This is a genomic window from Streptomyces sp. NPDC020807, assembly GCF_040641575.1.
Classification (GTDB): Bacteria; Actinomycetota; Actinomycetes; order Streptomycetales; family Streptomycetaceae; genus Streptomyces.
Map to the genome: position 1 here is coordinate 82,972 of NZ_JBFADU010000016.1, position 55,185 is coordinate 138,156.

52 protein-coding genes, 2 tRNA genes and 1 riboswitch (1 of these 55 only partly in view) are annotated in these 55,185 nt (G+C 72.4%); of the genes, 21 read left to right on the forward strand and 33 right to left on the reverse strand.

The genetic code is table 11. The features are described 5' to 3' along the window. Positions 1 to 119 precede the first annotated feature (119 nt). Positions 120 to 1,418, reverse strand: coding sequence for an extracellular solute-binding protein (locus AB0G79_RS22600; RefSeq protein WP_360809145.1), 1,299 nt, complete (start codon positions 1,416 to 1,418; stop codon positions 120 to 122). A 285-nt stretch (positions 1,419 to 1,703) separates the two neighbouring features. Between AB0G79_RS22600 and AB0G79_RS22605 the strand changes: the two genes are divergently transcribed. The 7 genes from AB0G79_RS22605 (at position 1,704) to AB0G79_RS22635 (ending at position 9,212) form a co-directional block, all read left to right on the forward strand. After that, positions 1,704 to 2,468 carry a GntR family transcriptional regulator gene (locus tag AB0G79_RS22605; protein WP_360809146.1) on the forward strand — a complete coding sequence of 255 codons (765 nt, stop codon included), beginning with the start codon at positions 1,704 to 1,706 and terminating at the stop codon, positions 2,466 to 2,468. Between the two features lie 164 nt (positions 2,469 to 2,632). Then, positions 2,633 to 2,887 carry a DUF3311 domain-containing protein gene (locus AB0G79_RS22610; protein WP_360809148.1) on the forward strand — a complete coding sequence of 85 codons (255 nt, stop codon included), beginning with the start codon at positions 2,633 to 2,635 and terminating at the stop codon, positions 2,885 to 2,887. After that, entirely contained in the window at positions 2,884 to 4,509 is a 1,626-nt protein-coding gene (gene mctP, locus AB0G79_RS22615) for a monocarboxylate uptake permease MctP (protein WP_360809150.1), read from the forward strand. The genes AB0G79_RS22610 and mctP overlap by 4 nt, the downstream gene beginning before the upstream one ends. Before the next feature lie 4 nt (positions 4,510 to 4,513). Continuing rightward, positions 4,514 to 5,032 carry a GNAT family N-acetyltransferase gene (locus AB0G79_RS22620; RefSeq protein ID WP_360809152.1) on the forward strand — a complete coding sequence of 173 codons (519 nt, stop codon included), beginning with the start codon at positions 4,514 to 4,516 and terminating at the stop codon, positions 5,030 to 5,032. 39 nt (positions 5,033 to 5,071) lie between these two features. Then, positions 5,072 to 5,211: riboswitch (cobalamin riboswitch) on the forward strand. Between the two features lie 129 nt (positions 5,212 to 5,340). Then, positions 5,341 to 7,710 carry a ribonucleoside-diphosphate reductase subunit alpha gene (locus AB0G79_RS22625; RefSeq protein WP_360809154.1) on the forward strand — a complete coding sequence of 790 codons (2,370 nt, stop codon included), beginning with the start codon at positions 5,341 to 5,343 and terminating at the stop codon, positions 7,708 to 7,710. Further along, on the forward strand, positions 7,710 to 8,726 hold the full coding sequence (locus tag AB0G79_RS22630; protein ID WP_360809156.1) for a ribonucleotide-diphosphate reductase subunit beta: 1,017 nt from the start codon (positions 7,710 to 7,712) through the stop codon (positions 8,724 to 8,726). Before AB0G79_RS22625 ends, AB0G79_RS22630 begins: the two co-directional genes overlap by 1 nt. Positions 8,727 to 8,801: 75 nt before the next feature. After that, the gene (locus AB0G79_RS22635; RefSeq protein WP_360809159.1) at positions 8,802 to 9,212 is read left to right on the forward strand and encodes a DUF2809 domain-containing protein; all 411 of its coding nucleotides are present in this window, start codon (positions 8,802 to 8,804) and stop codon (positions 9,210 to 9,212) included. Here the strand turns inward: AB0G79_RS22635 and def are convergent. The 8 genes from def to AB0G79_RS22675 all read right to left on the reverse strand — a co-directional run bounded on the left by def (position 9,188) and on the right by AB0G79_RS22675 (position 16,891). Then, the gene (def, locus tag AB0G79_RS22640) at positions 9,188 to 9,823 is read right to left on the reverse strand and encodes a peptide deformylase (protein ID WP_360809161.1); all 636 of its coding nucleotides are present in this window, start codon (positions 9,821 to 9,823) and stop codon (positions 9,188 to 9,190) included. The genes AB0G79_RS22635 and def overlap by 25 nt on opposite strands. Before the next feature lie 61 nt (positions 9,824 to 9,884). After that, positions 9,885 to 10,865, reverse strand: coding sequence for a hypothetical protein (locus tag AB0G79_RS22645; protein WP_360809163.1), 981 nt, complete (start codon positions 10,863 to 10,865; stop codon positions 9,885 to 9,887). An 80-nt stretch (positions 10,866 to 10,945) separates the two neighbouring features. Beyond that, the gene (locus AB0G79_RS22650) at positions 10,946 to 12,418 is read right to left on the reverse strand and encodes a metal-dependent phosphohydrolase (protein WP_360809165.1); all 1,473 of its coding nucleotides are present in this window, start codon (positions 12,416 to 12,418) and stop codon (positions 10,946 to 10,948) included. Next, complete coding sequence (locus AB0G79_RS22655; protein WP_360809280.1) at positions 12,415 to 13,857, reverse strand: HD-GYP domain-containing protein; 1,443 nt, start codon at positions 13,855 to 13,857, stop codon at positions 12,415 to 12,417. Before AB0G79_RS22655 ends, AB0G79_RS22650 begins: the two co-directional genes overlap by 4 nt. Before the next feature lie 124 nt (positions 13,858 to 13,981). Next, the gene (gene rsrA / locus AB0G79_RS22660) at positions 13,982 to 14,320 is read right to left on the reverse strand and encodes a mycothiol system anti-sigma-R factor (protein ID WP_360809167.1); all 339 of its coding nucleotides are present in this window, start codon (positions 14,318 to 14,320) and stop codon (positions 13,982 to 13,984) included. Beyond that, the gene (locus AB0G79_RS22665) at positions 14,317 to 14,973 is read right to left on the reverse strand and encodes a sigma-70 family RNA polymerase sigma factor (protein WP_352186978.1); all 657 of its coding nucleotides are present in this window, start codon (positions 14,971 to 14,973) and stop codon (positions 14,317 to 14,319) included. The genes rsrA and AB0G79_RS22665 overlap by 4 nt, the downstream gene beginning before the upstream one ends. 354 nt (positions 14,974 to 15,327) lie before the next feature. Continuing rightward, positions 15,328 to 15,972, reverse strand: a complete 645-nt coding sequence (locus tag AB0G79_RS22670) for an alpha/beta family hydrolase (RefSeq protein ID WP_360809169.1) — start codon at positions 15,970 to 15,972, stop codon at positions 15,328 to 15,330. A 103-nt stretch (positions 15,973 to 16,075) separates the two neighbouring features. Then, on the reverse strand, positions 16,076 to 16,891 hold the full coding sequence (locus AB0G79_RS22675) for an SOS response-associated peptidase (RefSeq protein WP_360809171.1): 816 nt from the start codon (positions 16,889 to 16,891) through the stop codon (positions 16,076 to 16,078). 73 nt (positions 16,892 to 16,964) lie between these two features. Between AB0G79_RS22675 and AB0G79_RS22680 the strand changes: the two genes are divergently transcribed. The 4 genes from AB0G79_RS22680 to AB0G79_RS22695 all read left to right on the forward strand — a co-directional run bounded on the left by AB0G79_RS22680 (position 16,965) and on the right by AB0G79_RS22695 (position 20,494). Beyond that, on the forward strand, positions 16,965 to 17,675 hold the full coding sequence (locus AB0G79_RS22680; protein WP_360809173.1) for a M50 family metallopeptidase: 711 nt from the start codon (positions 16,965 to 16,967) through the stop codon (positions 17,673 to 17,675). Between the two features lie 20 nt (positions 17,676 to 17,695). Beyond that, complete coding sequence (aroA, locus tag AB0G79_RS22685; protein ID WP_360809175.1) at positions 17,696 to 19,066, forward strand: 3-phosphoshikimate 1-carboxyvinyltransferase; 1,371 nt, start codon at positions 17,696 to 17,698, stop codon at positions 19,064 to 19,066. Between the two features lies 1 nt (position 19,067). After that, entirely contained in the window at positions 19,068 to 20,078 is a 1,011-nt protein-coding gene (rsgA, locus tag AB0G79_RS22690; protein WP_360809177.1) for a ribosome small subunit-dependent GTPase A, read from the forward strand. 92 nt (positions 20,079 to 20,170) lie between these two features. Then, positions 20,171 to 20,494: a multidrug efflux SMR transporter gene (locus AB0G79_RS22695; protein WP_360809179.1), complete on the forward strand. Its 324-nt coding sequence runs from the start codon at positions 20,171 to 20,173 to the stop codon at positions 20,492 to 20,494. On the opposite strand, the gene AB0G79_RS22700 is transcribed toward AB0G79_RS22695, so the two are convergent. Then, positions 20,386 to 21,033 (reverse strand): TetR/AcrR family transcriptional regulator, encoded by a 648-nt coding sequence (locus tag AB0G79_RS22700; protein WP_360809283.1) that lies wholly within the window; start codon positions 21,031 to 21,033, stop codon positions 20,386 to 20,388. The two genes, AB0G79_RS22695 and AB0G79_RS22700, sit on opposite strands and share 109 nt — an antisense overlap. 136 nt (positions 21,034 to 21,169) lie before the next feature. Here AB0G79_RS22700 and hisN point away from each other — a divergent pair, with 136 nt between their 5' ends. Together hisN and AB0G79_RS22710 are read left to right on the forward strand one after the other, a co-directional pair. Further along, complete coding sequence (hisN, locus tag AB0G79_RS22705; protein ID WP_360809181.1) at positions 21,170 to 21,979, forward strand: histidinol-phosphatase; 810 nt, start codon at positions 21,170 to 21,172, stop codon at positions 21,977 to 21,979. 139 nt (positions 21,980 to 22,118) lie between these two features. Continuing rightward, on the forward strand, positions 22,119 to 22,511 hold the full coding sequence (locus tag AB0G79_RS22710) for a CBS domain-containing protein (RefSeq protein WP_360809183.1): 393 nt from the start codon (positions 22,119 to 22,121) through the stop codon (positions 22,509 to 22,511). 60 nt (positions 22,512 to 22,571) lie between these two features. Here AB0G79_RS22710 and AB0G79_RS22715 read toward each other — a convergent pair whose 3' ends face one another. Beyond that, on the reverse strand, positions 22,572 to 24,023 hold the full coding sequence (locus AB0G79_RS22715; RefSeq protein WP_360809185.1) for a catalase: 1,452 nt from the start codon (positions 24,021 to 24,023) through the stop codon (positions 22,572 to 22,574). 128 nt (positions 24,024 to 24,151) lie between these two features. On the opposite strand from AB0G79_RS22715, the gene AB0G79_RS22720 reads away from it, so the two are divergent. Then, positions 24,152 to 24,571, forward strand: coding sequence for a Fur family transcriptional regulator (locus AB0G79_RS22720; protein ID WP_360809187.1), 420 nt, complete (start codon positions 24,152 to 24,154; stop codon positions 24,569 to 24,571). 100 nt (positions 24,572 to 24,671) lie between these two features. Here the strand turns inward: AB0G79_RS22720 and AB0G79_RS22725 are convergent. From AB0G79_RS22725 to AB0G79_RS22740, 4 genes are all read right to left on the reverse strand, one after another. Further along, a tRNA-Met gene (locus AB0G79_RS22725) sits at positions 24,672 to 24,745 on the reverse strand. A 66-nt stretch (positions 24,746 to 24,811) separates the two neighbouring features. Further along, a complete protein-coding gene (locus AB0G79_RS22730) occupies positions 24,812 to 26,863 on the reverse strand; it encodes a sel1 repeat family protein (protein WP_360809189.1) in 2,052 nt (683 codons plus the stop codon). A 201-nt stretch (positions 26,864 to 27,064) separates the two neighbouring features. Next, a tRNA-Met gene (locus tag AB0G79_RS22735) sits at positions 27,065 to 27,138 on the reverse strand. A 45-nt stretch (positions 27,139 to 27,183) separates the two neighbouring features. Beyond that, positions 27,184 to 30,078: a UPF0182 family protein gene (locus tag AB0G79_RS22740; protein ID WP_360809284.1), complete on the reverse strand. Its 2,895-nt coding sequence runs from the start codon at positions 30,076 to 30,078 to the stop codon at positions 27,184 to 27,186. A gap of 156 nt (positions 30,079 to 30,234) precedes the next feature. Here AB0G79_RS22740 and AB0G79_RS22745 point away from each other — a divergent pair, with 156 nt between their 5' ends. Further along, complete coding sequence (locus AB0G79_RS22745) at positions 30,235 to 30,789, forward strand: PPA1309 family protein (RefSeq protein ID WP_360809191.1); 555 nt, start codon at positions 30,235 to 30,237, stop codon at positions 30,787 to 30,789. Positions 30,790 to 30,885: 96 nt separating this feature from the next. Here the strand turns inward: AB0G79_RS22745 and AB0G79_RS22750 are convergent, their stop codons facing one another. From AB0G79_RS22750 to AB0G79_RS22765, 4 genes are all read right to left on the reverse strand, one after another. Beyond that, the gene (locus tag AB0G79_RS22750; protein ID WP_360809193.1) at positions 30,886 to 31,974 is read right to left on the reverse strand and encodes a PDZ domain-containing protein; all 1,089 of its coding nucleotides are present in this window, start codon (positions 31,972 to 31,974) and stop codon (positions 30,886 to 30,888) included. Between the two features lie 94 nt (positions 31,975 to 32,068). Further along, a complete protein-coding gene (locus AB0G79_RS22755) occupies positions 32,069 to 32,302 on the reverse strand; it encodes a hypothetical protein (protein WP_360809291.1) in 234 nt (77 codons plus the stop codon). 149 nt (positions 32,303 to 32,451) lie between these two features. Continuing rightward, a complete protein-coding gene (locus tag AB0G79_RS22760) occupies positions 32,452 to 32,913 on the reverse strand; it encodes a molybdenum cofactor biosynthesis protein MoaE (protein WP_360809195.1) in 462 nt (153 codons plus the stop codon). A gap of 96 nt (positions 32,914 to 33,009) precedes the next feature. Further along, positions 33,010 to 34,119, reverse strand: coding sequence for an SDR family oxidoreductase (locus tag AB0G79_RS22765; protein WP_360809197.1), 1,110 nt, complete (start codon positions 34,117 to 34,119; stop codon positions 33,010 to 33,012). 212 nt (positions 34,120 to 34,331) lie between these two features. Here AB0G79_RS22765 and AB0G79_RS22770 point away from each other — a divergent pair, with 212 nt between their 5' ends. After that, positions 34,332 to 35,765, forward strand: coding sequence for a zinc-dependent metalloprotease (locus AB0G79_RS22770; protein WP_360809199.1), 1,434 nt, complete (start codon positions 34,332 to 34,334; stop codon positions 35,763 to 35,765). Beyond that, positions 35,762 to 36,286 carry an NUDIX hydrolase gene (locus AB0G79_RS22775; protein ID WP_360809201.1) on the forward strand — a complete coding sequence of 175 codons (525 nt, stop codon included), beginning with the start codon at positions 35,762 to 35,764 and terminating at the stop codon, positions 36,284 to 36,286. Before AB0G79_RS22770 ends, AB0G79_RS22775 begins: the two co-directional genes overlap by 4 nt. Before the next feature lie 47 nt (positions 36,287 to 36,333). Here the strand turns inward: AB0G79_RS22775 and AB0G79_RS22780 are convergent, their stop codons facing one another. The 4 genes from AB0G79_RS22780 to AB0G79_RS22795 all read right to left on the reverse strand — a co-directional run bounded on the left by AB0G79_RS22780 (position 36,334) and on the right by AB0G79_RS22795 (position 40,128). Next, positions 36,334 to 37,089 carry an AIM24 family protein gene (locus tag AB0G79_RS22780; protein ID WP_360809203.1) on the reverse strand — a complete coding sequence of 252 codons (756 nt, stop codon included), beginning with the start codon at positions 37,087 to 37,089 and terminating at the stop codon, positions 36,334 to 36,336. A 17-nt stretch (positions 37,090 to 37,106) separates the two neighbouring features. Next, positions 37,107 to 37,787 carry an AIM24 family protein gene (locus AB0G79_RS22785; RefSeq protein ID WP_360809205.1) on the reverse strand — a complete coding sequence of 227 codons (681 nt, stop codon included), beginning with the start codon at positions 37,785 to 37,787 and terminating at the stop codon, positions 37,107 to 37,109. 14 nt (positions 37,788 to 37,801) lie between these two features. Next, positions 37,802 to 39,409, reverse strand: a complete 1,608-nt coding sequence (locus AB0G79_RS22790; RefSeq protein ID WP_360809207.1) for a TerD family protein — start codon at positions 39,407 to 39,409, stop codon at positions 37,802 to 37,804. 143 nt (positions 39,410 to 39,552) lie between these two features. Beyond that, positions 39,553 to 40,128 carry a M48 family metallopeptidase gene (locus AB0G79_RS22795; RefSeq protein ID WP_360809209.1) on the reverse strand — a complete coding sequence of 192 codons (576 nt, stop codon included), beginning with the start codon at positions 40,126 to 40,128 and terminating at the stop codon, positions 39,553 to 39,555. A gap of 236 nt (positions 40,129 to 40,364) precedes the next feature. Between AB0G79_RS22795 and AB0G79_RS22800 the strand changes: the two genes are divergently transcribed. Continuing rightward, positions 40,365 to 41,561 carry a TOMM precursor leader peptide-binding protein gene (locus tag AB0G79_RS22800; protein WP_360809211.1) on the forward strand — a complete coding sequence of 399 codons (1,197 nt, stop codon included), beginning with the start codon at positions 40,365 to 40,367 and terminating at the stop codon, positions 41,559 to 41,561. A 41-nt stretch (positions 41,562 to 41,602) separates the two neighbouring features. Beyond that, positions 41,603 to 42,988, forward strand: coding sequence for an AarF/ABC1/UbiB kinase family protein (locus AB0G79_RS22805; protein WP_360809213.1), 1,386 nt, complete (start codon positions 41,603 to 41,605; stop codon positions 42,986 to 42,988). 6 nt (positions 42,989 to 42,994) lie between these two features. Here AB0G79_RS22805 and AB0G79_RS22810 read toward each other — a convergent pair whose 3' ends face one another. The 5 genes from AB0G79_RS22810 to AB0G79_RS22830 all read right to left on the reverse strand — a co-directional run bounded on the left by AB0G79_RS22810 (position 42,995) and on the right by AB0G79_RS22830 (position 46,918). After that, positions 42,995 to 43,177, reverse strand: coding sequence for a hypothetical protein (locus AB0G79_RS22810; RefSeq protein ID WP_360809215.1), 183 nt, complete (start codon positions 43,175 to 43,177; stop codon positions 42,995 to 42,997). Positions 43,178 to 43,278: 101 nt separating this feature from the next. Next, positions 43,279 to 43,602 (reverse strand): hypothetical protein, encoded by a 324-nt coding sequence (locus tag AB0G79_RS22815; protein WP_360809217.1) that lies wholly within the window; start codon positions 43,600 to 43,602, stop codon positions 43,279 to 43,281. After that, positions 43,599 to 43,970, reverse strand: coding sequence for a WhiB family transcriptional regulator (locus tag AB0G79_RS22820; RefSeq protein WP_360809219.1), 372 nt, complete (start codon positions 43,968 to 43,970; stop codon positions 43,599 to 43,601). The genes AB0G79_RS22815 and AB0G79_RS22820 overlap by 4 nt, the downstream gene beginning before the upstream one ends. A 169-nt stretch (positions 43,971 to 44,139) precedes the next feature. After that, a complete protein-coding gene (locus AB0G79_RS22825; protein ID WP_360809286.1) occupies positions 44,140 to 44,493 on the reverse strand; it encodes a hypothetical protein in 354 nt (117 codons plus the stop codon). A gap of 244 nt (positions 44,494 to 44,737) precedes the next feature. Next, positions 44,738 to 46,918: an ATP-dependent DNA helicase UvrD2 gene (locus tag AB0G79_RS22830; protein WP_360809221.1), complete on the reverse strand. Its 2,181-nt coding sequence runs from the start codon at positions 46,916 to 46,918 to the stop codon at positions 44,738 to 44,740. Between the two features lie 166 nt (positions 46,919 to 47,084). Here AB0G79_RS22830 and AB0G79_RS22835 point away from each other — a divergent pair, with 166 nt between their 5' ends. Continuing rightward, positions 47,085 to 47,339 (forward strand): mycoredoxin, encoded by a 255-nt coding sequence (locus AB0G79_RS22835; RefSeq protein WP_360809223.1) that lies wholly within the window; start codon positions 47,085 to 47,087, stop codon positions 47,337 to 47,339. 84 nt (positions 47,340 to 47,423) lie between these two features. Further along, entirely contained in the window at positions 47,424 to 47,669 is a 246-nt protein-coding gene (locus AB0G79_RS22840) for a hypothetical protein (protein ID WP_360809225.1), read from the forward strand. Positions 47,670 to 47,704: 35 nt separating this feature from the next. Here AB0G79_RS22840 and nudC read toward each other — a convergent pair whose 3' ends face one another. The 5 genes from nudC to AB0G79_RS22865 form a co-directional block, all read right to left on the reverse strand. Further along, on the reverse strand, positions 47,705 to 48,655 hold the full coding sequence (gene nudC / locus AB0G79_RS22845; RefSeq protein WP_360809288.1) for an NAD(+) diphosphatase: 951 nt from the start codon (positions 48,653 to 48,655) through the stop codon (positions 47,705 to 47,707). A gap of 44 nt (positions 48,656 to 48,699) precedes the next feature. Beyond that, a complete protein-coding gene (locus AB0G79_RS22850; RefSeq protein ID WP_360809227.1) occupies positions 48,700 to 50,121 on the reverse strand; it encodes a dipeptidase in 1,422 nt (473 codons plus the stop codon). Positions 50,122 to 50,131: 10 nt separating this feature from the next. After that, complete coding sequence (locus tag AB0G79_RS22855) at positions 50,132 to 53,695, reverse strand: ATP-dependent DNA helicase (RefSeq protein WP_360809229.1); 3,564 nt, start codon at positions 53,693 to 53,695, stop codon at positions 50,132 to 50,134. 46 nt (positions 53,696 to 53,741) lie between these two features. Beyond that, on the reverse strand, positions 53,742 to 54,662 hold the full coding sequence (locus tag AB0G79_RS22860) for a hypothetical protein (RefSeq protein WP_360809231.1): 921 nt from the start codon (positions 54,660 to 54,662) through the stop codon (positions 53,742 to 53,744). An 87-nt stretch (positions 54,663 to 54,749) separates the two neighbouring features. After that, positions 54,750 to 55,185, reverse strand: the 3' portion of a protein-coding gene (locus AB0G79_RS22865; RefSeq protein ID WP_360809233.1) for a hypothetical protein. It continues 335 nt past the right edge of the window; 436 of the gene's 771 nt are visible here — the last part of the coding sequence; the start codon falls outside the window, past its right edge; the stop codon is at positions 54,750 to 54,752.

The following is a 55,185-nucleotide window of genomic DNA, read 5'->3' on the forward strand; positions in this document are numbered from 1 at the left end:
GCGCCGCCCCTCACACCCAGCCCGCGGCCCCCCCCCGCCCCGCCGGGGGCTCCCGCCGCGCGCCCGGGGGGGGGGGGGGGGGCCCCCCCCCCCCCCCCCCCCCACCCCCGGGCTACGGATTACTGCTGGTTGATGCGCTCGTTGATGACCTTGTCGGCGGCCTCGGCGGCAGCCTTGGTGTCGCCACCCTTCAGGACCTTGGTCATGTAGTCCTTGATCGGGTTCGGGACGGTCTCGACGTTCGCCCAGCCCGGGGTGACCGGGGTGACCTTGCCGGAGGCGGAGGACGCGGCCATGGCCTCGGCGAAGGAGCCGGGGGCCGGCTTGAACTGCGCGGCGTCCTGGTTCGGAAGCAGCGCGCCCTCGGTGGCGGCGGCGTACTTCGTCATGAACTCCTTGCCGGCGGCGAGCGCCAGCCACTCCTTCGCGAGCTCCTTGTTCTGCGAGCGCTCGGCGATGGCGAGGTTCGAGCCACCGAGGAAGACGGAGCCCGGCTTGTCGGCGGTCTTGCCCGGGATCGGGAAGTAGCCGAAGTCGGCGGTCTTGCCGGCCTTCTTCATGGCGTCGATCGCGCCGCCGGCCTCCCAGCCGAGGCCGACCCAGGACGCCACGCCGCCCTTGGGGATGACGTCGGTGGACTGCTGCGGGGTCGCCTCGTCCTTGTCCTTCGGGGCGGTCGTGTACGCCGAGAGCTCCTTGTAGAAGTTCATGGCGGCGACGGCCTCGGGGGAGGACAGGTTGCCCTTCCACTTGTCGCCGTCCTTGACGGCGAGGTCGCTGCCCTCGTCCCAGATGAGGCCGGCGAGGACGTACCAGGACTGACCCGGCAGGTAGATGGCCTGACCCTTGGGGTCGGCGGCCTTGAGCTTCTTCAGGCCCTCGAGCCACTCGGCGCGGGTCTTCGGCGGGGTGACGCCGGCCTTCTTGAACGCGGCCTTGTCGTAGACGACGACGCGGTTGGCGGCGTACCACGGGGCGGAGTAGAGCTTGCCGTCCAGCTCGTTGGAGGCGACCATGCCCTTGTTCCAGGCGTCGTAGCCGAGCGTGGCCTTGTCACCCGTCAGGTCGGCGAGGCCGCCGGTGACCGCGTAACCGGCGGTCTGGGTGTTGCCGAGCTCCAGGACGTCCGGCGGGGTGTTCTCGGAGAGGGCGGTGGTGACCTTCTCCTGGATGCCGTTCCAGACCTGCTTCTCGACCTTGACCTTGGTGCCCGGGTGCTTGGCCTCGAACGCCTTGTTGACCTCGGCCATCCAGGCGTCCGGCGCGGACCCGTCCATGACCCAGACGGTCAGGGTCTTGTTGCCACCGGCGGACTCCTTGGCGGTGTCCTTGCCCTTGTCGCCGCTGTCGGAACCACACGCAGCGATAGAGACCATCATGCCCGCGACGCCGATCGCCGCGATGAGCTTGCGCTTCACGCCACCCTCCTCAGGGATGCCTGCAACCCCTGCCCACCGCGCGAAGACATACGTCGGATACAGCTCGTGGGGCTGGGACCTGGTCTTTAATGGTTTAGACCAGTACCCGGAGCTTGGCCTAGACCTTTAGGGGTGTCAAGGGTGTATAAGAAGGGCAGTCGCGTCCGTTATCGGACCGACACCTGAGGGAGGCCGACGACCCGTGACCGGTCCGTGCCACCATGTGAGGCGCTACAGACGGAGGAGCCGGTGACGGCAGCAGCGCAAGAGTCGGGAAGGCAGACCATGGCCACGGACGCGGGCAGCACGGAGACCGAGGGCGGGATCGCCACTCGCACCGCGCGCGTGCCCAAGTACTACCGACTGAAGCGGCATTTGCTCGACATGACGGAGACCCTGCCGCCCGGCACGCCGGTCCCGCCGGAGCGCACACTCGCCGCCGAGTTCGACACCTCGCGCACGACCGTGCGCCAGGCCCTTCAGGAGCTGGTCGTCGAGGGCCGCCTGGAGCGCATCCAGGGCAAGGGCACCTTCGTGGCGAAGCCCAAGGTCTCCCAGGCGCTCCAGCTCACCTCGTACACCGAGGACATGCGGGCGCAGGGCCTCGAGCCCACCTCGCAGCTCCTCGACATCGGGTACGTCACGGCTGACGACACGCTCGCCGGGCTGCTCGACATCACGGCCGGCGGCCGGGTGCTGCGCATCGAGCGCCTGCGCCTCGCGAGCGGCGAGCCGATGGCGATCGAGACCACGCACCTCTCGGCCAAGCGCTTCCCCGCGCTGCGCCGCTCCCTGGTGAAGTACACCTCGCTCTACACGGCGCTCGCCGAGGTCTACGACGTCCACCTCGCCGAGGCCGAGGAGACCATCGAGACCTCCCTCGCCACCCCGCGCGAGGCCGGCCTGCTCGGTACGGACGTGGGCCTGCCGATGCTGATGCTCTCCCGCCACTCGCTGGACGCCCAGGGCGAACCGGTCGAGTGGGTGCGGTCGGTGTACCGCGGCGACCGGTACAAGTTCGTGGCCCGCCTCAAGCGCCCCACGGACTAACCGAATCCGGATATTTCCCGTTCCCCGAGAAGGGCCGCCGAGAATTCGGCGGCCCTTCTTCGCATCCGTTATGCGGACAGGGGTTCCGTCGGGCGAAACCGTCCCTTAGATTGCCGACCCTTAACAGATGCTTATCCCGGTGATCTGCGAGGGGACGAATCGCCATGACAGAGGCGACACAAGGGAAACAACCGCTCGTCACCCCCCTGAGGGTGGTGATCGGACTCTGCCTTTTCGCGCCCTTCGTGGCGATGCTCTGGGTGAGTTCGTACGCGAAAGCCGAACCGCTCTTCGCGGGCATTCCGTTCTTCTACTGGTACCAGATGCTCTGGGTCCTGGTCTCCACCGCGCTCACCATGGTCGCGTACAAGCTGTGGCAGCTCGACCAGCGCAACCGGAAGGGCGGTGACGCGCGATGAACGACGGCGTGAACGGCGTGGCGCTCGGCGTCTTCGTCTTCTTCTTCCTGGCCGTGACGGTCATGGGCTTCCTGGCCTCGCGCTGGCGCAGGGCCGAGAACGAGCACAGCCTCGACGAATGGGGCCTGGGCGGCCGCTCGTTCGGCACCTGGGTGACCTGGTTCCTGCTCGGCGGTGACCTCTACACCGCGTACACCTTCGTCGCCGTCCCGGCGGCCGTCTACGCGGCGGGCGCGGCCGGCTTCTTCGCCGTGCCGTACACGATCCTCGTGTACCCGCTGATCTTCACCTTCCTGCCCCGCCTGTGGTCGGTCTCGCACAAGCACGGCTACGTCACCACCTCCGACTTCGTGCGCGGACGCTTCGGCTCCAAGGGCCTGTCGCTGGCGGTCGCCGTCACCGGCATCCTCGCGACCATGCCGTACATCGCGCTCCAGCTCGTCGGCATCCAGGCCGTCCTGGACGTGATGGGCGTCGGCGGCGGCGAGACCACCCACTGGTTCGTCAAGGACCTGCCGCTGCTCATCGCCTTCGGCGTCCTCGCGGCCTACACGTACTCCTCGGGTCTGCGCGCCCCGGCGCTCATCGCCTTCGTCAAGGACACGCTGATCTATCTGGTGATCGCCGTCGCGATCATCTACATCCCGATCAAGCTCGGCGGCTTCGACGAGATCTTCGCCAAGGCCGGCGAGGCCTACGCGCAGACCAACCCGGCGACCGGCAAGCCGCGCGGCGCGCTCGTCCCGGGCGAGGCCGGCCAGTGGACGTACGCGACCCTGGCGCTCGGCTCCGCGCTCGCGCTCTTCATGTACCCGCACTCCATCACGGCGACCCTGTCGTCCCGGAGCCGCGAGGTCATCCGCCGCAACACCACGATCCTGCCGCTGTACTCGCTGATGCTGGGCCTGCTCGCGCTGCTCGGCTTCATGGCGATCGCCGCCGGCATCAAGGTGAAGAACGGCCAGCTCGCCATCCCGCAGCTCTTCGAGGACATGTTCCCGGCGTGGTTCGCGGGCGTGGCCTTCGCCGCGATCGGCATCGGCGCGCTCGTCCCGGCCGCGATCATGTCGATCGCCGCCGCCAACCTCTTCACGAGGAACATCTACAAGGACTTCCTCAAGAAGGACGCGACTCCGAAGCAGGAGACCCAGGTCTCCAAGCTGGTCTCGCTCCTCGTGAAGGTCGGCGCGCTCGTCTTCGTCCTCACCATGGACAAGACGGTCGCGATCAACTTCCAGCTCCTCGGCGGCATCTGGATCCTCCAGACCTTCCCGGCGCTGGTCGGCGGCCTCTTCACCCGCTGGTTCCACCGCTGGGCGCTGCTCGCCGGCTGGGCCGTCGGCATGGTGTACGGCACGGCCGCCGCGTACGGCGTCGCCAGCCCGACGCAGAAGCACTTCGGCGGCTCGGCCGCCGAGATCCCGGGCATCGGCGAGATCGGCTACATCGGCCTCACCGCCTTCGTCCTCAACGTCGTCGTCACGGTCGTCCTGACCTTCGTCCTCAAGGCCGTCAAGGCCCCCGAGGGCGTCGACGAGACCTCCCCCGAGGACTACACGGCGGACGCCGGTGACGTCGTCCCGGGCGCGTCCCCGTCCAAGGCCGGTGTCGGAGCACACTGATCGCATGGATGTCACGATCAGGGCGGTACGGCCCGAGGAGTACGAGGTACTCGGCGACCTCACCGGATTCACGTATCTGGGCGACGGGCTGCTGCTGGACGGCGAGGACGACTACTACCTGGCGGTGCTGCGGGACACCGAGCGGCGGGCGCGCGAGGCCGAGGTCCTCGTCGCCGCCGACGAGGCGACCGGCCGCGTCATCGGCGGTGTGACCTTCGCCCTCGGCGGGACCGCCTGGGCCGACATCGCCGTCCCCGGCGAGGCCGAGTTCCGGATGCTCGTGGTCGCGCCCGAGGCGCGCGGCCGGGGCGCCGGAGAGGCGCTCGTACGGGCCTGCGTGGACCGCGCGCGGGCCGTCCCCGAGTGCGCCCGGCTGGTGCTCTCCACGGGGCCGGGCATGGTCGCGGCCCACCGGCTCTACGAGCGGACGGGCTTCGTCCGCACCCCGGAGCGGGACTGGGACCCGGTCCCCGGCTTCACCCTGATGACGTACGCACTGGAGTTCCACACGACAGGCGTGTAAATCCTGACGACACAACATGTGGGGGGCGCCAACAGCGGCGCCCCCCACATGTATGCTCGTCCTCGCTGTCGACGCAGGGAAATCCGGCGCGAATCCGGAACTGTCCCGCAACGGTGTGCTTCCTACCGATTTCGGGTGCGGAGCGAGTCCGACGACCTGCCGGCAGCCCACCCGGTCCGTCCGTTCCGGGTGTCACTGACGTCCGGGCCTCGCGGAGTGGGCCGGTGGACGCGGGCGTCCGTGCGTACGGACCGCCTCGCCCGCCCTCCCCCGTCGCGGCCAGGAGCCGAGCGAGGGAGAGCCCCCACGTGACCATCGCGCCCGCCGATCCGGCCACGGAGATCGACAGCGACGGACCCGGCACCGTGCTGCTGCGGACCCTGACCGATCTCACCGCCGATCTCCCCGACACCGACCCCGGCAAGGTCGCCGCTGCCGCGCTCCGCGGCCGCAGCGCCACGTCGGACGAGGCGGAGCTGCGCGAGCTGGCCACCGAGGCGGCCGCCGGTCTCATCGCCGAGGACCCGGCCTACTCCCGGCTCGCGGCCCGGCTCCTGACCGTCACCATCGCCGACGAGGCGGCCGGCCAGGGCGCGGTCTCCTTCTCCGCCTCCGTGGCCGTCGGCCACCGCGAGGGCCTGATCGCCGACCGCGCCGCCGAGTTCGTCACGCTCCACGCCGAGCGCCTCGACGCCACGATCGACGCCGCCGGCGACGACCGCTTCGGCTACTTCGGCCTGCGCACCCTCTACTCGCGCTACCTGCTGCGCCACCCGATCACCCGCAAGGTCATCGAGACGCCGCAGCACTTCATGCTCCGCGTCGCCTGCGGCCTCGCCGAGGACGACTCGGTCCGCGCGCTCGACGAGGTGGCGGCCCTCTACGGCCTGATGAGCCGTCTGGACTACCTCCCCTCCTCCCCCACGCTCTTCAACTCGGGCACGCGCCACCCGCAGATGTCCTCCTGCTACCTCCTGGACTCCCCCCAGGACGAGCTGGACTCCATCTACGGCCGCTACCACCAGGTCGCGCGCCTCTCGAAGCACGCCGGCGGCATCGGGCTCTCCTACTCCCGCATCCGCGCCCGCGGTTCGCTGATCCGCGGCACCAACGGCCACTCGAACGGCATCGTCCCGTTCCTGAAGACCCTCGACGCCTCCGTCGCCGCCGTGAACCAGGGCGGCCGCCGCAAGGGCGCCGCCGCCGTCTACCTGGAGACCTGGCACGCGGACATCGAGGAGTTCCTCGAGCTCCGCGACAACACGGGCGAGGACCAGCGCCGTACGCACAACCTCAACCTCGCGCACTGGATCCCGGACGAGTTCATGCGCCGGGTCAACGCGGACGCCGAGTGGTCGCTCTTCTCCCCCTCGGACGTTCCCGAGCTCGTCGACCTGTGGGGCGACGAGTTCGACGCCGCCTACCGCGCCGCCGAGGCCAGGGGCCTGGCCCGCAAGACCATGCCGGCCCGCGACCTGTACGGCCGCATGATGCGGACCCTCGCCCAGACCGGCAACGGCTGGATGACCTTCAAGGACGCCTCGAACCGCACGGCCAACCAGACGGCCGAGCCGGGTTCGGTCGTGCACTCCTCGAACCTCTGCACCGAGATCATCGAGGTCACGAACGACGACGAGACCGCGGTCTGCAACCTCGGCTCGGTCAACCTCGGGGCGTTCGTCGTCGGTTCGGACATCGACTGGGACCGCCTGGACGAGACCGTCCGCACGGCCGTCACCTTCCTCGACCGCGTCGTCGACATCAACTTCTACCCGACCGAGCAGGCGGGCAACTCCAACGCCCGCTGGCGTCCGGTCGGCCTGGGTGCCATGGGCCTCCAGGACGTCTTCTTCCAGCTGAAGCTGCCGTTCGACTCCGCCGAGGCGCGCGCGCTGTCCACCCGTATCGCCGAGCGGATCATGCTCGCCGCGTACGAGGCCTCCGCCGACCTCGCCGAGCGCAACGGCCCGCTCCCCGCCTGGGAGAAGACCCGCGCGGCCCGCGGTGTCCTGCACCCCGACCACTACGACGTCGAGCTGAACTGGCCGGAGCGCTGGGCCGCCCTGCGCGAGCGGATCGCCTCGGTCGGCATGCGCAACAGCCTCCTCCTGGCCATCGCGCCGACGGCGACCATCGCCTCGATCGCGGGCGTCTACGAGTGCATCGAGCCGCAGGTCTCCAACCTCTTCAAGCGCGAGACGCTGTCCGGCGAGTTCCTCCAGGTCAACTCGTACCTCGTCGACGAGCTGAAGAAGCTCGGCGTGTGGGACGCGCAGACCCGTGACGCGCTCCGCGACTCCAGCGGCTCCGTCGCGGACTTCGGCTGGATCCCCGCCGAGACCCGTGAGCTGTACCGCACGGCGTGGGAGATCCCGCAGCGCGGCCTCATCGACATGGCGGCGGCCCGTACGCCGTTCCTCGACCAGTCGCAGTCGCTGAACCTCTTCATGGAGACGCCGACCATCGGCAAGCTGTCGTCGATGTACGCGTACGCCTGGAAGCAGGGCCTGAAGACGACGTACTACCTGCGCTCGCGCCCCGCGACCCGGATCGCCCGCGCCGCCCAGGCGTCGACGGCCGCCGCCCCGGCCCCCATCCCCGTCCAGCAGACGACCCTCGACGCCGAGGCGCTCGCCTGCTCCCTTGAGAACCCCGAGTCCTGCGAGGCCTGCCAGTAATGAGCACGACCGACAAGAAGAACCTGCTCGACCCTGGCTTCGAGCTCACCCTCCGCCCGATGCGCTACCCGGACTTCTACGACCGCTACCGGGACGCGATCAAGAACACGTGGACGGTGGAGGAGGTCGACCTCCACTCGGACGTCGCCGACCTCGCCAAGCTCACCCCCGGTGAGCAGCACATGATCGGCCGTCTGGTCGCGTTCTTCGCGACGGGCGACTCGATCGTGGCGAACAACCTCGTCCTGACGCTGTACAAGCACATCAACTCCCCGGAGGCGCGCCTGTACCTGTCGCGCCAGCTCTTCGAGGAGGCCGTGCACGTCCAGTTCTACCTGACCCTCCTGGACACCTACCTGCCCGACCCGGACGACCGCGCCGCCGCGTTCGCCGCCGTCGAGAACATCCCCTCCATCCGCGAGAAGGCGCAGTTCTGCTTCCGCTGGATGGACTCCGTCGAGAAGATCGACAAGCTGGAGACGGCCGCCGACCGCCGCCGCTTCCTGCTCAACCTGATCTGCTTCGCGGCGTGCATCGAGGGCCTGTTCTTCTACGGTGCCTTCGCGTACGTGTACTGGTTCCGGTCCCGCGGCCTGCTGCACGGTCTGGCGACCGGCACCAACTGGGTGTTCCGCGACGAGACCATGCACATGAACTTCGCGTTCGAGGTCGTCGACACCGTCCGCAAGGAGGAGCCGGAGCTCTTCGACGCGGAGCTCCAGCAGCAGGTCACGGACATGCTGAAGGAGGCCGTCGAGGCGGAGCTCCAGTTCGGCCGTGACCTGTGCGGCGACGGCCTGCCGGGCATGAACACCGAGTCGATGCGCGAGTACCTCCAGTGCGTCGCCGACCAGCGCCTCCAGCGCCTCGGATTCGCCCCGGTCTTCGGCTCCGAGAACCCGTTCGCGTTCATGGAGCTCCAGGGCGTCCAGGAGCTCACCAACTTCTTCGAGCGCCGCCCGTCCGCGTACCAGGTCGCGGTCGAGGGCTCGGTGGACCTCGACGAGGACTTCTAGTCCGTCCCCCGCGTACGTACGGGGAAGGGCCCCGCACTCCTGGAGTGCGGGGCCCTTCCGCATAGGCTGCCGGACATGGGCGATCTCGTACGGACGCGTGTCCTGGCCGGAGTTGCGGCCCTGGCGGCGGTCGGCGCCGGGCTGGGGATCAGGGCGGTGGCGACCGGGGAGGTCGCCAAGTACGCGGGGGACGCGCTCTACACCGTGCTGGTCACGGCCCTGGTGGTGCTGGTCGCGCCCCGGGCGCGGCCCTCGGCCGCGGCGGGGGTCGCCCTCGGGTTCAGCTGGGGCGTGGAGCTGTTCCAGCTGACCGGGCTGCCGGCGGCGATGTCCGCGCACAGCACCCTGGCGCGGCTGGTGTTCGGCACGACGTTCAACGCGCCGGACCTGTTCTGGTACGCGATCGGCGCGGCGGTCGGCTGGGCCGGCCACCGCGCCGTGCGTGCGGGAGGAGGACGAGATCAGTCGTTGGGGACCGTCTCGTAGCGCGGGGTGCCCTCGGCCATCTGCTTCAGGGCGTCCTTGCGGTCGCGCTTGGAGAGGCGGTCGATGTAGAGGCGGCCGTACAGGTGGTCCGTCTCGTGCTGGAGGCAGCGGGCGAAGTAACCGGTGCCGCGGACCTTGATCGGGTTGCCCTCGGCGTCCTGGCCGTGGACCTCCGCGTAGTCGGGGCGGGCCAGCTCGGCGTAGGCGGTCGGCACGGAGAGGCAGCCCTCGTTGGACTCGTCCAGGACGCGCTGGTCGGCCGGGAGCTCCTGGAGGACCGGGTTGACCACGACGCCGGTGTGGCGGACGCCGTCGTCGTCGGGGCAGTCGTAGACGAAGACCTTGAGGTCCACGCCGATCTGGTTGGCGGCCAGGCCCACGCCCTCGGCGGCCTTCTGGCTGGCGAACATGTCGTCGATCAGCGCGGCGAGCTTGTCGTCGAACTCGGTGACGTCCTGGCACTCCTTGTGGAGCACCGGGTTGCCGACGACGGTGATGGGCCGGGCCGTACCGCGCTCGCGGTAGGCGAGCTCACGCGCCTCGCAGTCCTCCGTGTCCACGACGTAGCCGTCGTTGGTCTGCGTCTGCTCGTCAGTGTCCTGCTGCGTCATGTCCGGCGCGTGCCTTCCTCGGAACCCCAGTAAACGATCCCGTACAGCCTACGGGCAGTCGTCAGCAGACCTCTTCCAGATCCCGCCACTCGCGGCTGTCCGGGCTGTCCGCGACCCAGCCGTCGAGGAGCCCGCGCACGAGTCCGGGCGGGGCCGCGATGCCGCACTCCCGCTCGGGGACCCACAGCTCGCCGGGCGAGCGGTGGCCGAGCGGCCCGGGGTGGCCGGGCTCGCTGTGGTCGTGCGGGTCGGAGTGCTCGCCCTCTCCCTCGGCACTCGGCATCGTCGACTCCGAGCAGGCGCGGCAGAGCAGCCGCACGGAGGACGACCAGTCCTCGGCGGCGAAGCCCGCGTCGGAGGCGAGCTGCTCCAGGGCGTCCCGGTCGGCCTCGGTGGCGGCCTCCAGGAGGACAACCCAGGTGGGGACGGGGGACGGCGCCCACAGCTCGATCTCGTCGAAGACCGGGTAGGACGGGCCGGCGGTGGTGGTGCGCTCGCCGTGCGGCACGCCGTCGTGGAGGACGACCTCGCCCCAGCGGCGTCCGGAGGACGGCAGCGGGATGGAGAGGACCTCGATGCGGGCCGGGTCGAGCCTGCGCCCCCACACGACCTCGGCCTCGCCCTCGGGCGAGAGCCGGACGGCGGCGCTGCCCAGCTCCATCCCGGCGGGCTCGCCCGTGCCGGCGGCGGCGCCGGGGACCTTGAGGCCGTACGCCTGCCAGGCGCGGCGGGCCAGCGGCCAGTCCTGGAGCGCGGTGGCGGCGATCCCGACGTTCCACCAGTCGGGGGCGCCGGTCTCCTTGTCGAGCAGCGCGACGGCGCGCAGGCCGGCGGACCGGGCCTGCTCCCAGTCGTGCCGGAACTTGTGCAGCAGGGCCAGGTTGAACCAGGACTCCGAGAGCCAGGGCTCCAGGTCCGCCGCGCGCGTGAGCAGCGCGCCCGCGTCCTCGTACCGGCCGTCGCCGATCAGCGTGAACGCGCGGTCGGTGGCCTGCCGCCACGAGGCGGAGGGCCGATGCCGTACCTTCCCGAAGATCCTCACGATTCCCGCCTGCCGGTCGCTTTCACCCTCTTGTTCGCATCCAACCATGCCCGGTCGGACGCGCGCTCATTACCCATGGGTTACCCCGTGACGGCAGGGGTCACCCCAGGGGCTCCCCCGCGTGCGAGGACCCTGGCCAGGGACTCGACGACGTCCGGGTGGTAGTCGCGGGCGGCGCCGAGCCGGAGCCGCTCCAGGGCGGCGAGGGCGGCGCCGGCCCCGTCGCCCGCGAGGTCGTCGTAGGCGTTCACGACCCGGATGATCCGGGCGGGCAGCGGCTGGTCGCGGAACGGGTCGGCCTGCCGCTCGACGACGACGGCGACGGTCGCGCAGACGCCCGTCCTGCGGACGACCTCGCCGCCGAGGAGGGCTATCCGGCGCTGCTCCTCGATCGGGAGGAGGGCGGTGGCGCCGCCCTCGACCGGGTCGACGAGGGAGAGCTGGCCGATGTCGTGCATGAGCGCCGCGTACTCCAGGACGGTGAGCTCGCCCCCGGAGAGGCCCATCTCCCGGCCGACGGCGCCGCTGAGGGCGGCGACCCGGTGGGCGTGGCCGGGCGAGGTGTAGCCGGCGATCTCGGTGGCGCGGGCGAGGGAGGCGATGGTCTGCCGGTTGACGGTGCGGACGGCCGCGTAGCGCCGGAAGGAGACCTGGGTGAGGAGGAGCGGTACGGCGAGGACGGGCAGCGCCCAGAGGCCGGCGGCGGCGACGCCGAGCGCCATGACGGTGCCGGTGGCGCAGACGGCGGAGCCGATGCCGATGAGGGCGCGCAGTTCGTCGCGGAGGAGGGGGCCGTACGGGTATCCGGTGCGGGCGCGGAGGACGAGCGCGGCGAGGACGGCGTCGCACAGGGCGGTGAGGGCGAGGACGAGCAGCAGGAAGAGGGCGTAGAGAGGGCCCTTGCCGAGGTGGTCGACGAGGGCCCCGGAGTTGTAGAGGGGCTGGAAGCAGAGCGCGACGAAGCCGACGGTGAGCACGCGGCGGGCGAGGTGGTCGGCGCCGGGGCCGCGGCCCCTGGCCAGGTGCGGCACCATGCCGACGAGGCCGCCGGCGACGACGACGGCGATGATCTGGAGGACGCCGTGGGTGGTGAAGGCCCCGGCGTCCATGCCGAGGAGGGCGTACGCGAGGGCGCCCGCGCTCGCGAGCGGCGCGGGCTCCCGTTCGCCGGGCACCGCCCCCCAGCGGGCGAGCTCGCCGACGGCGACGAGCACCCCGAAGGCGAGCGCGTTGGCCGGCTGGTCGATCCCGTACCAGAGGGTGCCGGCGAAGCCGACGAGGCTGAGCAGCACGGCGCTGGTGTACAGCGCGCCGACGGTGAGCGAGCCGGGCCCGAGGGTGCCGCGCCGGAGCGGGCCGAGTCCGAGCAGGCGCGGGGCCGCGCCGGGGCGGGCGACGGCGGGCGGGTGCGCGGGGGCGCCGGGGCCGGCCGCTTCGGGCACGGTGAAGCCCGGCGTGGTGAAGCCCGGCGTGGTGAAGCCGGGCATGCGGGGGCGGGGGGTACGGGGGCCGGGGGTACGGGGGCCGGGGGTACGGGGGGTCTTTCGACTCACGCGCGCTCCGTCCGCCGGGCGGCCTGCGGGACGCGCGGTTCCATCGCGCGGGACTCCTGCGTGCGCGGCAGCGGCAGGGGCTGCGAGGGGTCACGGGGCGGGGAGGGGGCGCGGAGGGCCTCGTCCCGCTCGTGCTCGTCGGCGGTGACGGATGTCTGCCAGCCGTGCCGGGCCAGGGCCCGGACGAGGGCCGTGACCATCCGGGGGTCGAACTGGCTGCCCGCGCACCGCTCCAGCTCGGCGAGGGCCGTCGGCACCGGCCTCGCCCGGCTGTAGGAGCGGGTGGAGGTCATGGCGTCGAAGGCGTCGGCGACGGCGACCACCCGGGCGAACTCGGGGATCTGGTCGCCCTGGAGGCCGTACGGGTAGCCGCTGCCGTCCATCCGCTCGTGGTGGTGCAGGATCGCGTCCCTGGCCTCGCCGAGGAAGCCGATGCCGCGGACCATCTCGTGGCCGTACTCGGGGTGGAGCTCGATGACCCGGCGCTCCTCCGGTGTGAGCGGCCCGTCCTTGCGCAGCACGCGCGTGGGCACGCCGAGCTTCCCGACGTCGTGGAGGATGCCGGCGAACCGCACGACGTCGAGCCGCTCGTCCGCCATGCCGAGCTCGCGGGCGATGAGGACGGACGCCTGGCCGACGCGCTCGCTGTGGCCGCGGGTGTACCGGTCCTTGATGTCGACGGCCTGGACGAGGGCGCGGATGGTGGCCTGGTGGGCCGCGCGCTCGCGGTGGTACTGGGCGAAGACCCAGCAGGAGATGTACATGGGGAGGAGGACGAAGAGCGCCGAGGCGGGCCCGTACGTGCTCCGCCACAGGACGGCCATCATGAGCCCGGCGAGGCCGTGCACGGCGTGCGGGGCGAGGGCCCGGCCGAGGAGGCCGCGCCAGGCGGCGCCGGCGGGGACGCCGTCGGCGGTGGCCCGGATGCCGCCGTCGAGGGCGGTCAGGACGAGGCAGAGGGTGAGCGCGGCGACGCCGGCGGGCAGCAGCGCGTACGGCAGGTCGGGGGCTGCCGCCCCGCCGCCGAGGGCGGCCGAGGCGGCCAGGGCGTGGGCGGCGAGGGCGGCGGCCCAGACGGCGAGGGCCGTCGCGGCGGCCCGCCAGAGGCGGCGCGGCCCGGCCGGTGACTCCTCGACGCGCGCGAGGAGGCTGCCGGGCAGCGCGGTGAGCGCGGCGGCGGCGGGTGGCAGGAGCAGCGCGGCGGCGAGGAGCACCGGGTAGAAGGAGCCGATCCCGGCGGCGGGGACGGAGCCGCCGAGCGCGCGGCCGAGAACGCGGTTGCGGGCGGGCAGCTCGCAGAGCGCGTACAGGGTGGCGAGGAGTGCGACCGTCCCCCACGGGACGGCGGCCCCGGGGCGGAACGCGGGCAGCACGGACGCACCGGCCGCGAGCGTCGCGCAGCCGATGTACACGCGTGCCACCTGCGGAATGACCTTCACGCCCCTCACACGGGTCACGCTAGCGAGGTGGGCGGCCCGATAAGAGGCGCTGCGGTTGATTCGCACCATCGGGTGATACAAGCTGATGTATGCGTGGGGCGGAAGCCCTCACCTGCTCCCGCGCCTACTCCTGCGGTGCCGGAGCGGCCTGCGGGGCCGGAGCGGCCTGCGGGGCCGCCGCGGAAACGTCCTGCTCGGGCACCGCGTACCCCGCACGGATCAGGTCGATCCGTCTCATCACCTTGGAGCGCAGGTCGGTGGGGACGTCGTCGCTGCCGCAGCAGCGCTTGACGAGCTTCTTCACCGCCTGCTCCAGGCCGTACTTCTCCAGGCACGGGGAGCACTCCTCGAAGTGCACCTCGAACTTGGTGCAGTCGCTGTCGGGCATCTCTCTGTCGAGGAACTCGTAGAGGTGATCCAGGACCTCAGAGCAATCCGTCTCGTGCGGCTCTCCGCAGCTCATGAGCCCGAGCCTTTCAGATCGTTCGACGACTCTCCGGCGCCCGCGGGAACCAGCCCGCGGTCACGGGCGTAGTCCTCGAGCATGCCGCGCAGCTGGCGGCGGCCCCGGTGCAGTCGGGACATCACCGTACCGATGGGTGTCCCCATGATGTCCGCGATCTCCTTGTAGGCAAAGCCCTCGACATCGGCCAGATAGACGGCGATGCGGAACTCCTCGGGGATCGCCTGGAGGGCTTCCTTCACGTCCGAGTCGGGCAGGTGGTCGAGCGCCTGCGACTCGGCGGAGCGCAGACCGGTCGACATGTGCGACTCGGCGCGGGCGAGCTGCCAGTCCTCGATCTCCTCGGCGGCGCTGCGCTGGGGCTCGCGCTGCTTCTTGCGGTACGAGTTGATGAAGGTGTTCGTGAGGATGCGGTAGAGCCACGCCTTGAGGTTGGTGCCCTCACGGAACTGGTGGAAGGAGCCGTACGCCTTCGCGTAGGTCTCCTGCACCAGGTCCTCGGCGTCCGCGGGGTTGCGCGTCATGCGCAGCGCGGCGGAGTACATCTGGTCGAGGTAGCCGAGGGCGTCCCGCTCGAAGCGCGCGTTGCGCTCCGCGGTCGTCTCCTCGGGGCCGTCGTCGGTCCCAGTGTCGGTCCCAGTGACCGGACCCACCTCCTCCAGCGCGGCGGCGAGCCCGAGGGCGGACCCGCTCGTTTCGGAGGATAGACGAGGAACCGCTCCGCCCGCCGCCCGAATCGAGGCGGCCTTGGGCGCGGGCAGCACTGTCCAGTCGAGGTCAGCGGCCTGCGCACGCTCCGGGCAGATGGTCGAACCCATGCGACGGACTCCCTCTCCTTGGTCTCACACCGACTCTCCGCACAACAGAGGTCACGCGCCGGACATTCCCGGGGCGGCAGAGAAATGATGAGCCGTGAGCCCGGACCGGGGACAGGTCAGGGGAAGCCCGGAGACGCCCCAGGGGGAGGACAGGGGGGACATGAGGGGGCCGCGCGCGGAGGCGGGGGTTCACCTCAGGGTGGTGATCCACTTCACCACGCCGTCCACCAGCCCCGCGAGCGCCTCGTCCTGCGTCAGCGGCGCCCGCTTCGGGACCGCGAAGCCGTGGTCCCCGTACGGGACCTCGACGAGCTCGTAGGAACCCTCGGGGAACTCCTCGGGCCGCCCGAAGGGGTCGTTGCCGCCCTGGACGACGAGCGTGGGCAGGCCGGTGGCGAGGAGCTCCCCGTCCCGGGACCGCTCGGGCCTGCCCGGCGGGTGGAGCGGGAAGCTCAGCGCGAGGACGGCGCGGGCGCCGAGCTCGGAGCCGGTGCGGCAGGCCACGCGGGCGCCGGCGCTGCGGCCGCCCGCGACCACGGGCAGGCCGGGCGCGGCGAGGGCCGGCCAGAGGCCGCGCCAGCCGGTGTCGAGGGTCTTCGGCGCGGGCGCGACCTTCTTGCCCGCGACCCGCCAGGGCTGCTCGACGAGGGCGACGGTCACACCGTGGGCGGGCAGCGCGGCGGCGAGGGCCCGGAGGTCACGGGCCTCGATGCCGCCGCCGGCGCCGTGGCCGAGGGCGAGGACCGCCCACGGGTCCGTACCGGCGTGCCAGGTGACGCGCGCCTCTCCGGCGTCGGTCGGAACCGTCTCGTACTGCGTCGTCTGGTCGGTCACGCCCTCATCATCCCCCGCGCGCGCCCGCGAACCTCGGAACGCGAACCTCCGAACACGGACCTCGGAACACGGACCTCCGAACACGGATCTCAGAGCACGGACCTCAGAACAGCGTGCCCTCCTCCGGGCCGGAGAGCTCCGTGAGCAGCTCCGGGCCGTTGTTGCGGACGTTGCTGACCGCCGTCGAGACCGGGTACGCCCGCATCAGACCCTCCGGCGGCGGCGCGAGCAGCCCGCGCAGCTCCTCGGGGTCGGTGCGCGCCGGGTCCAGCCAGGCGTCCCAGCGGTCCTCCGTCAGCATCAGCGGCATCCGGGGGTGGATGTCGGCGAGTGACCGCGGGCCCTCGGCCGGGGCCACGCCGAGCGGGCCCGTCTCGGCCTCGGTGGTGACGACGGAGCAGGTCACCCACCAGGCCTCGGGGTGTGCGTCGGGGAGGGTGCGGTCGCGCCAGAACTCGTAGAGCCCGGCCATCGCGAAGACCGAGCCGTCGGCCGGGGTGACGAAGTACGGCTGCTTGCGGGCCCTCTTCTTCCTGCCCTCGACCTCCAGGTCCCGCTCCCCCGCGCCCGTCACCCACTCGTAGTAGCCGTCGGCGGGGAGGATGCAGCGGCGGGACGCGAACGCGCGCTTGAAGGAGGGCTTCTCGTGGACGGTCTCCGCGCGCGCGTTGATCATCCGGGCGGCGCCCTCGGGCGTCTTGGCCCAGGACGGGACGAGTCCCCATCTCAGCGCGCGGAGCTGGCGAACCGGCCGCCGGGATTCGGCGTCTTTCAGAGGGCGCTCGAGAACGGCCCAGACCTCCTTGGTCGGGGCCACGTTCCAGTCGGGGGCCAGGGTCTCCTCCGGCTCCCACTTCTCGATCCCGAAGGTGCCGACCAGATCCTCCGGCCGCCGACTCGCTGCATACCGTCCGCACATACGTGCCACACTGCCACGATCCCGGCCTCCGGAGGCGCGGGTTCCCCGACCTCCCGAGGAGCGGACCGAAACGATGGACCTCGCGACCACGGACCTCGCGCTCGATCTCTTCGGCGCGCAGCCCGCCCCGGCCGAATGGCTGGTGATCGCCACCGGGGTCGCCGCGCTCGCCGTCACCGTGCCGCGCCGGGTCTGGCTCGTCGCCCGCAACGCGATCACCATCGCCCACGAGGGCGGCCACGCGCTCGTCGCCCTCGCCATGCGCCGCCGCCTCGAGGCGATCCGGCTCCACTCGGACACCAGCGGCGTGACGATCACCCGGGGCCGCCCCACCGGAATGGGCGTCGTCCTCACCCTCGCCGCCGGATACACCGCCGCCCCGCTCCTGGGCCTCGGCGGCGCCGCCCTGCTCGGCGCCGGCCTGGTCACCCTGCTGCTGTGGCTCGCGACCGCGCTGCTCCTCGCGATGCTGGTGATGGTGAGGAACGCGTACGGCGTCCTCACCGTCCTCCTCACCGGCGCGACCTTCCTCCTCGTCTCCTGGCTCACCGGCCCCGAGGTGCAGTCGCTCTTCGCGTACGCCGTGGTCTGGTTCCTGCTCCTCGGCGGCGTGCGGCCGGCCTTCGAGCTCCAGGCGAAGCGGCGCCACGGCGGCGCGCCCGACTCGGACGCGGACCAGCTCGCGCGGCTCACCCACGTGCACCCGGGGGTGTGGCTCTTCTTCTTCCACGCGGTCTCGGTCTCGGCCCTGATCGGCGGCGGGCGCTGGCTCCTGGGCTTCTGACTCACCCGTACAGTGAGTCCATGACCGCAGCAGCTTCCGCGCCCTCCGACCCGTCGCGTTCCGACACCTCCGCCGACCTCTGGCCCGCCCCGTACGCCCGGGGTGCCGTCGACGCGACCGTCACCGTTCCCGGGTCGAAGTCGGTCACCAACCGCGGTCTGGTCCTCGCGGCGCTCGCCGCCGAGCCCGGCTGGCTGCGCCGCCCGCTGCGCTCCCGCGACACGCTCCTGATGGCCGAGGCGCTGCGCACCCTCGGCGTGCGGATCGAGGAGACCGTGTCGTCCAGCTCCTCCGGCCCGGGCGGCCCCGAGGGCACCGGCGAGGCCTGGCGGATCATCCCCGCCCCGCTGCGCGGCCCGGCCGCCGTCGACGTCGGCAACGCGGGTACGGTCATGCGCTTCCTGCCCCCGGTCGCCGCGCTCGCCGACGGCCCGGTGCGCTTCGACGGCGACCCCCGCTCCCACGAGCGCCCGCTGCACGGGGTGATCGACGCGCTGCGCGCGCTCGGCGCCCGGATCGAGGACGACGGCCGGGGCGCGCTGCCGCTGACGGTGCACGGCGCCGGCGGTCTCGACGGCGGCACGGTCGAGATCGACGCCTCCTCGTCCTCCCAGTTCGTCAGCGCCCTGCTGCTCTCCGCGCCCCGCTTCAACCAGGGCGTCGAGGTGCGGCACGTGGGCGCGACGCTGCCCTCGCTGCCGCACATCCGGATGACGGTCGAGATGCTGCGCTCGGTCGGCGCCCAGGTCGACGAGCCGGAGCACGGCGGCGAGCCGAACGTCTGGCGGGTGGCGCCCTCGGCGCTGCGCGGCCGTGACCTGGTCGTCGAGCCGGACCTGTCGAACGCGCAGCCCTTCCTCGCGGCGGCGCTGGTGACCGGCGGCCGGGTGACGATCCCGGACTGGCCGGCGCGGACCACCCAGCCGGGCGACGAGCTGCGCCGGATCTTCACCGAGATGGGCGGTTCCTGCGAGCTGACCGAGGCCGGTCTGACCTTCACCGGCACGGGCCGGATCCACGGCATCGACGTGGACCTCGGCGAGGTCGGCGAGCTGACCCCGGGCATCGCGGCGGTCGCCGCGCTCGCCGACTCCCCCTCGACGCTGCGCGGGGTCGCGCACCTGCGGCTCCACGAGACGGACCGTCTGGCGGCCCTCACCAAGGAGATCAACGAACTGGGCGGGGACGTGACGGAGACCGAGGACGGTCTCCACATCCGCCCGCGCCCGCTGCACGGCGGGGTCTTCCACACGTACCACGACCACCGCATGGCGACGGCGGGCGCGATCATCGGGCTCGCGGTCGAGGGCGTGGAGATCGAGGACGTGGCGACGACGGCGAAGACCTTGCCGGACTTCCCGACGATGTGGACCGAAATGCTCGGGGTCTGACATGCGGCGTTACGGCAAGCACACCGACGAGGACGACATCCGCCAGCGGCCCAACCGCAAGGGCACCCGTCCCCGTACGACCATCCGTCCCAAGCACGAGGACGCCGTCGAGGGCCTGGTCCTCACCGTCGACCGGGGCCGGCTGACCTGTCTGGTCGAGGACCGGGTCGTCCACGCGATGAAGGCGCGCGAGCTGGGCCGCAAGGCCGCCGTGGTCGGCGACCGCGTCTCGATCGTCGGCGACCTGTCCGGCGAGAAGGACACGCTGGCCCGGATCGTGCGGATCGGCGAGCGCAGCTCGGTGCTCCGTCGCACGGCCGACGACGACGACCCGTACGAGCGGGTGGTCGTCGCCAACGCGGACCAGCTGGCGATCGTCACGGCGCTCGCCGACCCGGAGCCGCGTCCCCGGCTGATCGACCGCTGCCTCGTGGCGGCGTACGACGGCGGGCTCGAGCCCTTCCTCGTGATGACGAAGTCGGACCTGGCCCCGCCGGAAAAGCTCCTGGAGCTGTACGGGGACCTGGACATGCCGCACGTGGTCGTGAACCGCGAGGAGCTGTACGACGGCGGGGCGGCCGACCGGGTGCGGCAGTACCTGGACGGCCGGGTCACCGCTTTCGTCGGTCACTCGGGCGTCGGCAAGACGACGCTGGTCAACGCGCTGGTGCCGGAGGACAAGCGGCGGATCACCGGCCACGTGAACGCGGTGACGGGCCGCGGCCGGCACACCACGACCTCGGCGCTCGCGCTGCCGCTCGACGCGGCCGACGGCTGGGTCATCGACACGCCCGGCGTGCGCTCCTTCGGCCTGAACCACGTGGATCCGTCCCGGGTCATCCACGCCTTCCCCGATCTGGAGCCGGGGACGGAGAACTGCCCGCGCGCGTGCAGCCACGACGAGCCGGACTGCGCGCTCGACGCGTACGTGGCGGAGGGGCACGCCGACCCGGCGCGGCTCTACTCGCTGCGGCGGCTGCTCGCGACGCGCGAGCGACGCGAGGGCGACTGATCGCCTCCGGTGCGCCCTCCCCCACTCTCGGTAAGTGCATAATCGCACCAAGTGGGACATAGCAGTCACCGAGGGCGTGGGAGGCACGGACGATGGCGTGGCTGCTGGTGGTCGTGGCGGGAATCCTGGAGACCGGCTTCGCGGTCTGCCTCAAGCTCTCGCACGGGTTCACCCGGCTCTGGCCGACGATCGCCTTCGCCGCCTTCGCGCTCGGCAGCTTCGGCCTGCTCACCCTCGCGCTGCGGAAGCTGGACGTCGGTCCGGCGTACGCGGTGTGGACGGGGATCGGAGCGGCCGGGACGGCGATCTACGGGATGGTCTTCCTCGGCGACGTGGTCTCCACGCTCAAGATCGTCTCCATCAGCCTGGTGATCGTGGGGGTCATCGGACTCCAGCTCTCCGGCTCGGCGCACTGATCCGGCCGTCGAGGGGTCAGCGGTGACACCGGGGCCACGACGTGGCTGAGGGCGATCCGCACGGCGAGCTCACAGCCGGCCTCCCACCGCTCCCCCGCGCAGGCCGCCGTCTCCGCCACGAGTTCGCCCGGCGCGGGCGGCCCCGCGTCGGCGCGCCGCTGGGCGGGTACGGGGGCGGGCCGGGCCCCCGGCCGCGCCGGGCGTGGCGCGGGGAGCCGTTCGTTCCAGGCACCGGTGAGCAGGGCCCGCAGGACCGGGCGGGTCGCGGCGCGGGTCACGGTCCACTCGGCGACGGCGACGAGGTTCCGCTCGGGCGGTGCCGGGGCGGCGAGCAGCCGCCGTACGCCCTGGAGGTAGGCGTCGGCCTCGCGGCGGACGAGGGCGCGGGCGAGTCCTTCCTTGCTGCCGAACTCGTTGTAGAGCGTCTGGCGCGAGACGCGCGCGTCGGCGGCGAGGTCGGCCATGCGGACGGCGGACCAGGGGTGGTGCGCGAGCGCGGCGAGCGCGGCGTCGAGCAGGGCCTCGCGGGCACGCGCCATCGTCACCTCCGGGAGGAACGGTTCCCCGCCCAGCCTCGGCAGGGCTCCGCACCCTGTCAAGGCCCCGCGCGTCGTCCGCGCGGGCCGTCGTGGACGGTTCTCCGCGCGTTCACGGCTCGGGGATAGAGTGCCGACCATGGCCGATTACCACGATGATCTGCGTCTCGCCCACGTCCTCGCGGATGCCGCCGACGCGGCCACCATGGACCGATTCCAGGCGCTCGACCTCAAGGTCGAGACCAAGCCGGACATGACCCCGGTGAGCGAGGCCGACAAGGCCGCCGAGGAGCTGATCCGCGGTCACCTCCAGCGCGCGCGGCCGCGGGACGCGATCCTGGGCGAGGAGTACGGCGTCGAGGGCACCGGCCCGCGCCGCTGGGTGATCGACCCGATCGACGGCACCAAGAACTACGTGCGCGGGGTGCCGGTCTGGGCGACCCTCATCGCGCTGATGGAGGCCGGCGAGAACGGCTTCCAGCCGGTCGTGGGCGTGGTCTCGGCCCCGGCGCTCGGCCGCCGCTGGTGGGCGGCGAAGGGCCTGGGGGCGTACACGGGCCGCAGCCTCGCCTCGGCGCGCCGGATCGGCGTCTCCCAGGTCGCGTCCCTGGCGGACGCCTCCTTCTCGTACTCCTCGCTGAGCGGCTGGGAGGAGCAGGGGCGGCTCGACGGCTTCCTCGACCTCACGCGCGCGTGCTGGCGGACCCGGGCGTACGGCGACTTCTGGCCGTACATGATGGTCGCCGAGGGCTCCGTGGACATCTGCGCCGAGCCGGAGCTGTCGCTGTGGGACATGGCCGCGGTGGCGATCGTGGTGCAGGAGGCCGGCGGTACGTACACGGGTCTCGACGGGCGGCACGGCCCGCACAGCGGGAACGCGGCGGCGTCCAACGGCCTGCTCCACGGCGAGCTCCTGAGCTACCTGAACCAGGAGAGCGCGGAAGCCTGAGCGCTCCCCGCACTCCCCGGGGGCGCCTCGCGCGCCCCCTTGTCGGGTCCCTCCCCCGGTGCCACTCTGAGAGTCCCCCCACTTGTGAACTTGTGAATCCGTTCTTCTTGAAGGATTCACCAAGGAGGTGGCTCCGCCCATGCTCGTCCGTGACGCCATGAGCACCGTGATCCTCACCATCGGCCCCGCCCACACCCTCCGCCAGGCCGCCCGCCTGATGTCGACGCGGCGCGTCGGCGCGGCCGTCGTCCTCGACACCGACGCCGGCGGGCTCGGGATCATCACCGAGCGCGACATCCTCAACTCCCTCGCCCGCGACCAGGACCCCGACGTCGAGACCGCCGGCTCCCACACCACCCACGAGGTCGTCTTCGCCGCGCCGGGCTGGACCCTGGCGGAGGCGGCCGAGGCGATGACGCACGGCGGCTTCCGTCACCTCGTGGTCCTCGACGGCCAGGGCCCGGTGGGCATGGTCTCCGTGCGGGACATCATCCGCTGCTGGATCCCGGCACACAGCGTGGCGGGCCGCTGAACGAGTCCGGGCCGGACCCCTCGCGGAGTCCGGCCCGGTCCCTACCCACGGCAAGCGCCCTCAGCCACGCAGGGCCTGGACCGCGGCCTCCAGCCGCTTGCCGAAGTCGCCGTCCGCCTTGCGGAAGTTGTCGATCGCCCGCTCGGCGATGTCCTCGCGCGAGACCTTGGCGATGAAGCCCGACAGGTTCGCGACCAGCCGGCCCTTCTCGTCCTCCGACATCAGGCGGTAGAGGTTGCCCGCCTGCACGAAGTCGTCGTCCTCGGCGTGCGAGGGGGCGGCGTGGTCACCGGTGACGCCAGTGACGGCCGAGCCGGCCCAGAGCGGCCGGTCGGTCTGGTGCGGGCCGCCGAAGCTGTTCGGCTCGTAGTTCTTCGCGCCCTTGTGGCGGCCGTCGTAGAGGTGGCCGTCGCGGGAGTGGGTGCGCGCCTCGGTGGCGTGCGGGCGGTTCACCGGCAGGTGGTCGGCGTTGATGCCGACGCGGTAGCGGTGGGCGTCGCCGTACGCGAACAGGCGGCCCTGGAGCATCTTGTCCGGGGACGGGCCGATGCCGGGCACGAAGTGCGCCGGGGAGAAGATCGACTGCTCGACCTCGGCGAAGATGTTCTCCGGGTTGCGGTTGAGCTCCAGCTTGCCGATCTCGATCGGCGGGTAGTCCTCGTGCGGCCACACCTTGGTGAGGTCGAACGGGTTGAAGCGGTAGGTCGCCGCGTCGGCCGCGGGCATGATCTGGACCTGCACGGTCCAGGTCGGGAAGTCGCCACGCTCGATGGCCTCGCGCAGGTCGCGCTGGTGCGAGTCGGGGTCCTCGCCGGCGAGGCGGTTGGCCTCGTCCTGGGTGAGGTTCTTGATGCCCTGGTCGGTCTTGAAGTGGTACTTGACCCAGAAGACCTCGCCGGCCTCGTTGTTCCACTGGAACGTGTGCGAGCCGTAGCCGTTCATGTGGCGGTACGAGGCGGGGATGCCGCGGTCGCCGAAGAGCCAGGTGACCTGGTGGGTCGACTCCGGGGAGAGGCCCCAGAAGTCCCAGACGTTGTCCGCCTCCTGCGAGCCCGTGTACGGGTCGCGCTTCTGGGTGTGGATGAAGTCGGGGAACTTGATGGCGTCCTTGATGAAGAACACCGGGGTGTTGTTGCCGACGAGGTCGTAGTTGCCCTCCTCGGTGTAGAACTTCAGCGCCCAGCCGCGCGGGTCGCGGACGGCGTCGGCGGCGCCGAGGTTGCCGGCGACGGTGGAGAACCGCAGGAAGGTCTCGGTCTCCTTGCCGACCTCGGAGAGGAACGCGGCGCGCGTCCACCGCGAGACGTCACGGGTGAGCGTGAAGGTGCCGTAGGCGCCCGCACCGCGCGCGTGGACCACGCGCTCCGGGATGCGCTCGCGGTTGAAGTGGGCGAGCTTCTCGAGGAGGAGCTGGTCCTGGATCAGGACCGGGCCGCCGACGCCGGCCGTCTCGCTGTTCTGGTTGTCGGCCACCGGCGCGCCGGCCTCCGTGGTGAGCGGTCCCTGCGTCACGTGCGCCTCCTGTGTCCTGTCGTGTCAGTGCCGAGTCCGATCCTACAATGGACAATGTCTAAGTCAAGTGAACTTCCAAAGTCACACCCGTTCGGGACCTCGGTCCCTTGACTGTTAGGCTGGCCCCCATGAGTGACCTGTTGGAACGACTGCGCGGACGCGGCTGGCGGATGACCGCGCAGCGGCGTGTCGTCGCCGAGGTCCTCGACGGCGACCATGTGCACCTGACCGCCGACGAGGTCCACGCGCGCGCCGTGACGAGGCTCCCGGAGATCTCCCGCGCGACCGTGTACAACACCCTCGGCGAGATGGTGACGCTCGGCGAGGTCATCGAGGTCGCCACGGACGGCCGCGCCAAGCGGTACGACCCCAACGCCCACCGCCCGCACCAGCACCTGGTCTGCGGCAGCTGCGGAGCGATCCGCGACGTGCACCCGTCGGGCGACCCACTGGCGGACCTGCCGGACGCCGAGCGCTTCGGCTTCACGATCTCCAACGTCGAGGTCACGTACAGGGGCCTCTGCCCGAACTGCGCGACGAGCGCCTGAGCCCTTCCGCGGCCCCTGCTTCGGCAGGGGCCTTTCGGGTTCCGCACACACGACGAAGGCCCGGATCGTTTTCACGATCCGGGCCTTCGTTGCTACTGAGTAGCGGGGACAGGATTTGAACCTGCGACCTCTGGGTTATGAGCCCAGCGAGCTACCGAGCTGCTCCACCCCGCGTCGGTGAAACCAACCTTACGGGACCGTTCGAGGCAGAGCAAATCGGTTACGCGGGAGCGCCTGCCGTCACGCGGTGAGCTCCTCGTGCAGCGCCTCGCTCAGCCGGGCCGCGCGCTCGGCCACCTCCGCCGGGCCCAGCTCCACCGCGCGGGCGCACCAGTGGCGCCCCTCGGTGAGCTCGCCCCGGCGCGCCGCGAGCAGCGCGAGCCGGAGCGCGGCCCGGCCGTGACCGGCCCGGGCGGCACGGGTCCACCAGAGGGCGGCCTCGCGCTCGCTGCCCTCGCGGGCGAGGAGCAGACCGAGGTTGAACGCGCCGTTGCGGCTGCCGGCCTCGGCCGCCTCCCGGTACCAGCGGTCGGCCTCGGCCAGGTCGCCGCGCCCGGCGGCGAGCATGCCGACCCGGACCTGGGCGCGGCGGTGACCCTGCTGGGCGGCCCGCTCGTACCACTCCTCGCACTCGGTCTTCTCCTCCCGCGGCGCGCCGAGCACGGCGGGGCCGGGCTCGGGGCGCCGGGCGTCGAGGACGGTGGCGAGCCGGAAGGCCGCCTCGGCGCTGCCGCCGCCGGCCGCGCACCGCAGGTGGCGCTCGGCCGTCCGCTCGTCGCCGTCGCGGAGGGCGGCGATGCCGACCTGGAGGGCGGCCTCGGTGTGGCCCGCGGCGGCGGCCCGCTCGTACCAGACGAGGGCCTTGCGGTCGTCGTCGCGGCCCGCGTGGAGGATGCCCAGGTTGAAGGCGGCGTCGACGCTGCCGGCCTCGGCGGCCTTGGAGAACCACGGCTCGGCGCCGTTCGCGTCGCCCGCCTGGAGGAGCAGGACGGCGAGCGCGTTGGCGGCCTCGCGGTGGCCCGCGTAGGCGGCACGGCGGTACCACTGCTCGGCCTGCGGGATCCGGTCCTGGGCGGCGCAGAGCAGCCCGAGGTTGTACGCCCCGTTCACGTCGCCCGCGTCCATGGCGGCGCGGTACCAGCGCTCGGCGGTCTGCTGCTCGCCGCGGGCGGCGTGGAGCGCGCCGAGGGCGTTGGCGGCGTTGCCGTCACCGTCCTGGGCGGCGCGCAGCCACCACACGGCGGCGCTCTCCTGGTCACCGGCGTCGCGCAGCAGGAAGCCGAGGGCGCACGCGGCCTTGGCCTCGCCCTCCTTGGCGGAGCTCAGGTACCAGCGGCCGGCCTCCTTCAGCTCGCCGCGCTTCTCCAGGATGGCGCCGAGGTGGAGCGCGGCGCGCTGGTGCCCGCGGGCGGCGGCCTGGCGGAACCACTGCTCGGCCTCGGCGAGCCCGCCCTTCGGCGGCTGGGCCTCCGCCGCTCCCCCGGGTCCGGCGCCAGCCGGCGGGACCGCGCCGACGGGCGTGCCCGCGGGCACGCCGACGACGCCGCCGGCACCTGCGGCGAGGCGGCCGGTGTCGGGACGGCCGCCCTCGGCGCGGCCCGCGTCGTGCGGTCCGCGGCCCGGTTCGGTCGCGCGGCGCTCCAGGGCGAGGGCGAGCCGGTACGCGGCCTCGCGGTGGCCCTGCTCGGCGGCGGCGCGCAGCCACCGCTCGGCGCCGACGTCGCTGCGGTGCTCCAGGAGGTCGGCGAGGGCGTACGCGCCGAGGGCGTGGCCCTGCTCGGCGGCCTGGCGCAGCCAGTACTCGGCGGCCGGCTCGTCACCGCGCTCGCGGTGGTGGCGGCCGAGCGCGTGGGCGGCGGGCGCGGAGCCCGCGACGGCGGCGACCCGCCACCAGCCGGCGGCCTCGTCGGCGTATCCGCGCTGGTGCAGCAGGACGCCCAGGTTGTTGGCGGCGGCCCGGTCCCCCTCGGCCGTGGCGCCGCGCAGGTAGGGCTCGGCGCCGTCGAGGTCGCCGCGGCGCAGCAGCAGCGCGCCGAGCGCGCTCATCGCGGCGACGTCACCCCGCTCGGCGGCGCGCCGGTGCCGCGCCTCGCTCTCGGTTTCCGTCTCGGTCTCGGTGTCGGTGTCGGTGGCGTCGTCGACCGCGGTCCTGCTCGCGGCTTTGGCGGCGGTGTGGACGGCAGCGTCGACGGCCGCCACCGTCTCGATGATCTCGTCCGCGGCGCTTCTCGCGTGCCGCTGCACAAACCGCCCTGTCTCCAACAGAGTTGCCCTGTCCCCCATAAATACCATCGTCGCACCACCCGCAACCCGAGCACACCTGGTATACCGCAGCCAGTGAGGTCCCTCAGCGTTTTGTCGACATGCCCACAGAGAGACAAGTCAAACACGGCTCACGCCAACTCGCCCCCTCCGTACCGCTCTTCGCGCCCTCCGTCACGTCGACACACGACGAGGGCCCGGATCCTTAAGGATCCGGGCCCTCGTTCTGAGTAGCGGGGACAGGATTTGAACCTGCGACCTCTGGGTTATGAGCCCAGCGAGCTACCGAGCTGCTCCACCCCGCGTCGGTGAAACCACCGTATCACGACGCGGGGGTGGAAAACCTCAGGTCAGCCGCTTGCCCCCGTCGTCTTGAGCTTCGCCCCGGCGTCCGCCGCGCGCTGGAGGGCGTCCTGCAGGTCCTCCTGCGCCTTGCCGTAGGCCGTCCAGTCGCCCTTCTGGAGCGCGGCCTCGCCCGCGTCGTACGCCTTCTGCGCGTCGGCGATGGCCGACTTCAGGGCGGCGTCGTTCGACGTGGCCGGCGGAGGCGTGGTGCCGTCCTTCGGCGGGGTCGTGGGCTCCGTCGGCCCCTCCACCCCGAAGACCGCGTTCAGCGCCTCGGTGAGGTTGTCCTCGAACACGGTCGTGTCCTTGGTCGTGTCACCGTCCGGCTGGTCCGCGTCCACGTAGGACACGGCGACCTTCTTCAGGAGCGGGTAGAGCGCGTTGCGACCCTGGGCGTACACCGGCTCCACGTACAGGAAGCCGCCGTCGAGGGGCACCGTGAGCAGGTTGCCGTACTGGATGTCGGAGTCGGCGCCCCTCATGTCCCGGACGAACTGGGCGACGTCCGGGAGGCTGTTGAGCTTGCTCTGCACCTGGGCGGGGCCGGGCACCTCCTCGGTGACCTTCAGCAGCTTCAGCCGGCCGTACTCCTTGCTGGTGGCGTCGGCGTCGACCGCCATGAAGGCGCCCAGGTTGGGCCGCCCGTTCGGCGTGAACGTCGTCGTCAGCGAGAAGCGCTGCGCCGAGTCCCCGGGCATCTTCATGCTCAGGTAGTACGGCGGGACCGCGTTGCCGTCCTTGTTGGTCGGGTCGTCCGGCACCTGCCAGGCGTCCGAGCCGCTGTAGAACTGCGCCGGGTCGGTGACGTGGTAGCGGGTCAGCAGCTCGCGCTGGACCTTGAACATGTCCTGCGGGTACCGCAGGTGCGCCATCAGGTCGCCCTTGATCTCGGACTTCGCCTTGACCGTGTCGGGGAAGGCCTTCATCCAGGTCTTCAGGACCGGGTCCTGGGTGTCCCACTGGTAGAGGTTCACCGTGCCGTCGTAGGCGTCGACGGTGGCCTTCACCGAGTTGCGGATGTAGTTGACCTGGTTCTGCTGGGCGACGACCGCGCGCTGCTGGTTGCCGACCGTCAGGGAGTCGGCCGTCGTGTCGCCGAGCGTGGTGCGCGAGGCGTACGGGTAGCCGTTCGTCGTCGTGTAGGCGTCGACGATCCACTGGATCCTGCCGTCGACGACCGCCGGGTAGGCGTCGCCGTCGATGGTCAGCCAGGGGGCGACGGCCTCGACGCGCTCCTTGGGGGTGCGGTTGTAGAGGATCCGCGAACCCTCGCCGATGGCCCCCGAGTAGAGGATCTGCGGCTCGCTGAAGGCCACCGCGTAGGCGGCGCGGTTGAACGCGCCGGAGAGGCTGACGCCGCTCTTCTCCTTGTAGCTGGTGGTCTTCTCGCCGTTCTCCTCGTAGTCCAGCTCCTTCTGCGGGCCGCCCACGATCGAGTACTGGTCGGTCTTCTCGCCGTAGTAGATCCGCTGCTGGTACGTGCCGACGTCACCGGTGGTCGGGAGGCCGGACTCGGTGAAGACCGGCGAGCCGTTGGCGTCCGTCTGCGTGCCCGCGGCCATGATCGCGCCGTAGCCGTGGGTGTAGGTGAAGTGGTCGTTGATCCAGTTCCGCTTCGGGATGCCCTTGATGTTGAGCTCGCGGAGACCGACGACCGTGTCCTTGCCCTGGTAGCGGTCGACGTCCAGGGTGGTCGGGAACTGGTAGTACTTCCGCTTCTGCTCCAGCTGCTGGAACGTCGGCGAGACGATGTTCGGGTCGAGGACGCGGTAGCTGGCCGCCGTGTCGGCGTCCGTGCGGAGCTGGTCCTTGGACTTCACCGTCGACTTGCCCGAGTAGTTCTCGGGCTTCGTCCCGTCGATCGCGTACGCCTTGCGGGTCGCGTCGATGTTCTTCTGGATGTACGGCGCTTCCTTGGCCTGCTCGTTCGGCTGGACCTGGAACTTCTGCACGATCGCCGGGTACAGGCCGCCGATCAGGATCGCGGACAGGACCATCAGGCCGAAGCCGATCACCGGAAGCTGCCAGGTGCGGCGCCAGAGCGTCGCGAAGAACAGCACGGCGCAGATCACGGCGATGCAGAACAGGATGGTCTTCGCCGGCAGGTACGCGTTGGCGTCGACGTAGCGCAGGCCCGTCCAGTTGCCGGTGGCCTTGAAGTCGCTCGACTTCACCGCCAGGCCGTACCGGTCGAGCCAGTACGCCACGGCCTTGAGCGACACGAAGACGCCGAGGAGCACCGAGAGGTGGCCGGTGGCGGCGGCGGTCGCACGGGCGCCGGGGCTGGAGATCCGCAGTCCGCCGTACAGGTAGTGCGTGAGCGCGGCGGCGATCAGCGACAGGACGGCGGCGGCGAAGCCGAAGGCGAGGAGGAAGCGGTACCAGGGCAGGTCGAAGGCGTAGAACGCCACGTCGAGGTCGAACTGCGGGTCCTTCTGGCCGAACTTCACCCCGTTGACCCACATGAGCCAGGTGCGCCACTGACCCGACGCGGAGGCGCCGGCGATGAGCGCCACCAGCACCGTGACCGCGAGGAGCACCCACTTCTTGAAGGGGGCGACGCCCATGCGGTAACGGTCGAGGCTCTGCTGCTCGGCCGACATCGCGCTGAGCGGCGGCCGCAGCCGGTACGCCAGCCAGATGTTGAAGCCGACGGCGAGCCCCATGAGGAGACCGAAGACGGCGAAGAGTCCGATCTTGGTCCACAGGGTGGTCGTGAACACGGACGAGTACTTGACGGAGCGGTACCAGAGCCAGTCCGTCCAGAACCCGGCGAACATCACGAACGCCATGGCCAGGACGGCCAGCACCCCGAGTGTCATGAGCAGGGTGCGGGCCCGCCGGGACGGCCGGCCGACTCTCACCCTCGGCCCGGACGGGCTCCCGCCGCGGTCCGGCATCTGGAAAGCCAACGTGCGCCCCTCGATGTTGATGCGTCTGTCGATGCGTCTGATGCGTCTGAATGCAGGCCCCGCGATCGTAGAGCCCACTGATGCAACTTACTGAGGCTTTACCTAGTTCCCGTGTTCCGTGGAAGACGAGGCAGGATATTGGTCATGTCCAACGTTTCCCCCTCAGGCCCGGCCATGGCCGCGAGCCCCCTCACCCGCGCGGTGCTCGAGATCGACGAGTACGCGTCGGGTCTCGGCTGGGACCAGCCCGCCCGCCTCTTCGCCCTGGTCGACACCGCGAAGCTGCGCGCGCAGGAGCCCCGGCTCGCCTCCCAGCTCGGCCTGGCCGACGACGCCACCACCACCGCCTACACCCCGATCGAGCAGGACAAGCTGCCCCGCGGCAAGCCCCTCGACGACTTCCTCGGCACGATCGCCTGGCCGAAGGGCGTGGCCGGCTGCGCCCTCACCGTGGAGCGGCTGATGCTGCCTCCGTCGGCGGAGGCCCAGGTCCCGCAGGGGCTGAACGACAAGCAGCTCGCCAAGTGGGTGGCCGCCCACCCGGACCGCCAGGAGGTCCGGATGACCGTGGCGGTGCTGCGGAGCGGCGCGCGCGAGGCGGCGATCCGGCTGCGCGAGAAGGACTCGACGACCGAGGTCCTGACCGGCCCCGACCTGGTGCCGGGGCTCGCGGAGGCGCTGGCGGCGACCTTCTCCTGAGCCGTACCTCCGCAGCACGCGCGCGAGGGGCGCCCGTTCGGCCGAACGGGCGCCCCTCGCGCGTGTCGCGGTTCTTCTCGTCCTCCGCCGCGGCGGTCAGCCCTTCGAGCAGCTCGGCAGGTTCGCCGTGTCGCCCTTGCGGAGCTTCTCCAGCGACTTCGTGGCGTCGTCGATGGTGTCGACCTTGATCAGTGTGAGTCCGCCGGGCGTGTCGGAGGCCGCGGCGGCGCAGTTGTCGGCCGGGGTGAGGAAGTACGCGGCGCCCGCGTCGCGCGCGCCGACGAGCTTCATCTCGATGCCGCCGATCGGCCCGACCCTGCCCTTGTCGTCGATGGTGCCGGTGCCGGCGATGAACCTGCCGCCGGTGAGGCTCTCCGGGGTGAGCTTGTCGACGATGCCGAGGGCGAACATCAGACCGGCGCTGGGGCCGCCGACGTCGGCCAGGTTGATGTCGATGGTGAACGGGAAGACGTGGTCGGTCCCGGCCTGGATGCCGACGATCGCCCGGTCGCCGTCCTGCGACGTCGTGGTCGTGATGACGACCTTCTTGCCGGCGGTCGGCTCCTTGCCGGCCTTCTCGGCCTCGGCGGCCTCCTTGGCGGGGACGATCGTGAAGACGACGTCCTGGCCGGGCTTGCGCTTGGTGACCTGCTCGGCGACGTCGCCCGGCTCGGTGACGGCGGCGCCGTCGACGGACTTGATGACGTCACCGGCGTGCAGCTTGCCCTCGGCCGGGGAGCCCTTCACCACGGTCGCGACGACGACGCGGCTGGTGACCGGGATGCCCAGCTCCCCGAGGGCCGCCACCTTGGCGCTCTCCTGGGACTGGCTGAACTCCTCGGCGTTCTCCTGGCTCGACTCCTCCTCGGTCTTCCCGTCCGGGTAGAGGGTGTCGTGCGGCACCACGACGTTGTCGTGGGCGAGCCAGCCGTAGACGGCCTCGACGGCGTTCATCTTGTAGTCCGCGCTGGTGACGCGGACCGTCGTCATGTTGAGGTGACCGTCGGTCGGGTAGGTCTGGTGTCCGGAGATCTTGAGGACGGGCTCTCCCCTGGCCTCTCCGAGCGTGTTGACCGTCGGTCCGGGGCTCATCTCCGCGTACGGCACCGGGATCAGGACGCCCGCGATCAGCAGGCAGATCAACACCAGGGTGGAGGCGAGCATCGTCGCGGTGCGGCGTGGCATGGAACGACAGTACGGGACTCGTCTGTGGGTGCACCCCTGGGGCGGTCCGTACGGGGCGGCCGGTGGCCGGATCGGACCGGATGCGGCCGGGGTGTCAGCCGGAGGGGACCGTCGGGACGGGGGTCACGGTCGCGGCCGTCTCGCGCTCCGCGAGGGGGGACCGGTCGGCCGCGGGGGTGTGGGACCGCTCCATGGCGTCCCGGAACCGGGCGTATCCGGCGAGCTCCGCGCCGTCGCCTGTCGTCCTGTTCCTCGATGCCCAGCTTCCCCATATCGCCGCGCCGACGACTGCGAAAAGCGGAATCAGCAACCAGGCCAGCGCTGCCATCCCGACCTCCCATCCCCAGAGAGTTGATCAGCAGATTATTCATCTGTGGCATCAACGCTCGCGCCTGGGGGGCGGTTACGCAAATCGGGCGTTCGGCTACGCGCTGTCGGCGCGTCGCCTTGCCCTTCCGGAATCGCCCGGGGGCCGCCTCAGCAGGCGCCCACCCACTCCTCCGTACCGTCCGAGAAGGTCTGGTGCTTCCAGATCGGGACCTCGTGCTTGAGGTCGTCGATCAGCTTGCGGCAGGCCTCGAAGGCCTCGCCGCGGTGGGGACAGGAGACGGCGACGACGACCGCGATGTCGCCGACGCGCAGGTCGCCGACCCGGTGCACGGCGGCGAGGGCGCGGACCGGGTAGTTCGCGACGACCTTCTCCGCGACGCGCCGCAGCTCGTCCCCGGCCGTGGGGTGGCAGGAGTACCCCAGCGCGTCGACGTCCGCGCCGCCGTCGTGGTTCCGCACGGTGCCGACGAACAGGGTCGTCCCACCGGAGGCGTCGTCACCGACGGCCCGGAAGACCTCGTCGACCGAGAGCGGGGTGTCACGGATCGCGAGCAGCTTGATCGGGTCGTCCGCCGCCTGCTCACCGGGGTGGTCGTGCTTGTGCGCCATGTGCCCATGGTGCCGTACGGCACCGACGATCCGGTAGAAGAGCTTTCGACCTGTGGACGGGACCCTCCGTAGGAGGGTCCTACAAGAAGCGCCCGCTCACAGGCCGCGCCGCTTCCTCATCTGCCGGACCAGCGCCGCCGTGCCGAGCAGGGCCACCGTCGCGCCGGCCGCACCCGCCGCCGTCGCGTCCTTGCGGCCCAGGCGGCGGCCCGCGACCGTGTGGCGGCCCGAGGCCTCCTCCAGGAGCGCGGTGAGGACCTCCTCGTTCGTCCACTTCGGCCGCCAGCCGGCGTCGTGCAGCCGCCCGACGCTCACCACCCAGGGGTGCATCGTGTACGCGAGGTCGCCCGCCGGGGAGGGCGTGAGCCCGATCCGGTGCAGCCGGGCCGCGGCGCCGAGGGCGACGGCGGAGGGCAGCTCCATGCGCCGGATCCCCGAGAGCTCCTCCACCTCCTCCTGCTCGAGCCAGCCCTCGCAGCCGACGGCGAACTCGCCGTCGACCTTCTCCAGGGCCGCGTACTCCAGGGCGCTCACCAGGTCGTCGACGTGGCAGAACTGCCACGTCGGGCGGGATCCGGCGACGACGAGCAGGCGCGGCGACTCGAAGTAGCGGGTCAGCGCCGTGTCCGTACCGCCGACGAGGACGGCGGGCCGGACGACCGTGACGTTCAGGCCGGGGTGCGCGCGGGGGGCGCGGCGGCCGAGCCGCTCGATCTCCAGCATGTCGCCGACACCGGTGGCCTCGGCCGTCGCCCGGAGCTCGGCGTCCTCGGAGAGCGGGATGTCGTTGTCGGGCAGGGCGCCGTAGACCATCGCCGAGGTGCAGAGCACCACGCGGTGGACGCCGGCGGCCGCGGCGGCGGTCAGGACGGTCTGCGTGCCGCGCACGTTGTAGGCGGTGCGGGCGGCGGGGTCGGTCTCCAGGTCGAGGTCGACGGCGAGGTGGACGACGACGTCCGCGCCGCGCAGCTTCTCGGCGATGGCCGGATCCCGCACGTCGAGGATGTGCCAGGTCGCCTCGGCGACCTCGCCGCGGCGCTCGTCGATGGCGACGACCTGTCTGATCTCGTCGGAGGCGGCCAGGCGCCTGGTCAGCAGGTCACCGACGCCGGACGCGGCGCCGGTGACCGCGACGACGGGTCCGCGCGCGGCGGACCGGGTTGAGGGGTTTCGCGCTCCGCGAACCTGAGGATCTGGGGAACTCACCGGGCGTCTCCAGCGGTTGTCTTCAGTACGTACGCCGCATGACGCGTACGGACCAGGTGGCGTCCATCCTGCCGCAGGGCACGCCTCGGCGGAGCACCGAGCCCATTTCCGGCCCGGATGTCTACGCTGGTGGTGTGCGGGTCTGTCTGACAGGCCTGGTCGGGCAGTCGCCGTCGGCAGAAGGCCGGCGGCCCTACGAGCCGAGGAAACCTGTGAGTGACACCCCATTCGGATTCGGCCTTCCGCCGGAGGAGCCGGAGAGCGGCGACGAGGGCAAGAAGAAGGACCCCGCAGGCGGTGGCCAGGGCTCCTCTGGCCAGGGCGGCAACCCCTTCGGGGCGAACCCCTTCGGCTTCGGCGGGCTCCCGGGCATGGGCGGTGCGGGCGGCGGCGCGGACAACCCGTTCGCGGCGATGTTCGGCTCGCTGAACCCCAACGACCTGGGCGCGGCCTTCCAGCAGCTCGGCCAGATGCTGAGCTACGAGGGCGGTCCCGTGAACTGGGACATGGCCAAGCAGATCGCGCGCCAGGTGGTGGCCCAGGGCACCCCCGACGGCACCAAGGACGCCAGCGTCGGACCGGCGGAGAAGTCCGCCGTCGAGGAGGCCGTGCGCCTCGCCGACCTCTGGCTCGACCAGGTCACCTCGCTGCCCTCCGGGGCGCACACGGCGGTGGCGTGGAGCCGCGCCGAGTGGGTCGAGGCGACCCTGCCGGCGTGGCAGCAGCTCGTGGACCCGGTCGCGGAGCGGGTCGGCGCGGCGATGGGCGACGTCCTGCCGGAGGAGATGCAGGCCATGGCCGGCCCGCTGATCGGCATGATGCGCTCCATGGGCGGCGCCATGTTCGGCCAGCAGATCGGGCAGGCCGTCGGCGCGCTCGCGGGCGAGGTCGTCGGCTCGACCGACGTGGGCCTGCCGCTCGGCCCGGCCGGGCGCGCGGCGCTGCTCCCGCTGAACGTCGAGGCCTTCGGCAAGGACCTGGGCGTGCCCTCGGACGAGGTGCGGCTCTACCTGGCCCTGCGCGAGGCCGCCCACCAGCGGCTCTTCGCGCACGTGCCGTGGCTGCGGGCGCACCTCTTCGGCGCGGTCGAGGGGTACGCGCGCGGGATCAAGGTCGACACCTCGAAGCTGGAGGAGGCCGTCGGCCAGCTCGACCCGACGCACCCGGAGCAGCTGCAGGAGGCGCTCCAGCAGGGCATGTTCCAGCCGGAGGACACCCCGGAGCAGAAGGCCGCCCTGGCCCGTCTGGAGACGGCGCTCGCGCTGGTCGAGGGCTGGGTGGACGCGGTGGTCCACGAGGCCGCGAAGTCGCGTCTGACCTCGGCGGACGCGCTCCGCGAGACGCTGCGCCGGCGCCGTGCGTCCGGCGGCCCCGCCGAGCAGACCTTCGCGACCCTGATCGGTCTCGAACTGCGCCCGCGGCGCCTGCGGGACGCGGCGCGTCTGTGGGCCTCGCTGACGGACGCGCGCGGGGCCGACGGCCGGGACGCCCTGTGGGAGCACCCGGACATGCTGCCGACGGCGACGGACCTGGACGACCCGGACGGCTTCGTGCACCGCGAGACCCTCGACTTCTCCGAGCTGGACAAGATGCTCGGCGAGGCCGCGGAAGGCCGTGCCGACGACGAGGGGGACACCGAGAAGTGAGCCTGTACGACGACGCGGTCCTCGTCCTGAAGGGGTACGAGGGCCAGCCGGAGCTGCGCGATGTCTACCTGGCGCATCTCGCCGAGCACCCCGACGGCATGTACAAGCCGTGCGAAGCGGGGCACCTGACGTCCAGCGCGCTGGTGATCGACCCCTCGCGGGGCCGGGTGCTGCTCACGCTGCACAAGAAGCTGAACATGTGGCTGCAGATGGGCGGTCACTGCGAGCAGGGTGACGCGACGGTGGAGGAGGCGGCGCTCCGCGAGGCGACGGAGGAGTCCGGGATCCCGGGGCTCACCCTGCTGCCCGGCGGTCCCGTGCGCCTGGACCGGCATCCGATCCCGGCGCCGTGCCACTGGCACCTGGACGTGCAGTACGCGGCGCTGGCGCCGGTCGGCGCGGAGGCGGCGATCAGCGACGAGTCGCTGGACCTGCGCTGGTTCGCCTACGACGAGGTGGCGGACGTGGCGGACACCTCGGTGGTCGAGCTGCTGAAGGGCACGCTGGCGCGGCTGGCGTGACGACAGCGGTAAGGGCCGGTCGCAAGGCGACCGGCCCTCACGTGTGCTCAGTTCCAGGCGTTGTTCTGGTTCTGGGCGTGGGAGCCGTGCTGGCCGGCGCCGAACTGGGCGGCGACGCCCTGTCCGATGCCCGCGTTCTGCGGGGGCATGACCTCGCTGGGCTGGACCAGGGCGAAGCCCGTGCCGAGGAAGCTGAGCTCCCAGCCCTCGCCGGTGCTGCCGCGGCGGCGCATGACGCTGGAGTTGGTCGTCTGCGCCTGCATCTGGACGCGCAGCCCGGTGGACCAGGCGACGATCGCGTCCGCGTCGACGTTCACGTACTTGTCGGGCGTGACGTGCATCATCAGCGGCTGCCCGGAGGTCATCAGGGCGACCTTGCCGCGGCCGGAGATGTTGAGCTGGTACTTGCCCGAGCCGGAGATCCCGTACTGGCTGTCGACGGCGATGACCTCGGTGTGGAGGCTCGAGTCGAGCGCCAGGACGTACGCGCTGTCGACGGTGAGGCCCTCCTGCTCGACCTCCACGACGTGGATGTGCTGGGCGAGGTTGGCGAAGTAGACCGTGCCCTGGCCGGAGCAGCGCATCAGGTCGAGGCCCTCACCGGTGCGGGCGCGGGCCCGGCGCTGGCTGGGGGTCTGGTACTCGCCGTCGAAGTCGACGAGTCCCTGGTACGCGACCATGGCGCCCTTGCGGGCGAGGATGTCGTCCTGGCCGTTGAGGGCGACCCGCAGGAGCTGCGGGTTCTGGATGACGTACCGCTCCTGGCTCTGCTGCTCGGCGTGGTTGAAAAGCGGGCTCTGCATGGTGTTCTCGCTCCCCCTCAGCCCCGGACCCGGAGGCGGTCGGTGCTGTCCTCGCTCGGCTGTACGACGACGATGCCCTGGCCCGAGAAGGCCATCTGCATGGCCTCGCCGCTGCCCCGCCCGATGAGGGCGGAGGCCTTGAAGCTGCGCTTGGCCTTGACCTTGAGCGCCGGGGACCAGGCGACGAGCGCGTCGGGGTCGACGTACGTCTCGTCGTCGCCGCGGCCGCAGTCGACGACGATCGGCGTGCCGCGCGAGGTCAGCGCGACCCAGCCGGTGCCGGCGATCTCCACGTTGAACAGGCCCTGACCGGCGAACTTGGCGAGTCCCTTGACCCGCTCGACGCCCCACTGGAGGTGGGCGTCGAAGGCGAGCAGGTTGGTGCCGTTGACGGACAGGGAGTCGTTCTGGAGGTTGATCACGACGACGTCGGCGCCGTAGTCGGCGAGGTAGAGCAGGCCGTCGCCGGAGCACTTCATGATCGGCGCGCCCTCGCCGGTGGCCCACTCCCTGGCGACCTGGCGGGCGGCCGGCGGGTTGGGCTCGTAGGTGATGTAGCCCTCGTAGGCGACCATCGAGCCGGCTCGGGCGTACAGGTCCTGGCCGGAGGCCATGGCGACCTTCAGCATGGTGCGGCCGTGGTTCTCCATCCGGGCCGCGACGGGGGTCGGGGCGTAGCCCGCGAGTTGCTGGTTCATGACTTCGGGCTCCCTCAGACCTCGTAGGGCTGGACGACGATGAAGTTGCCGGGGGCACCCCGGAACTGCAGGTTGACGGTCTCCCCGCTGTGGCCCGGGTAGGCGTTGCGGCGCAGCCGGACCTGGCTGGAGAGGATGACCTGGGACGCGGACGACCAGGCGACGACCGCGTTGCAGTCGGCGAAGGTGGTCGGCGTGACGGGCAGGACGACGGGGACGCCGTGGGTCTTCACGACGACGGTGCCGGTGCCCTGGAACTGCATGGTGAAGAGGGCGCCGCCGGGGATGCCGTGGCCCTCGATGCGTCGGACCTCGTACTGGAGGGACTCGTCGAACGCGAGGACGTTCTCCGCGGACACGCAGATGCCGTCGCCCTGGAGCTCGATCGGGTGCAGGTGCGCGCCTTCCTCGGCCAGGAAGACCTGGCCCCGGCCGGTGCACTTCATGAGCTGCATCTCCTGGCCGGTGGCGTTGCCGACGATCCGGCCGGCGAAGCCCGCGCTCTTGTAGGAGAAGTCGACCTTGCCCTGGTACATGACCATGGAGCCCTGGCGGGCGAGGACGGGGACGCCGCCCATGGCGAGGTCGACCCGCATGAGCTGCTGGTTCTGCGGGGTCCAGCGGGCGCCGGTCGCGGTCTCCTTGTACGGCGCGAGCGCGGCGGCGAGGCCCGCGCCGGTGGCCGGGACGCCCTGCGGGACGCCGGCCGGCTGGCCGTACCCGGGGGGCTGCTGGCCGAAGGCCGGGGGCTGCTGACCGTACGGGGCGGGAGCGGCCTGGCCGTACGGCTGCGGCGACTGGCCCTGGCCCGGGTACTGCCCGGGGACCTGACCCGGGACCTGGCCGTACGGCTGCTGCGGAGGCTGCCCGTACGGGGCGGGGGCCTGCGGCGGGACCGGTGCGGGCGCGACGGGCGCGACCATCGTGGGTGCCGCGTGGACCGGCTGCGCGGGCGCCGGCGGGGCGCCGAACGCGGGCGCGGGGGCCGGCGGGGCCGCGGCGGCGGGCGCGCCGAAGGCGGGGGGCGCCGCGGCCTGCGGCGGCGCGCCGAAACCGGGGGCGGGGGCCTGTGCCTGGGGCGCCGCCGGCTCGTCCTCGGCGACCTCGCCGCCGAAGTTCCGCAGGAGCGCGTCCAGGCCGCCGTCGAAGCCCTGGCCGACGGCGGCGAACCGCCACACGTCCTTCAGGTAGAAGTCGCCGAGCATCACGGCGCGCTCGGTGCTGAACTCCGAGCCCGTGAACGCGTACCGGGCGACCTCTTCGCCGCCCGCGACGATCCGCAGGTGGCCGGGGCCGACCTGGGACATCTGGCCGGCGCCGTCGATGGTCGCGGTGAACGACAGCTTGTGGATGTTCGCGGGGATGCGGTCGAGGGTGACGCGGAACGACTCGGTGTCACCGGACTGGGCGCCGAGGAGCTGGATGGACTCCTCGGGCGACTTCGGCTGGTTGAAGAAGACGAAGTAGCGGTCGTCGGAGAGCCGCTCCTCCGCGTCGAGCCCGAAGCAGCTGATGTCGAAGGTGAGTCCGGGCGCCGCGATCTGCACGCCGACGTACAGATCCGTTCCGGCGGTCAGATCACTGATCTTGGCCTTGTGGCCGCGTTGGAATTCCCTGGCCATGCGTAACGACCGTCCCCCATCCCGAATGGCGAATGTTCGCGCCAGGCTAACGGCTGAGTACGACATTGAGACAGGCCGGGTCGTTTATCGGTACGGAATCGCGAACTTGACGCGCTCGTCCTCACCTCGGGGTATCCGCCCCGTCACTCGTCGCGGGCGGCCGGGAGGTGCGGGAGGCGGGCGGCGGCGACCACGCCCTCCAGGTAGCCACGGGCGCGCTCGGTGCGGGGGTAGGCCTCCAGGAGCCGCCAGAACCCCGGGCCGTGGCCGGGGACCAGAAGGTGTGCCAGCTCGTGCAGCAGGACGTAGTCGACGACGTACTCCGGCATGCCCTGGAGCCGGTGGGAGAGGCGGATGCTTCCCTCGGAAGGGGTACAGGAGCCCCAGCGGGTGTTCTGGTTGGTGACCCAGCGGACGGAGCGGGGGCGGGCCCGGCCGCCGAAGTACTGCTCCGACAGGTTGAGCGCCCGCTCGGTCAGTTCGCGGTCGCCGAGGACGCCGCGGCTCTCCTGGGCGGCGAGCTTGTCGAGCATGACGGTGACCCAGCGGCGCTCCTCGGCCTCGGACATGCGGGCCGGGATGAGGACGATGGTCCGGTCGCCCTCGCGGTAGGCCGAGACGGTTCTGCTCCGCCGCGGGCTTCTGCGGACCTCGACCGCACTCGTCCCCGAGCCGCGGGGCGGCTGGCTGGTCACGCTGCTCTGCGGGTCGGCGGGCACGGCCCCGACGTTACCCGGCGACGGTGGCGGAAGTCCCGTCTCCGGATCGGTTCCGGACCGTTTTCGGGGACGGCACGGGCCCACGTTTGATCATTTGAATGACTATTCCCCCGCCCTGTGGACAACTTTCGGCGGCCGTCGCGGCGCCGGGGCATTCTCTCCTCAGAGCGACGGAACGACCGTTGCCGATCATGAAATGTGGTCCGGAACCAAAGGTCAGAGCGGGGGCGGGGGAAATGCATCCGATGGTGAAGCCGGCGCTGCGGCGCGCCTGGCGGGGTCTGCAGTGCGTCCAGTTCGGCGTCACTCCCGCGCACGCGGTGGTGATGAGTCCGGTCACGACGGACACGGGGGCGGTCCTCGGGCTGCTCGACGGCACGCGGGGGATGGAGCGGCTGCGGGCCGAGGCGCGGGAGCTCGGGATGCCGGACGGACACCTGGAGGAGTTCGTCGGCCGGCTCGCGGCCTCCGGACTCCTCGCCGACGCGGCGACCGGGCGGCCGGGAAGGGCGGGTCCGCGGGCCGGGGCGGTGGACACGGCTCTCGACCCGCTCCGCGCGGACCTCGCCTCCCTCTCCGTCGTCCACCGCGAGCCGGACCGGGCGGTACGGACGCTGGGCGCCCGGCGGGCGATGCGCGTCCAGGTCCGGGGCGCCGGACGGGTGGGGGCGACGGTGGCGGCCCTGCTCTCGGCGGCGGGCGTGGGGACGGTCGAGGTGCTGGACGCGGGGCGCGTCGAGCCGTGGGAGACGGCCCCCGGCGGACTGCCCGCCGAGTCCGTCGGCGAGCGCCGGGTGACGGCGGCCCGGCGCCTGGTCGGGCGCTGGGCCCGGGGCTTCGCACGGGGCGCCGGGCGGGACACCGGCCGCGGCCCGGAGCGAGATGTCGACCGGGGCTGCCCGACCGCCGAGGACGGCAACCGCGGGACTCCCCCGCTGTCACTCGTCGTGGTGGCGCCCCGGGACGGGCTCGGGGCGTACGTCCCCGACCCGCTCCCCGCCGAACCGTGGATCGCCACCGGCACCCCCCATCTGTACGTGGGCGTGCTGGAGGCGACGGGGACGGTCGGCCCGCTCGTCCTGCCCGGCGGGACGGCCTGCGCCCGCTGCCTCCAGGAGCACCTGACGGACCGGCAGCCGTTCCGACCGCTGCTGCTCGCGCAGTGGCGCTCGGGGCCTCCGCACCCGCTGCCGGCCTGCGACCTCGCGCTCGCCACGGCGGTGGCGGGGCTCGCCGCGGCCCACGCGCTCGCCTTCCTCGACGGGGACCTGCCCGCGAGCACCGGCGCCCGGTGGGAGGTGTCGCTTCCGCTGTTGGAGTGGCGTGCCGAACAGCTGCGGCCGCACCCGGCCTGCCCCTGCGGGGCGGCGCGCGGCGCGGAGAGGGAGGGCACCACCGGGGCCCGAGGTGCGCAGGACACAATGGCGGGGTAACGGCCCTGCGCGGCACGGCAGTCTGGGAATTGGAGGGGCGCATGTCTGATCTTCCCCGGAAGGCGGTCACCCGGACCGCCAAGTTGGCCGCGTTGCCGTTGGGCTTCGCCGGCCGGGCCACCTGGGGCCTGGGCAAGCGGATCGGCGGGAAGTCCGCCGAGCTCGTGGCCCGTGAGCTCAAGGAGCGGACGGCCGACCAGCTGTTCAAGACCCTGGGCGAGCTGAAGGGCGGGGCGATGAAGCTCGGGCAGGCGCTGTCCGTCTTCGAGTCCGCCCTTCCGGAAGAGGTCGCGGGGCCGTACCGGGTGGCGTTGACGAAGCTTCAGGAGGCCGCGCCGCCCATGCCGACCAGCACCGTCCACGCGGTGCTCGGTGAGCGGCTCGGCGAGGACTGGCGGGGACTGTTCCTGGAGTTCGAGGACAAGCCGGCCGCCGCCGCGTCGATCGGCCAGGTGCACCGGGCCGTCTGGCACGACGGGCGCGAGGTCGCGGTCAAGGTGCAGTACCCGGGCGCAGGGGAGGCCCTGCTCTCGGACCTGACGCAGTTGAGCCGCTTCGCCCGGCTCCTCGGACCGCTGGTGCCGGGGATGGACATCAAGCCGCTGATCACCGAGATGCGCGACCGGGTCTCCGAGGAGCTGGACTACGAGCTGGAGGCCACCGCCCAGCGGGCGCACGCGGGGACCTTCGCCGAGGACCCCGACGTGGTGGTGCCGGCGGTGGTGCACCAGTCGGAGCAGGTCCTCGTGACGGAGTGGATGGACGGGATCCCGCTCTCGGAGGTGATCGCGGACGGCACGCAGGCCCAGCGGGACCGGGCCGGGCAGCTCCTGGCCCGCTTCCTCTTCTCCGGCCCCTCGCGGACCGGTCTGCTCCACGCCGACCCGCACCCGGGGAACTTCCGGCTGCTGCCCGGGCCCCCGGGCGGGGCCGAGGACGGGGACGGGGACGATCCGGCGAGCTGGCGGCTCGGCGTCCTCGACTTCGGGACCGTGGACCGGCTGCCCGGCGGGCTGCCGGAGACGATCGGCGTCTGTCTGCGCAGAGCGCTCGGCGGCGAGGCCGAGACCGTCTACGAGCTGCTGCGCGGGGAGGGCTTCGTCAAGGAGTCCGTCGCCCTCGACCCGGAAGCCGTCCTGGAGTACCTGCTGCCGATCATCGAACCGGCCGACGCGGAGTCCTTCCTGTTCACGCGCGGCTGGCTGCGCGCCCAGGCGACCCGGATCGCCGATCCCCGCTCCCCCGCGCACCAGCTGGGCAAGCAGCTCAACCTGCCGCCCTCGTACCTGCTGATACACCGTGTGACGCTCAGCACGATCGGCGTGCTCTGCCAGCTGAACGCGACGGTGCGGCTGCGGGACGAGCTGGAGGAGTGGCTGCCGGGGTTCGTCGACCCGGACGCCGACCGGGGACCGGTCGGCGGCTGAGGGCGGTCACCACCAGGCCGAGTCGAGTCGGCCCTCGATCGCGCGGATGTTGGCACGGGCGCACTCCTCGCAGAAGTACTCGCGCCGGCCGTTCTCCACGGAGCACGTCCAGGTCAGCGGGAGGGTGTCGGCGGTCTTTCCGCAGCGCGCGCAGGCGAGGGGCGCCTCGGGGGTACGGGCGTCGTTCATCCTCGTGACGATAGCCCGGCGGGCGCCCCGCGGAGCGGGCAACGCACCGCGGGGGCGCCCCGGAGGGGGCGCGGGGTGTGCGTGGCTCCGACCCGTGAGGGTCAGTTCATGACGGCCATGGCCAGGGCGCGGCGGGCGCGCAGCGAGACGCGCTCGGCGCGGCGCTGCATGCGCCGGGCGGCGACCAGGCGCACGGCCTGGCGTTCCGCGTCGGCCTCGCGGTGGCGCTCATGCATATGGGCACGGGCCAGGGCTTCGGGGATGAGTTGCATTTCGCGGGTCCTGTTCTGACGCGAGGTGTGCGCGCCGGCGGTGGAGAAGCGTGAGGTCGCGGAGCCGAGGGGCTCACTGGCGGAAGAGGTCATCGGGTCCTGCTTCTGGGGATCGTGCGTGAGGGGGCGGTCGATGGTTCCGGTGACGTTCATGCCGCGACGACCGGGTTCTTGCGCGGACGGCCACGGGGCCGCTTGCGGGCCACGACCACGCCCTGGACGAAGAGCTCGCCGCCCCAGACGCCCCAGGGCTCGCGGCGCTCCTTCGCGCCGGCCAGGCAGGCGGTGACGAGGGGGCAGGTCTGGCAGAGGGACTTCGCGTACTCGACGTCGGCCGGGGACTCGGCGAAGAAGACCTCGGGGTCGTAGGTGCGACAGGGAACGGGGACGCCGAGGTTCTCGATGGCGTCGTCGAGCGCGGTGAGCGCGGTAAGGGGGGTCAAAGCGGGGTCCTCCGTGAGGCCGGGCAGGGAGTTCGAGTCGGAAGGCGGTACGGACGGGGCGTGCGCTTCGAGATGCACGGTGGTCATTCCTCGTCTGGTCGTTCCGGCCTGTTGGCCGGGGTTTCGGCTGGTACCGGGTTTTCGGCCGAGGCCCCTTCGCTCCGTCGCCCCCGGTCGGGGACAAACAGAAGGGCCGCGGATCCCGGGTGGGGTTCCGCGGCCCTGAAGGCGCCTGTCTGATCCTGGATCAGACTGGATCGCTCCAGGGTTCGAGCCCACGGAAGGCCCACATCTTGTGGTCGTGCGTCATCGTCTGCTGCTGCGTGCCGGCACCGGTCGCCGCAAAGCCATACGCCGTGGCCTTGCCTGCAGCTGCGTCCAGTGCCTTGGTCGGTCGCTCATTGCCCCGCTCCACGCGGACGGCGAAGCCGAGACCGGAGAGAACGGCGACGGGCAGGCCGACGACGGGCAGACCGGTGGCCGGGACATGGGCGACGGAAAGAGCGGCGGCGGACGAGCCGGCGACGGACAGACCGGTGCCAATGAAGGCCGAGGCGGAGAAGCCGAGGATGCGGGCGGAGGCGACCGAGCGATCGGTCATTTTGGCGTTGGCGGCAACGACGGCAACGTCGGCGGAGCTGACGGTGCGGGTCTTGATGCAGCTGCTGATCACGGGGAATCGCCTCCTCTCGGCGTCTCGGAGGGCTCGGGTGTGAGCCGGACCCTCAAGTGTTTATTTGGACAAGTACAGCACGAAGACAGGGCTTCGAAGAAGCCGCCGTTTCCGTGGTTAAGAACCTATGGCGCTTGACGGGGCAGGCGCAAACTATTTTTCCCACGAGTTTTCAAGAGACCTCGATCTCACCTGTCCCGCCCTCCCCACCTGCGCAGATGGCCAGGACGTCGGCCCCGAAGCGGACGAGCTTGCGCGTGCCGACCCCCGAGATCGCCGCGAGCTCCCCGTCGGTGGTCGGCACGCGCTCGGCGATGGCCATGAGCGTCTTGTCGGTGAAGACGCAGTAGGCCGGCTGGGCGAGCTCGCGGGCCTGCTCGGCGCGCCAGTCCCGGAGCCGCTCGTACAGGCCCTCGTCCATGTCCGAGGGGCAGTCCTCGCAGCGCAGCAGTTTCATGGCGCCCGCCTCGGTGAGCGTCGCCCCGCAGACCCGGCACAGGACCGGGCCGCGCGGCTTGCGGCGGGCGGGTCCGAGACCCCGCTCGACGCCGCCGAGGGCGAGGGGCCTGCTCCGGCCGAGGGAGCCCGAGCCGGGCCGCAGGCCGTTGAGGAAGCGGGTGGGGCGCCGGGAGGCGCGGCCGCCGGGGGCCCGGGAGAGCGACCAGGAGAGCGCGAGGTGGAGCCGGGCCCGGGTCACCCCCACGTACAGCAGGCGGCGCTCCTCCTCGACCTGCTCGTCCGTCTTGGCGTACGTGATCGGCATCATGCCCTCGGTGAGGCCGACGAGGAACACGGCGTCCCATTCGAGGCCCTTCGCCGCGTGCAGCGAGGCGAGCGTGACGCCCTGGACGGTCGGGGCGTGCTGGGCGGCGGCCCGCTCGTCGAGCTCGGCGACCAGGTCGGAGAGGGTGGCGCCGGGCTTGGCGCGGGCGAAGTCCTCGGCGAGCCGGACGAGGGCGGCGAGGGACTCCCACTTGTCGCGGGCGGCGCCGGAGCCGGACGGCGGCTGGGTGGTCCAGCCCTTGGTCGAGAGGACGGCCCTGACCTGCGCGGGCAGGTCCTCGGCGTCGTCGAGCAGGGAGTCGTTGCCCCCGGCGCGGGCCGCGCCGCGCAGGGCGATGCCCGCCTCCCGTACCTCCTGGCGCTCGAAGAAGCGCTCGGCGCCGCGCAGCTGGTAGGGCACGCCCGCGTCGGCGAGCGCCTGCTCGTAGACCTCGGACTGGGCGTTGATCCGGTAGAGGACGGCGATCTCCCCGGCGGGGACGCCGGCGGCGATGAGGTCACGGATGCGGCGGGCGGTGCCCTCGGCCTCGGCGGGCTCGTCGGCGTACTCCGTGTAGGCCGGCTCGGGGCCCGGGTCGCGCTGGGAGATCAGCTCCAGGCGGTGCTCGGCGGCGCGGCCGCTCGCCTGGTTCAGGAGGCCGTTGGCGAGGTGGACGACCTGCGGGGTGGAGCGGTAGTCGCGGACGAGCTTGACCACCGTCGCGTGCGGATGCCGGTGGCGGAAGTTCAGCAGGTGGTCGGGGGTGGCGCCGGTGAACGAGTAGATCGTCTGGCTGGCGTCGCCGACCACGCAGAGGTTGTCCCGCTCGCCGAGCCAGAGGTCGAGCAGCCGCTGCTGGAGCGGCGAGACGTCCTGGTACTCGTCCACCACGAAGTGCTGGTACTGGCGGCGGATCTGGTCCGCGATGTCGTGCCGGTCCTGGAGGATGCCGACGGTGAGCAGCAGGACGTCCTCGAAGTCGATCACCGAGCGGTCGCGCTTGAGCTGCTCGTACATCGCGTAGATCTGGCTGATTTCCGCCGGGTCGCGCGGGGCGTCCCTGGTGGCCTTCGCGACCGCCGCCGGGTAGTCGGCGGGGACCGTCTGGGTGACCTTGGCCCACTCGATCTCGCCCGTGACGTCCCGCAGCTCGTTGCGGTCGAGCCGCACGCGGCATCGGGCGGCGGCGTCGGCCACGAGCTGGATCTTGCGCTCGGCGAGCCGGGGCAGATCGCCACCGACGGCTTTCGGCCAGAAGAACTGGAGCTGGCGGAGGGCGGCGGAGTGGAAGGTCCGCGCCTGGACGCCGCCCGCGCCGAGCTGCCGGAGCCGCCCGCGCATCTCTCCCGCGGCCCGGTTGGTGAAGGTGACGGCGAGCACGCTGGCGGGCTGGAGCTGCCCCGACCGCACCCCGTACGCGATCCGGTGCGTGATGGCCCGTGTCTTGCCCGTGCCGGCTCCCGCCAGCACGCACACCGGGCCGCTCAGGGCCGTGGCGACCTCGCGCTGCTCGGGGTCGAGCCCGTCGAGCACCGCGTCGGCCGTCTCCGGGACCTGCGGGAAGAGAGTGGAGTGCGTTGCTGCTGTCACGCTCTCCATGCTGCCAGGTCCCCCGTCCCGCCAGCCGCGCCTTGTCCACAGGCGGGAGGCGCCGGTCATACGAATGACGCCGGTCATACGGATTCCGGGAATGGCGCCGGGAAGCCGTACGTTCTTCTCCTCGGCACCCGTCCGCGAACAAGAGGAGCGCCAGGCCATGCAGGGCACTGTGACGATGTACAGCACCACCTGGTGCGGCTACTGCCGTCGGCTGAAGAGCCAGATGGACCGCGAGGGAATCGCGTACACGGAGATCAACATCGAGCAGGACCCCGAGTCGGCGGCGTTCGTCGAGAAGGCCAACGGCGGCAACCAGACGGTCCCGACCGTCCTGGTCGTCTCCGACCAGGGCAGCGAGTCGGTGATGACCAACCCGTCCCTCGCCCAGGTCAAGCAGGCGCTGGCGGTCTGAGACCGCGTCGGAGCGACGACGGGAGCCCCCGGCCGGGACGGCCGGGGGCTCCCGTGTGTCCGGGGGCGCTCGTACGATGCGCGGATGCCCTCTGCCCTGCCGGCCGACACGCGTCGGCTCCTCCTCGTCGCCTGCGCGGTGACGGCCCTCGTCGCCGGGTCCGTCGGCTGGTACGCCGGCCAGACCGTCAGTCCCGAGTGCACCTTCGCCACGTCCTCCCTGGGATCCGGGGAGGACCGGGAAGCGGCCGTCGAGCGCGCCTACCACGCGGCCGTCGGCGCCGGCGACTGCGCGCCCCCGCACGCCCGGTGGCGCTTCTGGCGCGACTGACCTCCCGAGCGCGGGAAGGGTCTCGCGGAAAGGGTCTAGAGAACGTCGCCGGGCTTCGGGAGCGGCTTGCCGTACCAGAGCTCGATCAGGCGCGAGGCGATCGAGATGCCGTACGGCGGGAGGACCTCGCCGGTCTCGAAGGCGGTGGCGAGCTCCTCGCGGGAGAACCAGCGGGCCTCGTGGATCTCCTCGCCGTCCACGTTGATCTCCGCCGAGGTGGCGCGGGCGAAGAAGCCCAGCATCAGGCTGGACGGGAAGGGCCAGGGCTGGCTGCCGGTGTACTCGACCTCGCCGATCGTGACGCCGGCCTCCTCGAAGACCTCGCGGACGACCGACTGCTCGATCGACTCGCCGGGCTCGACGAAGCCCGCGAGCGTCGAGAAGCGGCCCTCGGGCCAGTGGACCTGGCGGCCGAGCAGGGCGCGGTCCTCGTCGTCCGTGACCAGCATGATCACGGCCGGGTCGGTCCGCGGGTAGTGCTCCGCGCCGCAGGCCTGGCAGCGGCGGATGTGGCCGGCCGCCGCGATGACCGTGCGCTCGCCGCAGCGCGAGCAGAAGCGGTGGAGCCGCTGCCAGTTCTCCAGGGCCACCGCGTGCACCATGAGGCCCGCGTCCCGGTCGGACAGGAGGAGGCCCGCCTCGCGCAGCCCGGCGGGGCGCGCGGACTGGTCCATGCGGCCCGGCAGGGTGTCCTTCTGGAGCGCGAAGTACGAGACGCCCTCGGCGTCCGTGCCCAGGAAGTAGCGGTGGGTCTCGGTGACCGGGGCCTCGAAGGCCGGGGTCATGACGAGCTCGGTCGTGCCGTCGGGGCGGTCGTCGATGAGCACCTGGCCGCCGGAGACCACGAAGACGCGGGTGGTCGGGTGGCTCCACGCCGCCGCGAGCCACGCCTCGTCGAGGCGGTGGTGGGCGGCCCGGTCGATGCCGCTCGGCGCGGTGAGCGAGATCGGACGGTCCGGCCGGTCGCCCGTCGTGGTGTTCTTCATGGTGCTCACAGGTGCTTCCAACTCCCCCGGATCGGTGTGTTAGTTCAGCGCTCGGCGCCGTGGAGGGCGGTGGGCAGGTCGCCGCTCCACAGGTACGCGGTCGTCTCGACGCCCTTCATGAGGAGATCGAGCTCGATCTTCTCGTTGGGGGCGTGCCAGCCGTCGGACGGTACGGAGATGCCGAGGAACAGGACGGGCGCGTCCAGCACGTCCTGGAGGTCGGCGGCCGGGCCCGAGCCGCCCTCGCGGGTGTAGCGGACCTTGGCGCCGTCGAAGGCCCGGCTCATCGCGCCCGCGACCGCCTTGAGGGCGGGGTGGTCGAGCGGGGTGAGGCAGGGGCGGGTCGGGGCGCCGAAGACGATCTCGTACCGGATGCCGGCGGGGACGAGGCCGGCGAGCCAGTCCCGTACCGCCAGTTCGATCTTGTCGGGGTCCTGGCCGGCGACGAGGCGGAACGACAGCTTCAGCTGGGCGGAGGCGGGGACGATCGTCTTGCCGCCGGGGCCCTGGTAACCGCCGCCGATGCCGTTGACCTCGGCGGTCGGGCGGGCCCAGACGCGCTCCAGGGTGGAGAAGCCGGTCTCGCCGAGGGTGCCGTGGGACTTGGCCGTGCGCAGCCAGGCGGCCTCGTCGAAGGGCAGCTCGGCGACGAGGGCGCGCTCCGCGTCGGAGAGCTCGGTGACGCCCTCGTAGAAGCCGGGGATCGCGACGTGCTCGTTCTCGTCGTGGAGGGCCGCGACGATCCGGCCCGCGACGGTCGCCGGGTTCGGCACGGCGCCGCCGAAGGAACCGGAGTGGATGTCCTGGTCGGGGCCGTACAGCTCGATCTCGCAGTCGGCGACCCCGCGCATGCCGGTGCAGACGGTGGGGGTCGTCTCGGACCACATGCCGGTGTCGGAGACGATCACGGCGTCGGCGGCGAGCCGGTCGGCGTGCGCCTCGACGAGCGCGCGGAAGTGCGGGGAGCCGGACTCCTCCTCGCCCTCGACGATCAGCTTGAGGTTGACGGCCGGGGCCGTCCGGCCGGTCGCGGCGAGGTGGGCGCGGACGCCGAGTGTGTGGAAGAACACCTGGCCCTTGTCGTCGGCGGCGCCCCGTGCGTACATCCGGCCGTCGACCACCGTCGGCTCGAAGGGCTCCGTGTGCCAGCCGTCCTCGCGGGCCGCGGGCTGCACGTCGTGGTGGCCGTAGACCAGGACGGTCGGGGCGTCGGGCTCGCCGGAGGGCCACTCGGCGAAGACCGCCGGGGCTCCGTCCGTCTCCCACACCTCGACGGTCGTGAAGCCGGTCTCCGTGAGCTTGGCCGCCAGCCATTCGGCGCTGCGCCGCACGTCTCCCGCCCGGTCCGGCTGCGCCGAGACGGAGGGGATGCGCAGCCACTCCGCCAGGTCGCCGAGGAAGGCGGCTCGGTGCTGCTCGATGTACGTGCGTACGGCGTGGACGACGCTGTCCGGGGTCTCGCTCATGCCCACGAGCCTAGCCCCCCTCCGGGGGTGCCCCGCCCAGCAGGATCGCTTCCAGACCGGCGCGGCCGGGCAGCCTCGCCGGGCGGGCCACCTCGCCCGTCCTGACGTACACGAAGGCGGCCGTGACCTCCTCGGGCGCGAGGCCGTGCCGCTCGGCCCAGGCGAGCCGGTAGATCGCGAGCTGGAGGGGGTCGGCGGTGCGGTGGAGGCTGGTCTTCCAGTCCACGATCTCGTACGCGCCGGTCTCCTCGTCCCGGTAGACGGCGTCGATCCGGCCCCGGACGACCCGGCCCGCGAGGGTGAGGTGGACGGGGACCTCGACGCGGTACGGGGTCCGGCGGGCGTACTCCGTGCGGTCGAAGGCCTCCTTGAGGGCGTCGAGGTCCCGCTCGTCGAGGATCTCGGGCTCCCCGGCGAAGTCCTCGCCGCCGGGCAGCTCGTCGGGGCCGAGGAACGGCAGCGGGAGCTCCTCGAAACGGGACTCCACCCACGCGTGGAAGCGGGTGCCCCGGCGGGCCGCCGGCTGCGGCGGCCTGGGCATGGGGCGGGCCAGGTCCCGCGCGAAGCCGTCGGGGTCGTCGGCGAGGCGCAGCACCTGGGAGGCGGAGAGGTACGCGGGGAGCAGGACGTCCCGGGTGGTGGCGCGGGCGCGGCGGAGCTCGGTGGTGAGGGCGGTGAGGTCGCGGTCCCAGGAGGCGATGGTCCTGGCGTCCTCGGGGGTGAGGTCGGGGGTGAGGTCGGGTCCGTGGTCGGGTCCGTGGTCCGGCACCTCCGCCCGGGGCGCCGGGACCGCGTCGGCGTGGGTGTCCTCGGGGAGGGTCTCCTCGTCCTCGTCCCAGACGGGTTCCCGCTCCTCGGGCCAGGCGGGCTCCTCCTCGGTCCAGAGGTCCTCGGAGTGCGGGGCCTCGGAGTGCGGGGGCTCGGGGTTCGGGGGCTCGGGGTTCGGGGCCTCGGGCCGGAGGTCCTCGGGGTTCAGGGCCTCGGGGCTCTGGGCCCCGGAGTGCGGGGCCTCGGAGTGCGCGTCCGAGCGGTCGGGCGCCGCCTCGGGGCCGCCCGTGCCGGAGGTTTCGTACGCCCGCAGCCTGGTCCGCACGGCGTGGGCGGCCTCCCGGCGCCACGCCAGCGCCTCCTCGTCCAGCGGCAGCGGCCAGGCCTGGTCCTGGAGGTGCTCCGTCAGGGACGGGTTCTCCGCGTCCGCCGCCGGCTCCTCCGCCCAGACCTCGATGTCGCCGTGGCCGGTCTCGCAGTGCTCGTACAGCGCCTGGAGGAACTCCGAGGGGCCCCGCGGCTTCTTCTGGGCGGGCCCCCACCAGTGGGCGGAGCCGAGGAGGAGGGACCGGGGGCGGGTGAAGGTGACGTAGCCGAGGCGGAGCTCCTCGGTGTGCTGGTGGTCCTTCATGGCGGCCTTGAAGGCCGTCAGGGACTTGGCGTCCCAGGTGTCGATCGCTGGCAGCGTCGGGGCGTCGCCGCGCAGGGCGTGCGGGAGGACCTGGGGCTGCGCGGTCCACGCCTCACGCGCGCGTGCGCTGGGGAAGGCGTCGGCGACGAGGCCGGGCACGGCGACGACGTCCCACTCCAGGCCCTTGGACTTGTGGGCGGTGAGGACCTTCACCGTGTTCTCGCCGCCGGGGAGCGCGTTGTCGAGGCCCTTCTCGAACTGGGCGGCCGTCCGCAGGAAGCCGAGGAACGCCAGCAGGCTCGCCTCCCCGTCGAGGGAGGCGAAGCCGGCGGCGATGTCCAGGAAGTTCGACAGGGTCTCGCGGCGGCGGGCCGCCAGGGCGTGCGGGGAGGCCGAGAGCTCGACCTCCAGGCCCGTCGCGCCGAGGATCCGGTGCAGGACGTCCATGAGGGGGTCGGCGAGCGAGGAGCGCAGGGCACGCAGCTCGGTGGCGAGCCGCGCGAAGCGGACGCGCGCCTCGGCGGAGAAGGGCAGGCCGTCGTCGGCGGCGCCGCCGGAGTCGAGGAAGGTGTCGAGCGCGTCGGCGAGCGAGATCACCTCGGCCGGGTCGACGCCCTCGACGGCGGCGGCGAGCCGCTGCTCGGGATCCGGCTCGTCGCCGCCCCGGTGGACGAGGAGGCGGGCGCGGCGGCCGAGGAGGGCGAGGTCGCGGGGGCCGATGCGCCAGCGGGGGCCGGTGAGGAGCCGGACGAGGGAGGCGTTGGCCCCCGGGTCCTGGAGGACCTCGCAGACGGCGACGAGGTCGGCGATCTCGGGGAGGTGCAGCAGGCCGGAGAGGCCGACGACCTCGACCGGCACGTCACGGGCGACGAGGGCCGCGTGGAGGGCGGGGAAGTCGGTGGCGGTCCGGCACAGGACGGCCATCTCGCCGGGTTCGCGGCCGGTGCGGACGAGGTGGGCGAGGGAGTCGGCCAGCCAGTCGATCTCCTCGGCGTGGGTGGGGAGGAGCGCGATGCGCACGCTGCCGTCGGCCTCGGCGCCGGGCGCGGGCCGCAGCGCCTCCACGCCCGCGTGCATGGCGCGCAGCGGGGCGGCGAGGCGGTTGGCGAGGTCGAGGAGGCGGCCGCCGCTGCGGCGGTTCTCGGAGAGCGAGTAGCGGCTCGCGGGGGTGCCGTCGGCGTACGGGAAGTGGTCGGGGAAGTCGTCGAGGTTGGCCACGGAGGCGCCGCGCCAGCCGTAGATGGCCTGGCAGGGGTCGCCGACGGCGGTGACGGCGTGGCCCGTGGCCGTACCGGCGGGGTCGCGGCCGAAGAGGCCGGAGAGCAGCAGCCGCTGCGCGACGGAGGTGTCCTGGTACTCGTCGAGCAGGACGACCCGGAACTCGTCGCGGAGGATCGTGCCGACCTCGGGCCGGGTGGTGGCGAGCTCGGCGGAGAGGGCGATCTGGTCGCCGAAGTCGAGCAGGTCGCGGGAGCGCTTGGCGGCACAGTAGCGGACGACGAGGTCGAGGAGTTCGCGGCGGGCGGCGGTGGCCTCGGGGATCTTGCGCAGCTCGGCGTTGGTGAGCTTGGCACCGGCGAGGGCGGTGAGGAGCTCGGAGTCGTACGCCAGGAGCTCGTCGGGCCGTACGAGGTGCTCGGCGAGCTCGCCGTCGAGGGCGAGGAGGTCGGTGACGAGGGTCGCGAAGGACTTCGTCAGGGCGGGGTACGGGCCGGGGGCCTCGCGCAGCACGCGCGCGGCGAGCTGGTAGCGGGTGGCGTCGGCGAGGAGCCGGGAGGTGGGCTCCAGGCCGATGCGGAGGCCGTGGTCGGTGAGGAGCTGCCCGGCGAAGGCGTGGTACGTCGAGATGCGGGGCTCGCCGGGGGGATTGTCGGGGTCGATCGTGTCCGGGTCGGTGACGCCCGCGCGGACCAGGGCGGTGCGGACGCGCTCGGCGAGCTCGCCCGCGGCCTTGTTGGTGAAGGTGAGGCCGAGGACCTGCTCCGGGGCGACCTGGCCCGTGCCCACCAGCCAGACCACGCGCGCGGCCATCACCGTCGTCTTGCCGGAACCCGCTCCGGCCACGACGACCTGCGGGGCGAGCGGCGCGGTGATGCAGGCCGTCTGCTCCGGGGTGAAGGGGATGCCGAGCAGCTCCTTGAGCTCCTCGGGGTCGCCGATTCGTGCGGTGGTCACCCCAAAGAGGCTAACGGGACCGACTGACAATCCCCTGTGCCCCGGATCACGTGGCCGTGCCCTGCTCCAGCTTCGCGAGGTCCACCGTCTCCGAGGCCGGCGGCACGGTCACCCGGACCGGCTCGTCGTAGTCGGAGAGGATCATCGAGCCGGGGCCGTCGCCGCCCGTCTTGACCATCTTGAGGATGTACGGCTTGCCCTCCCGGGAGACGGAGACGGTGGTCGTCTCGCCGTCGGCCTTCTTCTGCACGAGGGTGGCGACGGGCACGCCGTTCACCTCGCCGTCCTCGCCCCGGACCAGGCCGGCGTGCTCCGCCCTGTCGTCGTCGAGGTCGGCGAGCAGCCCCTTCAGGTCGCAGACGCCGCTGAGGTCGCCGCTGCCGGCCTGGCCGGGGGCGATCTTCAGCCAGCGGCCCTTGACGAGCTCCACGACGGTGTCGATCTGGGCCGGGGGCATGCCCTGGGAGGTCATGGAGGCCCGCCAGAAGGGCTCGTCGCCCTTCATGTACGTGATGTCGTCGGCCCGGCGGAGTTCGGCGGTGCCGCCCTCGATCGCCATCTCGCCGGTGCAGTCGCCCCGGTCGTCGAGGGCGAAGTCGATGTCGAGCGGCTGGTCGTCGGCGACGACCCGGCCGGTCATGCGCAGCGAGGTCGCGGACTGGGTGGCGGCGATCGCGCGGTCGCCGATCTCGTCGGCGGAGAGCCCGGCGAAGGGGTCCGGGGAGGGGGCGGGCGCGGGGGCGGCCGGTACGGAGGCGGCGGCGTCCGGTACGGAGGCGGCCGGGGCGGGGGCGACCGGGGCCTGTGCCGGGGCCGCCGCCCAGGCCGCCACCGCGGGCGCGGGGCCCGCGACGGCGACGGCGGCGCAGACGACGGCCGCGGCGCGGAGCCTCCCGTGGAAACGGGAGCGGGTCTGGTGCTGGTGCCGGTCCTCGGAGTGGGACCGGGGCTGGGGCTGGGGCGCCATGCGAGCCTCCTCGCGGATTCCCCGAGGCTCCCACCAGCGTCGCCCCGCGCGCGCGTGGCCGCTACTTCTGCGGGTTCGCGGAGGGCGTCAGGAGGCCGTGAGGGTCTTCATCAGCTGCTCCATGTCGACGGTCTCGCCGGCCGGCGGGGCCGTGACGGTGACCGGCTTGTCGAAGTCGCCGAGGGTCATCGTGCCGGGCTCCTTGCCGCCGGTCTCGACGACGCGCAGGATGTACGGCTTGGCGGCGTCCCTGGCGACGTAGAACGTCGTGGTCTCGCCCTTGTCGCCCTTCTTCACCAGCGTGGCGGCGGCCTTGCCGTCCACGTCGGCGTCGTCGCCGCGGGTCATGCCCTTGCGGGGCGTGTCCTCGTCCATGTCCTTGACGATGGCCTTGAGGTCGCAGAAGGCGGCGGTGTCGCCGTCGGCACCGGCGGGCATCGCCAGCCAGCGGCCCTTGAGGGCGTTGGACATGGCGTCGGTCTCGCCCGCCGAGGCGCCCTCCTCGCCGCCGGAGGAGCGCCAG

Excerpts from the sequence above, each read along its gene's own strand:
- AB0G79_RS22605 (WP_360809146.1), top strand. The coding sequence starts at position 1,704 with ATGGCCACGGACGCGGGCAGCACGGAGACCGAGGGCGGGATCGCCACT.
- AB0G79_RS22610 (WP_360809148.1), top strand. The coding sequence starts at position 2,633 with ATGACAGAGGCGACACAAGGGAAACAACCGCTCGTCACCCCCCTGAGG.
- mctP (WP_360809150.1), top strand. The coding sequence starts at position 2,884 with ATGAACGACGGCGTGAACGGCGTGGCGCTCGGCGTCTTCGTCTTCTTC.
- AB0G79_RS22620 (WP_360809152.1), top strand. The coding sequence starts at position 4,514 with ATGGATGTCACGATCAGGGCGGTACGGCCCGAGGAGTACGAGGTACTC.
- AB0G79_RS22630 (WP_360809156.1), top strand. The coding sequence starts at position 7,710 with ATGAGCACGACCGACAAGAAGAACCTGCTCGACCCTGGCTTCGAGCTC.
- AB0G79_RS22635 (WP_360809159.1), top strand. The coding sequence starts at position 8,802 with ATGGGCGATCTCGTACGGACGCGTGTCCTGGCCGGAGTTGCGGCCCTG.
- def (WP_360809161.1), bottom strand. The coding sequence starts at position 9,823 with ATGACGCAGCAGGACACTGACGAGCAGACGCAGACCAACGACGGCTAC.
- rsrA (WP_360809167.1), bottom strand. The coding sequence starts at position 14,320 with ATGAGCTGCGGAGAGCCGCACGAGACGGATTGCTCTGAGGTCCTGGAT.
- AB0G79_RS22675 (WP_360809171.1), bottom strand. The coding sequence starts at position 16,891 with ATGTGCGGACGGTATGCAGCGAGTCGGCGGCCGGAGGATCTGGTCGGC.
- AB0G79_RS22680 (WP_360809173.1), top strand. The coding sequence starts at position 16,965 with ATGGACCTCGCGACCACGGACCTCGCGCTCGATCTCTTCGGCGCGCAG.
- aroA (WP_360809175.1), top strand. The coding sequence starts at position 17,696 with ATGACCGCAGCAGCTTCCGCGCCCTCCGACCCGTCGCGTTCCGACACC.
- rsgA (WP_360809177.1), top strand. The coding sequence starts at position 19,068 with ATGCGGCGTTACGGCAAGCACACCGACGAGGACGACATCCGCCAGCGG.
- AB0G79_RS22695 (WP_360809179.1), top strand. The coding sequence starts at position 20,171 with ATGGCGTGGCTGCTGGTGGTCGTGGCGGGAATCCTGGAGACCGGCTTC.
- AB0G79_RS22700 (WP_360809283.1), bottom strand. The coding sequence starts at position 21,033 with ATGGCGCGTGCCCGCGAGGCCCTGCTCGACGCCGCGCTCGCCGCGCTC.
- hisN (WP_360809181.1), top strand. The coding sequence starts at position 21,170 with ATGGCCGATTACCACGATGATCTGCGTCTCGCCCACGTCCTCGCGGAT.
- AB0G79_RS22710 (WP_360809183.1), top strand. The coding sequence starts at position 22,119 with ATGCTCGTCCGTGACGCCATGAGCACCGTGATCCTCACCATCGGCCCC.
- AB0G79_RS22720 (WP_360809187.1), top strand. The coding sequence starts at position 24,152 with ATGAGTGACCTGTTGGAACGACTGCGCGGACGCGGCTGGCGGATGACC.
- AB0G79_RS22730 (WP_360809189.1), bottom strand. The coding sequence starts at position 26,863 with ATGGTATTTATGGGGGACAGGGCAACTCTGTTGGAGACAGGGCGGTTT.
- AB0G79_RS22740 (WP_360809284.1), bottom strand. The coding sequence starts at position 30,078 with ATGCCGGACCGCGGCGGGAGCCCGTCCGGGCCGAGGGTGAGAGTCGGC.
- AB0G79_RS22745 (WP_360809191.1), top strand. The coding sequence starts at position 30,235 with ATGTCCAACGTTTCCCCCTCAGGCCCGGCCATGGCCGCGAGCCCCCTC.
- AB0G79_RS22750 (WP_360809193.1), bottom strand. The coding sequence starts at position 31,974 with ATGCCACGCCGCACCGCGACGATGCTCGCCTCCACCCTGGTGTTGATC.
- AB0G79_RS22755 (WP_360809291.1), bottom strand. The coding sequence starts at position 32,302 with ATGGCAGCGCTGGCCTGGTTGCTGATTCCGCTTTTCGCAGTCGTCGGC.
- AB0G79_RS22760 (WP_360809195.1), bottom strand. The coding sequence starts at position 32,913 with ATGGCGCACAAGCACGACCACCCCGGTGAGCAGGCGGCGGACGACCCG.
- AB0G79_RS22780 (WP_360809203.1), bottom strand. The coding sequence starts at position 37,089 with ATGCAGAGCCCGCTTTTCAACCACGCCGAGCAGCAGAGCCAGGAGCGG.
- AB0G79_RS22785 (WP_360809205.1), bottom strand. The coding sequence starts at position 37,787 with ATGAACCAGCAACTCGCGGGCTACGCCCCGACCCCCGTCGCGGCCCGG.
- AB0G79_RS22790 (WP_360809207.1), bottom strand. The coding sequence starts at position 39,409 with ATGGCCAGGGAATTCCAACGCGGCCACAAGGCCAAGATCAGTGATCTG.
- AB0G79_RS22800 (WP_360809211.1), top strand. The coding sequence starts at position 40,365 with ATGCATCCGATGGTGAAGCCGGCGCTGCGGCGCGCCTGGCGGGGTCTG.
- AB0G79_RS22805 (WP_360809213.1), top strand. The coding sequence starts at position 41,603 with ATGTCTGATCTTCCCCGGAAGGCGGTCACCCGGACCGCCAAGTTGGCC.
- AB0G79_RS22810 (WP_360809215.1), bottom strand. The coding sequence starts at position 43,177 with ATGAACGACGCCCGTACCCCCGAGGCGCCCCTCGCCTGCGCGCGCTGC.
- AB0G79_RS22815 (WP_360809217.1), bottom strand. The coding sequence starts at position 43,602 with ATGAACGTCACCGGAACCATCGACCGCCCCCTCACGCACGATCCCCAG.
- AB0G79_RS22825 (WP_360809286.1), bottom strand. The coding sequence starts at position 44,493 with ATGACCGATCGCTCGGTCGCCTCCGCCCGCATCCTCGGCTTCTCCGCC.
- AB0G79_RS22835 (WP_360809223.1), top strand. The coding sequence starts at position 47,085 with ATGCAGGGCACTGTGACGATGTACAGCACCACCTGGTGCGGCTACTGC.
- AB0G79_RS22840 (WP_360809225.1), top strand. The coding sequence starts at position 47,424 with ATGCCCTCTGCCCTGCCGGCCGACACGCGTCGGCTCCTCCTCGTCGCC.
- nudC (WP_360809288.1), bottom strand. The coding sequence starts at position 48,655 with ATGAAGAACACCACGACGGGCGACCGGCCGGACCGTCCGATCTCGCTC.
- AB0G79_RS22850 (WP_360809227.1), bottom strand. The coding sequence starts at position 50,121 with ATGAGCGAGACCCCGGACAGCGTCGTCCACGCCGTACGCACGTACATC.
- AB0G79_RS22860 (WP_360809231.1), bottom strand. The coding sequence starts at position 54,662 with ATGGCGCCCCAGCCCCAGCCCCGGTCCCACTCCGAGGACCGGCACCAG.